At 57.5% G+C, this 46818-nt stretch carries 52 protein-coding genes, 2 tRNA genes and 2 pseudogenes; 37 read left to right on the top strand and 19 right to left on the bottom strand.

The features are described from left to right. Positions 1 to 282: pseudogene (locus AKU94_RS20115) on the bottom strand (hypothetical protein); the annotation flags it as partial. Continuing rightward, positions 240 to 380 carry a hypothetical protein gene (locus AKU94_RS19450; protein WP_157056348.1) on the bottom strand — a complete coding sequence of 47 codons (141 nt, stop codon included), beginning with the start codon at positions 378 to 380 and terminating at the stop codon, positions 240 to 242. The pseudogene AKU94_RS20115 and the gene AKU94_RS19450, both read right to left, overlap by 43 nt. A 416-nt stretch (positions 381 to 796) precedes the next feature. Between AKU94_RS19450 and AKU94_RS01165 the strand changes: the two genes are divergently transcribed. From AKU94_RS01165 to AKU94_RS01125, 9 genes and pseudogenes are all read left to right on the top strand, one after another. Beyond that, a complete protein-coding gene (locus AKU94_RS01165) occupies positions 797 to 1132 on the top strand; it encodes a hypothetical protein (RefSeq protein ID WP_050525528.1) in 336 nt (111 codons plus the stop codon). Beyond that, positions 1129 to 1668 carry a head-tail connector protein gene (locus AKU94_RS01160; RefSeq protein WP_050525527.1) on the top strand — a complete coding sequence of 180 codons (540 nt, stop codon included), beginning with the start codon at positions 1129 to 1131 and terminating at the stop codon, positions 1666 to 1668. Before AKU94_RS01165 ends, AKU94_RS01160 begins: the two co-directional genes overlap by 4 nt. After that, entirely contained in the window at positions 1665 to 1901 is a 237-nt protein-coding gene (locus tag AKU94_RS01155) for a hypothetical protein (RefSeq protein WP_050525526.1), read from the top strand. The genes AKU94_RS01160 and AKU94_RS01155 overlap by 4 nt, the downstream gene beginning before the upstream one ends. After that, on the top strand, positions 1898 to 2317 hold the full coding sequence (locus AKU94_RS01150; RefSeq protein WP_050525525.1) for a helix-turn-helix domain-containing protein: 420 nt from the start codon (positions 1898 to 1900) through the stop codon (positions 2315 to 2317). Before AKU94_RS01155 ends, AKU94_RS01150 begins: the two co-directional genes overlap by 4 nt. A gap of 227 nt (positions 2318 to 2544) precedes the next feature. Beyond that, entirely contained in the window at positions 2545 to 3963 is a 1419-nt protein-coding gene (locus AKU94_RS01145) for a terminase large subunit domain-containing protein (protein WP_232295641.1), read from the top strand. A 94-nt stretch (positions 3964 to 4057) separates the two neighbouring features. Continuing rightward, positions 4058 to 4288 (top strand): HNH endonuclease signature motif containing protein, encoded by a 231-nt coding sequence (locus tag AKU94_RS01140; RefSeq protein WP_232295640.1) that lies wholly within the window; start codon positions 4058 to 4060, stop codon positions 4286 to 4288. A gap of 2 nt (positions 4289 to 4290) precedes the next feature. After that, positions 4291 to 5556, top strand: a complete 1266-nt coding sequence (locus tag AKU94_RS01135; protein WP_050525524.1) for a phage major capsid protein — start codon at positions 4291 to 4293, stop codon at positions 5554 to 5556. Then, positions 5556 to 6121 (top strand): annotated as a pseudogene (locus AKU94_RS20770) (HK97 family phage prohead protease). Before AKU94_RS01135 ends, AKU94_RS20770 begins: the two are co-directional and overlap by 1 nt. Then, positions 6121 to 7197 (top strand): phage portal family protein, encoded by a 1077-nt coding sequence (locus AKU94_RS01125; RefSeq protein WP_050525523.1) that lies wholly within the window; start codon positions 6121 to 6123, stop codon positions 7195 to 7197. The pseudogene AKU94_RS20770 and the gene AKU94_RS01125 overlap by 1 nt, the downstream one beginning before the upstream one ends. A 135-nt stretch (positions 7198 to 7332) precedes the next feature. Here AKU94_RS01125 and AKU94_RS01120 read toward each other — a convergent pair whose 3' ends face one another. After that, the gene (locus AKU94_RS01120) at positions 7333 to 7668 is read right to left on the bottom strand and encodes an Arc family DNA-binding protein (protein WP_083444871.1); all 336 of its coding nucleotides are present in this window, start codon (positions 7666 to 7668) and stop codon (positions 7333 to 7335) included. Between the two features lie 81 nt (positions 7669 to 7749). Between AKU94_RS01120 and AKU94_RS01115 the strand changes: the two genes are divergently transcribed. From AKU94_RS01115 to AKU94_RS01090, 6 genes are all read left to right on the top strand, one after another. After that, on the top strand, positions 7750 to 7902 hold the full coding sequence (locus AKU94_RS01115; protein WP_050525521.1) for an Arc family DNA-binding protein: 153 nt from the start codon (positions 7750 to 7752) through the stop codon (positions 7900 to 7902). Between the two features lie 16 nt (positions 7903 to 7918). Next, on the top strand, positions 7919 to 8197 hold the full coding sequence (locus AKU94_RS01110; RefSeq protein WP_050525520.1) for a hypothetical protein: 279 nt from the start codon (positions 7919 to 7921) through the stop codon (positions 8195 to 8197). Positions 8198 to 8209: 12 nt separating this feature from the next. Continuing rightward, entirely contained in the window at positions 8210 to 8578 is a 369-nt protein-coding gene (locus tag AKU94_RS01105; RefSeq protein WP_050525519.1) for a hypothetical protein, read from the top strand. Between the two features lie 101 nt (positions 8579 to 8679). Beyond that, complete coding sequence (locus AKU94_RS01100; RefSeq protein WP_050525518.1) at positions 8680 to 9324, top strand: MerR family transcriptional regulator; 645 nt, start codon at positions 8680 to 8682, stop codon at positions 9322 to 9324. Between the two features lie 9 nt (positions 9325 to 9333). Continuing rightward, a complete protein-coding gene (locus AKU94_RS01095; RefSeq protein WP_050525517.1) occupies positions 9334 to 9525 on the top strand; it encodes a hypothetical protein in 192 nt (63 codons plus the stop codon). After that, positions 9522 to 10457: a site-specific integrase gene (locus tag AKU94_RS01090; protein ID WP_232295638.1), complete on the top strand. Its 936-nt coding sequence runs from the start codon at positions 9522 to 9524 to the stop codon at positions 10455 to 10457. The genes AKU94_RS01095 and AKU94_RS01090 overlap by 4 nt, the downstream gene beginning before the upstream one ends. A 160-nt stretch (positions 10458 to 10617) precedes the next feature. On the opposite strand, the gene AKU94_RS01085 is transcribed toward AKU94_RS01090, so the two are convergent. Both AKU94_RS01085 and AKU94_RS01080 read right to left on the bottom strand, forming a co-directional pair. After that, a tRNA-Cys gene (locus AKU94_RS01085) sits at positions 10618 to 10691 on the bottom strand. A 250-nt stretch (positions 10692 to 10941) separates the two neighbouring features. Continuing rightward, positions 10942 to 11580: a DnaJ domain-containing protein gene (locus AKU94_RS01080; RefSeq protein WP_050525516.1), complete on the bottom strand. Its 639-nt coding sequence runs from the start codon at positions 11578 to 11580 to the stop codon at positions 10942 to 10944. 72 nt (positions 11581 to 11652) lie between these two features. Here AKU94_RS01080 and AKU94_RS01075 point away from each other — a divergent pair, with 72 nt between their 5' ends. Further along, positions 11653 to 11907, top strand: a complete 255-nt coding sequence (locus AKU94_RS01075; protein ID WP_050525515.1) for a BolA family protein — start codon at positions 11653 to 11655, stop codon at positions 11905 to 11907. Between the two features lie 100 nt (positions 11908 to 12007). Here AKU94_RS01075 and AKU94_RS01070 read toward each other — a convergent pair whose 3' ends face one another. From AKU94_RS01070 to AKU94_RS01060, 3 genes are all read right to left on the bottom strand, one after another. Next, a complete protein-coding gene (locus tag AKU94_RS01070) occupies positions 12008 to 14149 on the bottom strand; it encodes a malate synthase G (protein WP_050525514.1) in 2142 nt (713 codons plus the stop codon). 159 nt (positions 14150 to 14308) lie between these two features. Further along, complete coding sequence (locus tag AKU94_RS01065) at positions 14309 to 15676, bottom strand: FAD-binding domain-containing protein (protein WP_232295637.1); 1368 nt, start codon at positions 15674 to 15676, stop codon at positions 14309 to 14311. Positions 15677 to 15737: 61 nt separating this feature from the next. Then, positions 15738 to 15938, bottom strand: a complete 201-nt coding sequence (locus tag AKU94_RS01060) for a hypothetical protein (RefSeq protein ID WP_050525512.1) — start codon at positions 15936 to 15938, stop codon at positions 15738 to 15740. 124 nt (positions 15939 to 16062) lie between these two features. On the opposite strand from AKU94_RS01060, the gene pepN reads away from it, so the two are divergent. The 4 genes from pepN to AKU94_RS01035 all read left to right on the top strand — a co-directional run bounded on the left by pepN (position 16063) and on the right by AKU94_RS01035 (position 21741). Then, positions 16063 to 18627 (top strand): aminopeptidase N, encoded by a 2565-nt coding sequence (gene pepN / locus AKU94_RS01055; RefSeq protein WP_232295636.1) that lies wholly within the window; start codon positions 16063 to 16065, stop codon positions 18625 to 18627. Positions 18628 to 18690: 63 nt separating this feature from the next. Continuing rightward, positions 18691 to 20202: an Asp-tRNA(Asn)/Glu-tRNA(Gln) amidotransferase subunit GatB gene (gene gatB, locus AKU94_RS01050; protein ID WP_050525511.1), complete on the top strand. Its 1512-nt coding sequence runs from the start codon at positions 18691 to 18693 to the stop codon at positions 20200 to 20202. 436 nt (positions 20203 to 20638) lie between these two features. Then, complete coding sequence (locus AKU94_RS01040) at positions 20639 to 21322, top strand: L,D-transpeptidase (RefSeq protein ID WP_050525509.1); 684 nt, start codon at positions 20639 to 20641, stop codon at positions 21320 to 21322. A 71-nt stretch (positions 21323 to 21393) separates the two neighbouring features. Beyond that, positions 21394 to 21741: a DUF4177 domain-containing protein gene (locus tag AKU94_RS01035; protein WP_050525508.1), complete on the top strand. Its 348-nt coding sequence runs from the start codon at positions 21394 to 21396 to the stop codon at positions 21739 to 21741. Positions 21742 to 21750: 9 nt separating this feature from the next. Here AKU94_RS01035 and AKU94_RS01030 read toward each other — a convergent pair whose 3' ends face one another. The 3 genes from AKU94_RS01030 to AKU94_RS01020 form a co-directional block, all read right to left on the bottom strand. Next, positions 21751 to 22857, bottom strand: a complete 1107-nt coding sequence (locus AKU94_RS01030; protein WP_050525507.1) for a pyridoxal phosphate-dependent aminotransferase — start codon at positions 22855 to 22857, stop codon at positions 21751 to 21753. 64 nt (positions 22858 to 22921) lie between these two features. Beyond that, on the bottom strand, positions 22922 to 25996 hold the full coding sequence (locus tag AKU94_RS01025) for a valine--tRNA ligase (RefSeq protein ID WP_050525506.1): 3075 nt from the start codon (positions 25994 to 25996) through the stop codon (positions 22922 to 22924). A 93-nt stretch (positions 25997 to 26089) separates the two neighbouring features. Further along, positions 26090 to 26521, bottom strand: a complete 432-nt coding sequence (locus AKU94_RS01020; RefSeq protein ID WP_050525505.1) for an Lrp/AsnC family transcriptional regulator — start codon at positions 26519 to 26521, stop codon at positions 26090 to 26092. Between the two features lie 216 nt (positions 26522 to 26737). Here AKU94_RS01020 and AKU94_RS01015 point away from each other — a divergent pair, with 216 nt between their 5' ends. Then, a complete protein-coding gene (locus tag AKU94_RS01015) occupies positions 26738 to 27883 on the top strand; it encodes a type III PLP-dependent enzyme (RefSeq protein ID WP_050525504.1) in 1146 nt (381 codons plus the stop codon). A 65-nt stretch (positions 27884 to 27948) separates the two neighbouring features. Next, on the top strand, positions 27949 to 28302 hold the full coding sequence (locus AKU94_RS01010) for a hypothetical protein (RefSeq protein ID WP_050525503.1): 354 nt from the start codon (positions 27949 to 27951) through the stop codon (positions 28300 to 28302). A gap of 26 nt (positions 28303 to 28328) precedes the next feature. On the opposite strand, the gene AKU94_RS01005 is transcribed toward AKU94_RS01010, so the two are convergent. Then, positions 28329 to 29060: a Crp/Fnr family transcriptional regulator gene (locus AKU94_RS01005; RefSeq protein WP_050525502.1), complete on the bottom strand. Its 732-nt coding sequence runs from the start codon at positions 29058 to 29060 to the stop codon at positions 28329 to 28331. Between AKU94_RS01005 and AKU94_RS01000 the strand changes: the two genes are divergently transcribed. From AKU94_RS01000 to AKU94_RS00975, 6 genes are all read left to right on the top strand, one after another. After that, positions 28974 to 29552: a response regulator gene (locus AKU94_RS01000; RefSeq protein WP_198144797.1), complete on the top strand. Its 579-nt coding sequence runs from the start codon at positions 28974 to 28976 to the stop codon at positions 29550 to 29552. The two genes, AKU94_RS01005 and AKU94_RS01000, sit on opposite strands and share 87 nt — an antisense overlap. 106 nt (positions 29553 to 29658) lie before the next feature. After that, entirely contained in the window at positions 29659 to 30171 is a 513-nt protein-coding gene (locus AKU94_RS00995; protein ID WP_050525500.1) for a peptidoglycan recognition protein family protein, read from the top strand. Next, the gene (locus tag AKU94_RS00990; protein ID WP_050525499.1) at positions 30168 to 30473 is read left to right on the top strand and encodes a hypothetical protein; all 306 of its coding nucleotides are present in this window, start codon (positions 30168 to 30170) and stop codon (positions 30471 to 30473) included. The genes AKU94_RS00995 and AKU94_RS00990 overlap by 4 nt, the downstream gene beginning before the upstream one ends. After that, on the top strand, positions 30424 to 30669 hold the full coding sequence (locus AKU94_RS00985; RefSeq protein WP_157056345.1) for a hypothetical protein: 246 nt from the start codon (positions 30424 to 30426) through the stop codon (positions 30667 to 30669). The genes AKU94_RS00990 and AKU94_RS00985 overlap by 50 nt, the downstream gene beginning before the upstream one ends. Further along, positions 30666 to 31406, top strand: a complete 741-nt coding sequence (locus AKU94_RS00980; RefSeq protein ID WP_050525497.1) for a hypothetical protein — start codon at positions 30666 to 30668, stop codon at positions 31404 to 31406. Before AKU94_RS00985 ends, AKU94_RS00980 begins: the two co-directional genes overlap by 4 nt. Beyond that, positions 31403 to 32212 (top strand): hypothetical protein, encoded by an 810-nt coding sequence (locus AKU94_RS00975; protein WP_050525496.1) that lies wholly within the window; start codon positions 31403 to 31405, stop codon positions 32210 to 32212. The genes AKU94_RS00980 and AKU94_RS00975 overlap by 4 nt, the downstream gene beginning before the upstream one ends. 51 nt (positions 32213 to 32263) lie before the next feature. Here the strand turns inward: AKU94_RS00975 and typA are convergent, their stop codons facing one another. The 6 genes from typA to AKU94_RS00945 all read right to left on the bottom strand — a co-directional run bounded on the left by typA (position 32264) and on the right by AKU94_RS00945 (position 38233). Then, positions 32264 to 34084 carry a translational GTPase TypA gene (gene typA / locus AKU94_RS00970; RefSeq protein ID WP_050525495.1) on the bottom strand — a complete coding sequence of 607 codons (1821 nt, stop codon included), beginning with the start codon at positions 34082 to 34084 and terminating at the stop codon, positions 32264 to 32266. A 112-nt stretch (positions 34085 to 34196) separates the two neighbouring features. Continuing rightward, positions 34197 to 34799, bottom strand: coding sequence for a YitT family protein (locus AKU94_RS00965; RefSeq protein WP_050525494.1), 603 nt, complete (start codon positions 34797 to 34799; stop codon positions 34197 to 34199). A gap of 88 nt (positions 34800 to 34887) precedes the next feature. After that, positions 34888 to 36102 (bottom strand): NADP-dependent isocitrate dehydrogenase, encoded by a 1215-nt coding sequence (locus AKU94_RS00960; RefSeq protein ID WP_050525493.1) that lies wholly within the window; start codon positions 36100 to 36102, stop codon positions 34888 to 34890. Between the two features lie 103 nt (positions 36103 to 36205). Next, positions 36206 to 37351, bottom strand: coding sequence for an HD domain-containing protein (locus tag AKU94_RS00955; RefSeq protein ID WP_050525492.1), 1146 nt, complete (start codon positions 37349 to 37351; stop codon positions 36206 to 36208). After that, positions 37348 to 37566, bottom strand: a complete 219-nt coding sequence (locus AKU94_RS00950) for a hypothetical protein (RefSeq protein ID WP_050525491.1) — start codon at positions 37564 to 37566, stop codon at positions 37348 to 37350. The genes AKU94_RS00955 and AKU94_RS00950 overlap by 4 nt, the downstream gene beginning before the upstream one ends. Before the next feature lie 7 nt (positions 37567 to 37573). After that, positions 37574 to 38233: an alpha/beta hydrolase gene (locus tag AKU94_RS00945; RefSeq protein ID WP_050525490.1), complete on the bottom strand. Its 660-nt coding sequence runs from the start codon at positions 38231 to 38233 to the stop codon at positions 37574 to 37576. A 194-nt stretch (positions 38234 to 38427) separates the two neighbouring features. Here AKU94_RS00945 and iscR point away from each other — a divergent pair, with 194 nt between their 5' ends. From iscR to AKU94_RS00900, 9 genes are all read left to right on the top strand, one after another. Further along, entirely contained in the window at positions 38428 to 38901 is a 474-nt protein-coding gene (iscR, locus tag AKU94_RS00940; protein ID WP_050525489.1) for a Fe-S cluster assembly transcriptional regulator IscR, read from the top strand. Positions 38902 to 38960: 59 nt separating this feature from the next. Then, positions 38961 to 40007, top strand: coding sequence for a cysteine desulfurase family protein (locus AKU94_RS00935; protein WP_050525488.1), 1047 nt, complete (start codon positions 38961 to 38963; stop codon positions 40005 to 40007). Positions 40008 to 40057: 50 nt separating this feature from the next. Beyond that, on the top strand, positions 40058 to 41578 hold the full coding sequence (sufB, locus tag AKU94_RS00930) for a Fe-S cluster assembly protein SufB (RefSeq protein WP_408633649.1): 1521 nt from the start codon (positions 40058 to 40060) through the stop codon (positions 41576 to 41578). 65 nt (positions 41579 to 41643) lie between these two features. Beyond that, positions 41644 to 42399 (top strand): Fe-S cluster assembly ATPase SufC, encoded by a 756-nt coding sequence (sufC, locus tag AKU94_RS00925; protein ID WP_050525486.1) that lies wholly within the window; start codon positions 41644 to 41646, stop codon positions 42397 to 42399. Continuing rightward, positions 42399 to 43682, top strand: a complete 1284-nt coding sequence (gene sufD / locus AKU94_RS00920; protein WP_050525485.1) for a Fe-S cluster assembly protein SufD — start codon at positions 42399 to 42401, stop codon at positions 43680 to 43682. The genes sufC and sufD overlap by 1 nt, the downstream gene beginning before the upstream one ends. A 6-nt stretch (positions 43683 to 43688) precedes the next feature. After that, complete coding sequence (locus AKU94_RS00915) at positions 43689 to 44165, top strand: YIP1 family protein (protein ID WP_050525484.1); 477 nt, start codon at positions 43689 to 43691, stop codon at positions 44163 to 44165. A 3-nt stretch (positions 44166 to 44168) separates the two neighbouring features. Further along, the gene (locus AKU94_RS00910; protein ID WP_050525483.1) at positions 44169 to 44762 is read left to right on the top strand and encodes a YIP1 family protein; all 594 of its coding nucleotides are present in this window, start codon (positions 44169 to 44171) and stop codon (positions 44760 to 44762) included. Positions 44763 to 44765: 3 nt separating this feature from the next. After that, on the top strand, positions 44766 to 45986 hold the full coding sequence (locus AKU94_RS00905) for a cysteine desulfurase (protein WP_050525482.1): 1221 nt from the start codon (positions 44766 to 44768) through the stop codon (positions 45984 to 45986). 193 nt (positions 45987 to 46179) lie between these two features. Next, a tRNA-Arg gene (locus AKU94_RS00900) sits at positions 46180 to 46256 on the top strand. 167 nt (positions 46257 to 46423) lie between these two features. Here the strand turns inward: AKU94_RS00900 and AKU94_RS20100 are convergent. Beyond that, positions 46424 to 46818 (bottom strand): hypothetical protein (locus AKU94_RS20100; RefSeq protein WP_232295635.1); only part of this gene is annotated, 395 nt, incomplete at its 5' end.

Here is a 46818-nt window from a genome sequence, read left to right as displayed (position 1 = left end):
CAGATGTAGGAAATCTCCCCGGCCCATTGTGGTTCGGGCCATCAGCAAAGAAGTCCTGATCCAGAAAATCGGGGGCGACATTGAAGGCGTAATTGCTGTCAGTCGTGACGTTATGTTTACGGGCTCGAATACCTTGATCGCGTTCTCACGCATCAACCGGCCCCTCTTACCGTTTGCAAGCAAACCGTTGCCTGACAACGGGTGCCCGACAACAAGACCGGGATCGCGCAGTTCCTCCGTCATGCGAGGCCGACCCTGGCTACCCGCACCAATGCGCCCACGTCACACCCTGCAAGCTGCGCCAATTGCTCTATGGCCACCTTCTCACCACGAAAGAGCGGGTCGATCGGAAAGGCAATGTCGCCGCAGAACCTCTGCATCGAAATGGCGCCATTCCTGGCCGCAAGTCGTGACAGCAAGGAAGCAGCAGGCTCGCACGCGGCATGTGCCACCGTCAGCGGCGACTGCGGGAAATTCGTTCCGGGAGTGGCAGATAAGCTTTTGCCCAAGCGAGGCTTCCGAGATCAGACAAGGGCAAGATTTACTTGACCTTACGATCACCCGCTCAACTGAGCAACGCTGCGATGAATTCAGGAAATTCTGCCAAATGGGTCAGTTATCTGTCACAAAAGTCGCTTTTGCTTGGCATTTGACACAAATGTAGAATGGTGCACCCGGAGCGATTCGAACGCCCGACCCTCAGATTCGTAGCCTATCCCACTGCTATGAAAATAAAGAAGAATTTAGCAAACCGTCCTTAAAACCCACCGTTTCAGATCAATGGGTTACAGGGACGGTGCAAACCGAAATTCCCGCTGAAAACTGGAAAAGCCTCAAATCTATATTGAGCGCATCCTGCTTTGACCGCTTGGCAGGCGTGAAAAACTTGCAGGCGGCAATTGATGCTTGCGACCCCGCGCTTGCCGCAATCATCATGGATGAAGAGCTAGAGAAGCTTGCCTTCGGCCAGCCAAGCAACACGCTCTACAACGTGATGGATGAAGCAAGCTGGTGGGCTGGTTATGCCACCCCCGCCGAACACAAGGCTTACTGCTTAGCATCGTTCAACGCCATGTCACCAAAGGACCGCACCGGGTTCCTGCACTATGTGCAGGGGAGGAAATCGGCATGATTGTTGATCGTTCGCCCCTTAGCGGGCTGCCCGCCCCCTTCGATCTGGCTACGGTGCTGCTGCACTGCCGGTTAGGGAATGACACTGATGCGGTCAATGAGGCTACCCTCCACGCAACTGCGGCGGCTTTGGAGATTGAGGCCTACGCCTCAATAGCGCTGCTGCATCAAACCATATACATCAGCATGGCCGAGTGGCCCGATGTGGCATGGATGGCCTTGCCAATAGCGCCCCTGCTCGACCCCGCGACCGTCACCGTAACAGCACGGGGTGACGAATTTGAAGGCTTCACAGTAACTACTGGGCACCGCCCAAAACTTTGGATTGATGGGCCTGCGCCGCGCGGTGATGTGGTGATCGAGTACAAAGCGGGCTTCGGAGATAAGGCTTCAAATATTCCGGCAGATTTAGCTTTGGCGATCATGGACCAGGCTTCTGCCTTCTATGACCTGCGCGGCGCGGGCGATGGTAAATCTAGTGGATTATCACCTCATGCGGCGCGCATTGCGGCCCGCTATCGTCGGGTATCGCTATGACCACGAGGACGGTTGACGAGCTGCTGTTCCATTGGCGCGCTGTGATCGGCGCAGCGCCCAAGGGGTTCGCCCGAAACTTTGCCCTATCCATTCAAAAGGCAAGAGGACGCGCCGACTGGCAGCCCTCTGCCAAGCAACTGTCACTGATGAACAGCATGGTCTCGGACCTGTTCATGCACGGGGGCAACACCGAAGACGATGATGAATTTAAACTGATCGAGGACGTGCGATGAGCTGGAGCGCAATCAAATGGGCAATGGAAGCATCACAACACGCCCGGCTGACCACCGTGCAGCGGGTTGTGCTGCTGACGCTGGCCTACCACTACAACGACAGGGGCGGCGTCTGTACGCCATCCAACGAGACGCTACGGGCCGAGACAGGGCTGTCGCGCCGTGCCGTGCAGGTGGCCGTGCAGGCGCTTGAGGCTAACGGCCTCATAACAGTCTCCACACGCACCCAACACAACATCCAAACCAGCAACCAATATGACCTGTTTCGTAACGCGAAGGGGCGCACCAGATGCGCGGGGGGGGGCGCAGGAAACGGAACAGCGGGGGCGCACGTGGTGCGCACGAACTCTTATAGCCCTGACCGTAGCACATCGAACGTAGCGGCGTTCCCCGTTCAACGGCGGGTCATGCTATGAAAATGGAGGATGCTGCCGTGGCGCATGATCTCTTCGGAAATGGTCCCAATGCCCCCAAGTCTTTGCGGGGTAGGACCGATGATGGGACTGTTCCTTTCTCTCTTCTCGAAAAAATCCGGGGAAAATCGCAAGCGATCCGCGCAATTCAGTTTTTAGGGCTTTTGAATGTTCCAGAGGGCAAAAAAGCAGGAAAAACGCTAAAACTAGCTGATTTTCAACGTAAATTCGTGAAAGGCGCACTTTCCAAGGGTGTTATGGTCGGCGTCCTGTCGATTGGTCGCGGGAATGCCAAGACTGCCCTGTCGGCTGGCCTTGCACTGGGTGAGTTGGTCGGTGCGCTTGAAGTTAAGCCCCAGCCTAAGCGCGAAGTGATCATCGCAGCCCGCAACCGCGATCAGGCCAAGACAGCATTTAGTTTTGTGCTCGGTTTCATCCAGGGACTGCCGGAAGAGGATCAGGCCAAGTTTATCATCCGGCGCGGTTCTAAGCTTGAAATCGAGTTCGAAGGCAATGGCGGCGGGTTGGTTAGAGTGATCGCAGCCGATGGCAAATCCATCCTTGGCGGCGCGCCTACGCTGGCAATATTGGATGAGCGGGCAGCATGGGAACGCGAAAAAGGCGACAATCTCGAGAACGCGATCCTGTCAGGCTTGGGCAAGCGAGATGGTCGCGCCCTGATCATATCAACCTCTGCCCCTGATGATGCCAACACCTTTTCCCGCTGGCTCGATGAGCCGCCCCCCGGCACATACGTCCAGGAACATCGCCCGCGCTATGGCTTGCCAGCAGATGATTTGGAATCGCTGCTCGAAGCAAACCCCGGCGCGAAAGAAGGCATTGGCGCGGCCCCTGACTGGCTGGTGTCGCAAGCCCGCCGCGCCCTCGCTCGTGGTGGTTCGGCTCTGTCCAGTTTTCGTAATTTAAACAGAAATGAGCGCGTTTCTTCCGAAGATCGTTCTGTGTTGGTAACTGCCGACGAATGGATGAACGCAGAAGTTTCGCCCGATGATTTGCCGCCACGCGAAGGCGCTTGCATCCTTGGCGTAGACCTCGGCGGCAGTCGTTCCATGTCGGCAGCGGCTTTCTATTGGCCCGAGACTGGACGGCTTGAGGCTCTCGGTACTTTCCCCGCGATGCCTTCGCTTGCAGATCGTGGCGCGGCTGACGGTGTATCAGACCGATATACACAAATGCACGAGCGGGGCGAATTATCGGTTATGGGTGAGAACACTGTTCCGCCTGGGCCTTGGCTTGCGCAGATCGTGCGCCACCTTGACGGCGCCGAGGTGGCTTGCGTGGTCGGTGACCGCTTTCGACATGCAGAGTTTTCCGAAGCCATGATGTCGGCAGGTCTGGGCCGTGTCCCGTTTATCTGGCGCGGCTTCGGATGGAAAGATGGTTCCGAGGATGTTGAGCGGTTCCGCCGTGCGCTGTTCGACGGCGAAGTGCAGTCCGTGCCCTCGCTGTTGCTGCGCTTTGCCTTCGCTGACGCGATCACGCTGATCGATCCGGCTGGCAACCATAAGCTGGCAAAGGCGCGCAGCCTTGGCCGTATTGACGCGGCGGCGGCCGCTGTCCTTGCCGTGGCGCAAGGTGCGCGGATGAAAGCCGCGCCCATTCGGAAAGAGAGGGCGCTATGGCTGTGATCCGCAAAGAACACGCCCGTCACTCAAAAAAGGTCACATCGACCCGCCGTTGGCAGGTGCTACGGCAACAAATCCTTGAGCGGGATGGCTGGAAATGCCGCTGCTGTGGAGAACGTCGCAGGCTGAGATCGACCACATCAAGCCCGTGCGCACTCACCCCGAATTATCCTTCGACCCGCGTAACCTGCAACCGCTTTGCGGTCCATGTCACACGAAGAAGACCCGCATCGAGTGCGGACACAAAGAGAAATCCCCTGAGCGTAAAGCTTGGGCAGATGCTGTCGCCACTTTGGCGGCAGAAACCACCAAACCAATGGAGAAATGAGTATGCTTAAGTCTGTTGAAATCACCCGGCGTCAGTATGAAATTCGCCAAAACCTTGCCGAGCTGGTAGGGAAAGAAAAGCCCACCGAGGACGAAACCCGCCAAATGGCCGCGCTCGATCTGGAATACCGGAACGGAGAAACCCGCTATCGCGCGGCATTGATTGCCGAGGATACCGAGCGCCGGGACGCCGGGGCCGAGCTTGAAACCCGTTCGGGCAAGGAATGGGCCGAGATGATGGCGGGCTTTGAATTGCGCCAGATTGCTTTGAACCTGGACGAAGGGCGGCAACTGGACGGCAAGACCGCCGAAATCGTGCAGGAGCTGCGCAGCGCGGGCGGGTTCCGTGGCATCCCCGTGCCGTGGCAGGCATTGGAGCAACGCGCGGGCGAGACTGTCGCAAGCGGCACCCCCGACCCCGTGCAGCAGCGCCCGATCATCGACCGCCTGTTTCCTGATAGCGTAGCGGCCCGCATGGGGGCGCAGATGATCAGCATCGCGCAAGGTTCTGTGGCATGGCCCGTTACGACAAGCGCGGTTTCTGCGGGATGGGCAGCATCCGAAACGGGCAACGTTGCAGGGCCGACCGCCTATGCCACCACAGACAAGGCAATGTCGCCTGACCATAATTTGGGTGTTCAAATGCGCATCACCCGCAAGGCATTGCAGCAATCGGGCGCGGCGCTTGAACAAGCGATCCGGCGCGATATGTCCGGCGCTATGGGCGCGGCGATGGACAAGGCGGTTTTCCTTGGCACCGGGGCCGATGGTCAGCCCTTGGGCGTGATCACCGGGGCGGCAACCTACGGCATCACAAGCACGGCTGTCGACGACGCGGCAAGCTGGGCGGCGTTCCGCGCGGCTGTGGTGCGCTTCATGGCTGGCAATGCGGCGGGTGGTCCCGATGCGATCAAGGCAATGATCCGGCCCGAATTGTGGAGCTTCCTTGATGATACCCTGATTAGCGGCACGGCTGTTTCGGAGTGGGACCGCATGGTCAAGAACATTCCGGCGGTCAATATCGCCATGACCACAAACGGCCTTGCCGCCCCGGCTGGCAGCCCCTTGGCTTGCACTTCTCTTTTGACCACGGCAGCGGGCGGCGTTGCGCCTATCTTTGTCGGGGCATGGGGTGCGGTTGATTTGATCCGAGACCCCTACAGCGATGCACAATCGGGCGGGCTGCGCATCACGGCGCTTGCCACAATGGATGTGACGGTTGCGCGACCTGCACAGCTTGAAATCCTGACCGGGCTGGAACTGGCCTAATGCTTTGGGGTTCGCACCAAGGCGGGCTGGAATTGCGCACCGAGGGCGGGGAAACTCGCCTTCGGGCATCCTTTCCATATGGCCGGGAAACCGTGCTTTCGGATGGTGCGCAACCCCGCAAAGAGATCATCGAAAGCCGTGCTTTCGCTGACCGCATCGAGCGCGGCGAGGAAATCCACTTCCTTTCCGGGCATGACTATAACAAGCCATTGGCATCGACACGGGCGGGCACCTTGACCCTGCGCGATACCGACACGGCGCTAGAAGTGGAAGCCGTGATCAGAGGCGGCACCACTTGGGCGCGCGACTCCTGTCTGCGCATGAATCGGGGCTTATCCGCGGATTGTCACCGGGCTTTCGCGTTCGCCCGGGTGGTGAGGGAATTGAGGCGCGCGGCGGGGCAATCTTGCGCACCGTTCGATCTGCCGACCTGTTCGAGATTAGCGCCGTAACTGTGCCGGCATATTCAGAGGCACAGATTGAGGCGCGGGATTGGCAAGCGCCAAAAGACGCACCCCAAGACTGGGCGCGCTTTTATGCCGCCTTTAACCGTTGGAGAGCCTAATGTTCGGATTATTCAAACGCAAAGCACCAATCGAAACCCGTTCCAGCGGCGCGGGCTATACGGGGCTGATGATGGCCGCGCGGGAAGGATTTATCAGCGGCGGGCAAGGCGTGGCAGAGCTGACCGCGACCGTTCAAAGCTGCGTTAGCCTCTGGGAAGGCGGTTTCGCCCTTGCCGATGTGCAAGGCGCGCCGATACTGGATCGCCGCACCATGGCCCTGATTGCGCGGGCTGTGGCCTTGCGAGGTGAAGCGGTGATGCTGATCACTGAACGCGGCTTGTTGCCTTGCGCCGATTGGGATTTATCAACCCGTGACGGCACCCCAAAAGCCTATCGCCTAAGCCTGTCAGACGCGGGCGGCGCGCGATCTGTGACCGCCCTTGCCGCCGAGGTTCTGCACCTGCGTATCGGGTCTGATAGTGTATCACCTTGGGCCGGGTCTGCCCCCCTGCGCCGTGCGCCCCTTTCGGCGTCATTGCTGGGCGAGGTGGAAACCGCCTTGCGAGATGTTTACCGTGATGCACCGCTTGGCTCTACGATCATCCCGCTGCCAGAAGGCTCTGTCGATGATATGGACACCATGCGGCAACAATTTAAGGGGAGGCGAGGCGCAAGCCTTTTGATCGAGGGTGTAGCGCAGTCAACGGCGGCTGGTATGAACCCCAATATTGGCAAATCGCCGGATCAGCTTTCCCCTGACCTTTCAAAATCCATGACAGTTGAAACCTTGGCAGCGGCACGTCATGCAATCGAAATGGCCTTCGGGGTGTTGCCGGGCATGTTCAACCATGCATCAACAGGGCCAGTGATCAGGGAAGGGCAGCGCCACCTTGCGGGCTGGACCTTGCAGCCGATTGCCGCCCTACTGGCCGAGGAAGCAACCGTCAAGCTGGGCGTGGAAGTCTCGATCGACACCATGCGCCCCGTGCAAGCCTATGACGTAGGGGGCCGCGCCCGTGCACTGTCAACTATCGTCAAGGCGCTGGTTGAGGCCAAAGGGGCAGGCATTGCCCCAGGCGATCTGAACCAAGCCCTTACCCTGGTGAATTGGGGAGAGGGCGACAACGCAGTTTAAGAATTGGCAGGGTGCGCCTGCGGTTTATTCATCCCCGCAAAGCACCCCCTTTAGACGGCAAGTAGGAAAACCCCGTCACCGTGTGGCCCTGTCCAAAGTTTTCAGCAGGGCGCGACATGGAACACTAAGGCCGGATCATGCAGGACGCTGATCCGGCCTATCCTTATCCAAGGGGGATGATGTGCCCAAGCCTGTTTCAGGCTGGCTGTCGTTTTCAACCAGCAGATCAATCATCTGCTTAATCTGCATGGCGATCATTTTTTGAGCGAGAGCTTTTGCTTTGGGATTTTTAATCTCGCCAAGCATAACACCGCTGAAAATATCTCCCCCGAAACTTGTATCCAGTCTATCCACAATTTCTGCATTCATACTGCGGCTATTAGCATCTGCGGCAGCCTTGATCCTGTCGCGCATTCCATCGGGGAGGCGAAGAACAAATTTATCCTGATCTTGGGGCTTTCTGTCTGTCATGCTGGCATAAAGCCACATTTAGAGCTTGACGCAATGGTGGCTGTGAGCCATGTATGGCTGTGAGCCATGAAAGGGCCAGACATGACAACCCGCAAACCTTTGCAGTTGCGCCTACCTACCGATCTAAAGGAGTGGATCGAAGGGGAAGCAGAAAAAAACGGATCTAGCCAAAACAGCGAGATCATTCGGGCCATTCGTGACCGCATGGAACGCACCAGCCACCAACCAGCCTAAACCAAGGGAAAACACCATGCCGAAAAGCAACGCCCAAGAGGCGACCGAAGAAACATGCCTTGTCGACAAAGGGAGAATTGAGGACCTCTTCTACTCAGTGTTGCAGCTTAGCAATCTGGTAGATGCGCTTCACACCCTAATTTGCACGCTTCCTGAATTTGGCGAACCTATGACTGGCTGCAAAAAGCGCGCCCTGCAAGGTGTTTGCTCTTCGTTTTACGACCTAGCCACACGCATGGAAGTGGATCTTGAGGACATTGATTTTGAGCCTCAAAACGCAACAAAATTGAATTAAAGGAAAACCACCATGACAAACATCATCCCTATTTTGGGTAATGCCCCCGGCTTGCCTACAGTCCCAGAAACGCACCGCCATTATGAATTTGGCACATTCAAAGAGCGCCTTGCTCATACCTGCGCACTGTTTGAAATTGACCCGCCAAAGATCACCTATGAAGACGGCGAGCCAACACTGACCGAGCCGTTTATGCAATGGATCGGAGACCACAATGTCAACATGGACTGGCTGTTCGGAGGAAGCCCTTGCGCCATGTTACGCGAGTGGAGCAAAGCACGAAGCCTAGAGCGAGAAGAGCTAAAGGCAATCCGCGCGCTAGACCCGTCCGCCCGCGCAGCCTTGCTAAAAAAACTGCAAGACAACGCGATCAGTGAATAGGGAGGGCATGGTTAGGCCCTTTTTGCACTCGTACAAAACGGGAGTATTGACACGGTTCTAAAATTCGGGTCATATGAACCGATACGGAGCGGAAGGGCAGCATGAAACTCACCATTGATCCACTTACACCAAGCGAGGCTGCCGAAGTGACTGGCGTTTCACTAGATAACCAAAGAAACTTGCGGAAGCAGGGCTATTTGCCAAAGAATAAGGGCCATGCTCGTTTCTCTTTGCTGGAGGTTTGTCGCCTGCTGGTCATTGGCGCACTATCGGAGCGCGGGATCGGGCCAAAAGTTGCGGTGACTTTTGCAGATACTGCTGCCAGAGGAATTTTGCTCAAAGTCCTCTGGCAGTCGGAACTATACTCGGAAAGATCCGCAATTGCTGCGCATGAGGCCACCAGTGAGAGCTTTGCGTTAGATAAACACCAAGAGGCACTTGCACTGTCTATGGGCGCTAAAATTGACGAAAAAAGCCTTCGGTGGCTTCACGGCACCCACGCGAAAAATCATCTTGTAACGTCACTAGAATCGGATCTTGGGGTTAGTGGGGAAAAGGCCCCTGAATTATTCGTGTACTGGGCTAACGGCCATCCTGAATTTTTCTATGGTGAAGACCACCCATTTGCAGATCATGCTTTCCATATGGCCGCATGGCAAGGACCTGCAATCATGCTTTCCATCGGTGCCATGGCTTCTCTGCTGGCGTCTCGCTTGCCGCACCCCATTGTCCACTTGAGCGAGTAGGGCAACGAAATGGCTGTATCTCCGCAAAACCAAGCGAAGACCCTTGCCGCCGCGCTTATGCGTGAGGCGCGGGCGGCTGGCTGGCTGCAAGCGCGGCTCGAGGTCAAACTTGATGGTAGCGTTACAATTGATGCCGCGATGAATGGCCCCGAAAGTCATGATGACTTCCTTAGCTCTGATTTACGTATGGGCAGAAAATGACAAAAAAGAGCCTGCCTAAGTACGTCTATCAGGATCGGGGATATGTCCGCTTTATCCGCCGTGCGAGGGGCGTATCTGTGATGATGCAAGAAGAGCCGGGCACCCCTGAATTTTGGGACCATTACAACCGCCTGCTGAAAGGCCGCGATCCCATTCCAAACAAGCGGACATTCGAGACGCTTGCCCTTAGCTACTTTGAGAGCGATGGCTACACCAAGCTAAAACCGCGTACCCAATCAGATTACCGGCACTACATCGAGCATATTCGCAAAATTTGGGGCGACCGCGATCCGCAAAAGATCGAGACGCAACATATATACGAACTGCACCGGGCTAACGCTGATCATTGGCGGCAGGCAAACTATCTGGTTCAGGTCATGGTCATACTACTGAACCATGCGCGGTTGATCGGCTTCTTAAAAAAAGAACATAGCAATCCCGCAAAGGGTATTCCGTTGTTTAAGCAACAGGGCGAGGGCTGGGAACCGTGGCCGGATGATGTGCGGGCCGAGTTTGAGGCGATTGCAACGCCACGGGCGCGCCTGATCTATGAACTTTGCGTAGGGACGGGGCAGCGCATCGGTGACGTTCTGCGGATGCGCTGGGATCATATCAAGGATGATGAGATCACAGTGATGCAGGGGAAGGGCGACAAGGGTTTGACTATCCTGCTGACCAATCGACTTAAGGCTTACCTGGCGACCGTGACCAAAAACGGGCTGACAATCGTAACCGACGCAAAGGGCGCACCTGCGATCTATCGGACCATTGCCCAAGAAATGCGCACGGTTAAAGCCAAGATGCAGCACCCAGATGCCAAGACCTATGTCACCCACGGCCTGCGCAAGAATGCGACAATCGAACTTTATCAGGCCGGGAACAGCGATGAACTGGTCAAGGCAGTGACCGGCATTCCAGCACCGAGATGCTGAAAAAGTACGGTGGAACCGTTCGCCAAGTGTCATTCGCACGTGAGGCGCAAGAGGCGCGGAATCGTGCAGAACAGAACAGGGACAGAACGTAAATGTTTCAACAGGTGTTTCAAAACGAAACCATGAAAGGGCAGAGCATGGCGCAAGTCATTGAAAACAATGGAGGCGGGTACCGGAATCGAACCGGTCTACTCGGATTTGCAATCCGGTGCATAGCCTGCCTGCCCACCCGCCATAGTGCTGCGTTTGATATGTGTTCTTTTCGTAGAGGTCAACCCGTTTCACAGCCGCTTCCACATTCTTTTTACACTACATTTTACACATACGATTGACGGGGCCATAATGCTGCATGGCGCGTCAGCCCCGCAATAGAACAGGATGTCAGCAAGGTCGCAAGATTGGGCTGGGGTCTCGCATTTTTCCCCAAACGCCGACTCCGCGTTGTCCCTCTGAAAAAAGACACTGTGCAGGGCCAGCGGTTGTGTTATTCGCGGAAAAACCGGCTGTCCTTGATCTGGTCCCATGCCCAGACCACCTCTTGCAACCGCTCCTCATCCGAACGGTCCCCGCCGTTCATGTCGGGATGAAGATCTTTTACCAAGCCTTTGTATTGCTTGCGAATTTCATGTTTGGTCCAAGTATCGCGCGCATCCAGGATCTCCAAGGCTTTGCGCTCGGTCGAGGGCAGCTTGCGAGAGGCGGCAGCAGGATTGATCTTGCCTGGATTTTGCGTAGCTTTTTCGCCAAGGATAGACATGGGATCATTAACCCCGAGCCGTGACCAGACCCGCCCCTCGTCAGGGCGCTTGTTAAAGGGCTTTGTCTCGCGCCCCCAAACACGGTCCTTATCGAGGAACTCTTCGAATTCTTCTTCGGTGTTGCCCTGAAAGAAGTTCCACTTCAGGTTATACTCCCGAATATGGGCTTTGCAGAACCAGAAAAATTCGTCCAGCAGGTCAGGGCTTTTGGGCGCACGATAGAGCCCCGGCTCGTTGCAGTTGACCGCATCGCAGGTTCTTGTCGACGTCTCGAACGCGCCGGACATGCCGCGCCGTCCGGTCTTGCGCTTCTTCTTGTCCGAAGAAACGCGCATATCAAATTCAAAGGGGGGACGTTCTGCCATGGTGTTGCCTTTCCGACTCGAACGCGAGAGTTTAGACTATTGGTCAAAGGATTGAAGGGGGTTGACAGACTTATGCCGGTCGCAGACGAGATTTACCGCAAACTAAATGAAGCATTTTCCCCCGATACGCTTGAGGTGGTGAATGACAGCGCCAGCCATGCGGGGCATTCCGGCGACGATGGCACCGGTGAGACACATTTCAATGTCATCATCCGCGCGCCTGCTTTTGCCACAATGGGGCGGCTACAACGACACCGCGCGGTACATGCCGCAATCGGGGCGGATCTGATGGGCCGTATTCATGCATTGGCGTTGGATATAGAATAGCCGGATCTGGACCCGACTATCTAGTGTGGGACAGGTAAACATCAGGTAAATACCAATGATAAAGCCGCGCCCGATGATGGGTGCGGCTTTGTTCGATGGCTTAGCCTTTGGCCTTTAGCTCCAGCCGGCGGGCATGGAGGACAGGCTCGGTATATCCCGAGGGCTGTTCGCGCCCTTTGAACACCAGATCGCAAGCGGCTTGAAAGGCGATCCCGTCAAAGCCGGGGGCCATCGGACGATAGGCCGGATCCCCCGCATTCTGGCGGTCCACGACCTCGGCCATTTTATGCATCGCTTCCATCACCTGTGCTTCGCTGACAACATCGTGATGCAACCAGTTGGCAATCGCCTGGCTAGAGATCCGGCAGGTCGCGCGGTCCTCCATCAGGCCGACATCATGGATATCCGGAACCTTGGAGCAGCCGATCCCCTGATCAATCCAGCGCACGACATAGCCCAAAATCCCTTGGGCGTTGTTTTCGACCTCTTGGCGGATCTGTGCATCCGACCATTTGCGATAGCTGGCCAGCGGAATATCCAGCACCGCATTCACATGCGCCCGGGCCCCGTCCGCCGCAAGCCGTTCCTGCACCGCAAAAACATCGATCTTGTGATAATGGAGCGCATGCAATGTCGCCGCCGTGGGCGAGGGCACCCAAGCACAATTCGCCCCGGCTTTGGGATGTTCCACCTTTTGTTCCAGCATCGCGGCCATCTTGTCGGGCATGGCCCACATGCCCTTGCCGATCTGTGCGCGACCCGACAGTCCGCAGGCAAGGCCTGTATCGACGTTCATATTCTCATAAGCGCCGATCCAGCCCTTGCGCTTGATGAACTCCTTGCGGCTGAAGGGGCCTGCCTCCATTGAGGTGTGGATCTCGTCGCCGGTACGGTCGAGGAAGCCGGTGTTGATAAAGCAGACCCGGCTTTTGGCGGCGCGGATACATTCCTTGAGGTTGACCGTGGTGCGGCGCTCCTCATCCATGATGCCCAGTTTGACGGTGTTCTGCGGCAGGCCGAGCATCTTTTCCACAGCGGTGAAAATCTCATCGGCAAAACCGACCTCTTCGGGGCCGTGCATCTTGGGTTTGACCACATAGACCGACCCGGTCAATGAGTTGCCGCCATCCCGTTTCAGGTCATGCATCGCGAGCAAAGTGGTGATGCAGGCGTCCAGCAGGCCTTCATAGGCCTCATTTCCCTCGGCATCCAGAACGGCGGGGTTTGTCATCAGATGGCCGACATTGCGCACCAGCATCAAGGCGCGCCCCTTGACGGTGAATGTGCTGCCATCGGGGGCGGTGAAATCGCGGTCACTGGCAAGGCGGCGGGTGATGGTTTTGCCACCTTTTTCAAGCGTTTCCTCAAGGTCGCCCTTCATCAGGCCAAGCCAGTTGGAATAGGCCAGAACCTTATCTTCGGCATCGACGCAGGCGACGGAATCCTCACAGTCCATGATGGCCGAGATCGCAGATTCCATCCGCACATCCGCCAAAAGCGCACGGTCGCGGCTGCCCATTGGATGGGCGCGGTCAAAGACCAGCTCCACATGCAGCCCGTTATTGACCAAAAGCACGGAATCCGGCGCCTTGGGGTTGCCGAGGTAGCCCGCGAATTTTGCAGGATCGACCAGCGGCAGATCATCGACCATCAACTGGCCCTTGTGCACATGATAGCGGCTGACATCGGAGTGGCTGGTTCCCGCAATCGGAAAAGCCATGTCCAGAAACATCCGCGCACGGGCCACAACACGCGCGCCATGGCCGCGGTCATAGGCCCCCTTGGGCGGCTCTACGCCCATCGCATCGGTGCCGTAAAATGCATCATAAAGGCTGCCCCAACGCGCATTGGCGGCATTAAGCGCAAAACGGGCATTGGTAATTGGCACCACCAGCTGCGGGCCGGGAATCTTGGCGATTTCCGCATCCACATTGGCGGTGTCGATTTTGAAATCCCCGCCTTCGGGCACCAGATAGTCGATCTCTTTGAGGAAGGACATATAGGCATCGGGGTCATGCGGCTTGTCGCGGTTGGCAATATGCCATGCGTCAATCTTGGATTGGATCGCATCGCGTTTTTCCAAAAGCGCACGGTTCTTGGGGCCAAGCGTATTGACGATCCCGGACATCCCTTCCCAAAAAACATCCGCCTCTATGCCGGTTCCGGGCAGCGCGCGTTCCTCGATAAACTGCGCCAGTTGCGCATCGACCTTGATCCCAGCCTTATCCAACATCTGTGCCATTCGCGCGCCACCTCCATTTGCATACGATGGCACACAGTTAGGCCGAAAAGCGGTAAAAAGCAATTGGAATGGCCTTGTTTTCGGCCGTCTTTGGAGAAATGACTTTCTTGGTTTTTTTGAAAATAATACCGCCGTTTTAGGGATTGTTGCAGGGCAACCCTAAAGGTCAAGCGCGAGTTGCCCGAGGTGGGCGGGGCGGCTGCGGCGGGTTTTGGGGGGTGTTTCGCCGCGTAAGGGGGCGATGGCGGCCCTTGCCTCTTTGGCGGCGGTTGCCAGATCGACAATCGGCTCGGGATAGCGGCGCCCCAGCAGGCTTTGCGCACCGGGCCAGATCCAGGGCATGTGCACAAAGCGGTCGGGAACCGGGGCCAGCTCTGGCACCCAGCGGCGGGTAAAGCTGCCACGGGGGTCATGTTCCAGCCCTTGTTTGACGGGATCGATGCCGCGCAAACGGCCATTCTCCGAAAGGCCTGAGTGTTGTTGTACCTGTGGCCAATGGATGGAGGGGTCGTAATCGGTAAAGCGGCGCGCCAAAACATTGCCGACAGCGCTTCGGTCAAGCCCAAGGTAATAGGTCGCAAAAGACAGCAGCATCGCCCGCGCCTTGAAATTCAGCCAGCCGCTGGCGGTCAGATAGCGCATGCAGGCATCCAGAAAGGGATAGCCGGTTTGCCCCTGCGCCCATGCCTCCATGAGTGCGCCCGATGTGGGGCTGCCCGCCAGATGGGGCGCGGCATGTCGATCCATGCCCTGTGCGCTTTGGGCAGAGGGCGCGCGCCAGACAAGACGGGTCTCAAAGCCGCGCAGATTTGCTGCCCAAGGCCCGCCCGGTCGTGTGGCCCGCCTTGCGACGCTCGCGGCGACGACGCTGCGGGATGAGATCACACCTGCGGCAAGATAGGGTGAAAGCCGCGAGCAGGCCCGCTCTGCCTTCAGGGGTGAGGGCATTGACCGGAGATAGCCGGCGCCGCGATGCTCCAGAAAACTGTCCAGCAGTGCCCCGGCCTGTACGCGTCCGCCGGTTTGACGGTGCGGGCAGGAATCGGCTTGCAGACGGAGCGCCCGAGCGGGGGGGATCTCTCCGGGTTCGATCCCGTCAATGGGCTGGAAGCGGGGGGCGGGCAAGGCCGGATCATCACATTTCTGCGCACCACGCGCCAAAGGGACCTCTTTCCATTCAATACCCGCATCACGCACGCAAGCGGCCAAGCGCCGGTCCCTTGCGCGGGTCCAGGTGTTGCCGACGTCCTGATGACTGATGATACGGGTGATGGCATTTTGCTTGCACAGGCGCGGCAGCACTTCGATTGCATCCCCTGTGCGCACAATCAAAGGCCCGCCCAAAGCCGCCAGATCGGTGCGCAGGCCCGCCAGCGTCTCGGCGGTAAAGGCCCATTGGCGGGACGATGTATCTGGCAAGGCCCAATAGTCAGGCTCCGCGACATAGAGCGGCAAAACACGGCCCCACCCTGCCGCAAGGCAGAGGGCAGGGTGGTCATAGACCCTTAAATCACGCTTGAACCACAAGAGAACATTCATAGAACAAATGGACAGGATTCAGTCGGATTCGGCAAGTCGAAAGTTTCGGTCAATCGCTTGTCGTGGTCTCTACGCCTTCTGGCGCGCTGGTTGCGGCACCTTCACCAAGCAAAGTGCCATCCGGGTCGGTCTCGTCACCAAGAAAGACGACTAAGGCCAGACCGACAACAACCAAAACAGCCGCAATCCCGACAAGCGGGCCGCGATGGTTTTTCTTTTGACGCTCGATATTTGTGTTCGGGGCAGACATGGGGCGCTCCTTTCCAAGAGTTGCGCAGCGGTGCGGGTTGATCACCGCCACCCGGAGGACTAACGTCGCGAAAACGGTCATGGTTCCCAATTTGACCGCCCCATTACGCGAAAGGCCGCTCCCCGTGGAAACCTCTTCTGTGCAAACTTCACCCAAAGCGATTCTTCTTGCCGACTACCAACCCTTTCCCTTTTTGCTGGATCATGTGGCCCTGCATTTCAAATTGCATCCGGCGCAAACACGGGTGAAGGCGCGGCTGTCCTTTGCGCCCAATCCGGCGGCCGAGGCGGGGCAGGATATGCGGCTGGACGGGGAGAACCTGATCCTGCACGCGCTGTCGTTGGATGGCAGGCCACTGGCACACAAACCCGATGCCACGGGGCTGACGATTCCGGCGGCGGATTTACCCAATGGCCCCTTTGTCCTGGAAACCGAGGTGGAGATCTCACCCGAAACCAATACCTCGCTGGACGGGCTTTATATGTCGGGGGGCATGTATTGCACCCAATGTGAGGCGCAGGGCTTTCGCAAGATCACCTATTATCCCGACCGCCCCGATGTCATGGCGCGCTTTGATGTGACGATGGACACGGATATGCCGGTGCAACTGTCGAACGGCAATCCGACGGGGCCGGGCGCGTGGCATGACCCTTGGCCCAAACCCGCCTATCTCTTCGCCTTGGTCGCGGGCGATCTGGTGGCCCATTCCGATACGTTCACCACCATGTCGGGCCGCAAGGTTGCGCTGAACATCTATGTCCGCCCCGGTGATGAGGGCAAATGCGCCTATGCGATGGACAGCCTTATCCGCTCGATGAAATGGGATGAAGAGGTCTACGGCCGCGAATATGACCTCGATATCTTTAATATCGTTGCGGTTGATGATTTCAACATGGGCGCGATGGAGAACAAAGGGTTGAATATCTTCAACTCCAAGCTGGTGCTGGCCACGCCCGAAACCGCCACCGATGATGATTACGCGCGGATCGAGGCGGTGATCGCGCATGAGTATTTCCACAACTGGACCGGCAACCGCATCACCTGCCGCGACTGGTTCCAGCTTTGCCTCAAAGAGGGGCTGACGGTTTACCGTGACCAGACATTTTCGGGCGATATGCGCAGCCATGCCGTCAAACGGATCGAGGATGTTCTGGCCCTGCGCGCCCGTCAGTTCCGTGAGGATGGCGGCCCGCTGGCCCATGCCGTGCGCCCCGATAGCTATGTAGAGATCAATAATTTCTACACCGCCACCATCTATGAAAAAGGCGCCGAGGTGATCGGCATGCTGCGCGCGCTGGTGGGCGATGAGGGTTACTCCAAGGCGCTGAACCTTTATTTTGACCGCCATGACGGGCAGGCGGCCACCATCGAGGATTGGCTGAAGGTGTTTGAGGACGCCACGGGGCGCGATCTGGCACAGTTCAGACATTGGTATACCCAAGCCGGAACCCCGCATCTGACGGTAACAGATGACTTTAAGGACGGCGTATATACGCTTACGATTGAACAGAAAAACCCTGCAACGCCGGGTCAGCCGTCTAAGGATTCAAAAGTAATCCCCGTGGCCGTTGGGCTTTTGGGGTCGAATGGTGATGAGGTGCTGCCGACGACCGTGTTGGAGTTGACGCAAGAACGGCAAAGCTTTGCATTTGAAGGGCTTGCCAACCGTCCGGTTCCGTCCATCCTGCGCGGGTTTTCCGCCCCTGTGATCCTTGAGCGTGAAAGCTCGGCCGAGGAGCGTGCGTTTCTACTGGCCCATGACACCGACCCGTTCAACAAATGGGAGGCAGGGCGCGCCTTGGCCAAGGATGTGCTAATGCGCAAGGTTATCGGGGGCGATGAGTCGCCAACGGATTGGCTGACAGCGGTTGAGACTGTGACCTTTGACGAAAGCCTTGATCCGGCGTTTCGCGCATTGACCCTGCGCCTGCCGGGTGAGGATGACATCGCCCAGAGCCTGCATGCCGCGGGCCATGTGCCGGACCCAGCCGCGATCCACAGCGCGCGCCGTGCGATGCAGGATGATCTGGCGGGGCATCTGGCCAAACGTCTGCCTGCCCTGATCGACGGCTTGCAAACCCCCGGTGCCTTTGATCCGGGCGCTGTTGCGGCGGGGCGGCGTGCGCTGCGGCTTGCGGCCCTTGCCTTGATGGCGCGGCTGGATGGCGGGGCATCTGCACAGGTAGCCATGGAAAATGCCAATTCGATGACCGAAGAGCTGGGCGCCTTGGCGATCTTGCTTGATATCGGGCAGGGCGATGAGGCCGCCGCTGCCTTCCGCCATAAATGGCAAGGGGACCGTTTGGTGATGGACAAGTGGTTCGGGCTTCAGGTTGTCTCTGCCGCGCCCGACCGTGTGGCGGCTGTGACAGATGCGCTGACCAAAGATCCGGATTTCGACTGGAAGAACCCCAACCGTTTCCGCGCGGTCATCGCCTCACTGGCAAGCAACCACGCTGGGTTTCACCATGCCTCGGGGGACAGCTACCGCTTGTTGGCCGATTGGCTGATCAAACTGGATCCGGTCAACCCGCAAACCGCCGCGCGCATGTCGACGGCGTTTGAGACATGGCCCCGCTATGACGCCGACCGTCAGGCCTTGATCCGTGCGGAACTGGCCCGGATTGCCGCCACCCCGAACCTAAGCCGCAACCTGACCGAGATGGTGGGCCGGATGCTGGGCACATAACCCCGCTTGAACACGGTTCAGCTTGGGCTTAGAACCGCAGCAAGCTGATATAAGGGACGCGCTATGCTTGATCTGACCTATGAAAACCCGAAGCCTAAGGTCATTGCCGGGGCCAAGCAGGATTGGGAGCTTGTGATCGGGATGGAAATCCACGCGCAGGTTTCCTCTAATGCCAAGCTGTTTTCGGGCGCGTCGACCCAGGTGGGCGCGGAGCCGAACTCCAACGTGGCCTTTGTGGATGCCGCGATGCCGGGGATGCTGCCGGTGATCAACGGCTACTGTGTGGAACAGGCGGTGCGCTCCGGTCTTGGGCTGAAGGCGCAGATCAACCTGCGTTCGGCCTTTGACCGCAAGAATTACTTTTATCCCGACCTGCCGCAGGGCTATCAGATCAGCCAGCTTTACCACCCCATCGTGGGTGAGGGCGAGGTGCTGGTGGAGCTTGCCCCCGGTGTTGCCCGTCTGGTGCGGGTGGAACGGATCCATTTGGAGCAAGACGCGGGTAAGAGCATTCACGACATGGACCCGAATATGTCCTTTGTGGATTTCAACCGGACCGGCGTGGCCCTGATGGAAATTGTGTCACGCCCCGATATCCGTTCGGCCGAGGAAGCCACCGCCTATGTCACCAAGCTGCGCCAGATCCTGCGCTATCTTGGCACCTGTGACGGCAATATGCAAAACGGCAACCTGCGCGCGGATGTGAACGTTTCCGTCTGTCCCCCCGGCCAATATGAGAAATATCAGGCGACCCAGGATTTCAGCCATCTCGGCACCCGCTGTGAGATCAAGAACATGAACTCCATGCGGTTCATGACCCAAGCCATTGATTTTGAGGCCCGCCGCCAGATTGCGATCCTTGAGGACGGCGGCAGCGTGGATCAGGAAACCCGCCTCTATGATCCCGATAAGGGCGAAACCCGCTCCATGCGCTCCAAGGAAGAGGCGCATGATTACCGCTATTTCCCATGCCCGGATCTGTTGCCACTAGAGATCGAGCAGGCTTGGGTCGATGAGATCGCGGCCAATATGCCCGAGCTTCCAGATGCCAAGAAAGCCCGCTTTATGGGGGATTTCGGCCTGACCGATTATGACGCGAATGTGCTGACGGCGGACCTCGATTCCGCCGGCTATTTTGAGTCGGTGGCCAAGGGCCGTGACGGCAAGATCGCGGCGAACTGGGTCATCAACGAGCTCTTTGGCCGGTTGAACAAAGAGGGGCTGACCATTGCCGAGACCCCGGTCTCATCCGTGCAACTGGGCGGGATCATTGATTTGATCAGCTCTGGCGAAATCTCGGGGAAAATGGCCAAGGATTTGTTCGAGATCATCTGGACCGAGGGGGGCGATCCGGCAGAGGTTGCCAGTGCCCGCGGCATGAAACAGGTCACCGACACCGGCGCGATTGAGGCCGCAGTGGATGAGATCATTGCCGCCAACCCTGCGCAGGTCGAAAAAGCCAAGGCCAACCCAAAGCTGGCCGGTTGGTTTACCGGACAGGTGCTGAAGGCTACAGGCGGCAAGGCAGCCCCGGCGGTCGTGCAGCAGCTTGTTGCGCAAAAACTGGGCCTCTAGTAGGGGTATCCGTGCGCCGATCACGACAAGCTGATCGGCGCTCCGCTTTCCTTTCAGGGTGAAATCGCCGATGTTCGCTCTATGATGATATTGCGTTCTTTTTGTCAGGCTTTGCTGATCTTGCTGGTTTTGCCTTGGGGGGCGTTTTCGGCCACGCAGGTTTCTGCGCGACCTGCTTTGGTTGCTGCCTCGCAACAAACTGTGCCCAGCACGCTGCAGAATACCCCCAAGCCCTGCCGCAGCGCGATTCTGCCCTGTCAGGTGGACATGGCCTTAATGGCCGGATTTACAGTGCCGCCGCAGATACAAGTGGACGCAGTTTTCCAGATGTCGCGCGCCATACTGGGGCAGGGCACCATTCCCTCTCCGCCGCGCGGGCCACCGCGAGTGGTCTGATACCACAATCAGCCCTATATCAGACCTTGAGGAACACAACATGTTGACCAGAAGATGTTTTGCCGCATTCGGTGCGATGGCGGCGCTTTCCGCCTGTGCGCGCCCGATAGCCCCCGAAGCGGCCCCGCCCGCGTACCCGCCGCTGCCTATGTTTTACGGCCCGATATATGGTGAACCCTTTCCGATTCCCGCGATTGAGGAAGGCAGCCTTGCGCCTGAGCTGTGGCGCCAAGAGGTGCAAAACCCGTGGCCCAACAGCCCGCGCGGCAGCATTATTATCGACCCCGGTGCCAAGCTTTTGCATTTTGTCGAGGGGCGGGAAACGGCGATCCGCTACGGCGTTAGCGTTGGCGCACAGGGCTTTTCATGGGATGGCACGGCGCGTTTGCAGTTCGGGCGTGAATGGCCCCGTTGGAAGGTGCCCGACGATATGATCAAACGGCGGCCAGAGCTTGCGCCCTATTCCGTTGCCAATGGTGGGATGGATGCGGGGCCGGGCAATCCATTGGGCGCGCGCGCGCTCTATCTGTTCCAGAACGGCAAGGATACGCTTTACCGCATTCACGGCGACGCTAGCGCGCAAGAGTTGGGACATGCCGTTTCCTCGGGCTGTATCCGGATGCTGAACCAGGACGCGATCGATCTTTATGATCGCCATGTCCACGGGGCCGCAGTGACGGTTTTGCCCTCGGTTCGGTCAGTGGGGCTTTCGGATGTGTATTAACAGGGGCCATTTTTCTTTCCCTCGATTGGCCAATCGGCTATATCCCGTGCAAAAAGGCGCTTGGAGGCCCCATGAAATTCTATGAGTACAAGGTCATTCCGGCCCCGAACAAAGGTGAGAAGGCCAAAGGAGTCAAAACCCCGGCTGAACGATTTGCCTATCGTTTGACCCGATTGATGAATGAAATGGGGGCTGCGGGCTGGGAATATGTCCGCGCCGATACCTTGCCCTGTGAAGAGCGTTCGGGCCTGACCGGCACCAAATCAGTGTTCCAGAACATGTTGACCTTTCGCCGCGAATCCCGGGCCGAGGCCGTAGAAATGCTGACCCCAGAAGCTATACCGGTCCGAGCCGAACCTAAGCTTTCGGCCGTGCCCAAAGCCCCTGATCCGATTGAAGCGGTCAGCAAAGCGCCATAGGCGGATTGATCAATCCCTTGCCGCCGCCAAAGCGCGCGGCAGGGCATCCCTAAAGATCTCCAACGCATCTGCATCGCCCAGGCTGACGCGGATACAGCGATCCATAGGTGCGGTTCCGGGCATGCGGACAAAGACACCCAGACTGCCCAGCTCTGCCAGAACCCGGCGCGCGAAGTCTCCATCCTTACCGCAGTCGATGCAGATGAAATTCGTCGCGGATGGCAGTGCCTGTAAATCGTTTTCGCGCGCCACCGTGGCAAAACCCTCACGCGCCGCGACGATTTTTGCCTTTATCTGGCGCAACCAGTCCTGATCGGCCAAGGCCGCCAGCGCGCCGGCCTGTGCGATACGGCCTATGCCAAAGTGATTGCGCACCTTGTTGAAGGCCTGTGCCAGTTCGGGTGCTGCAATTGCATAGCCAACCCGAAGCCCCGCCATGGCATAGCCCTTGGAAAACGTGCGGAAACGGATGACACGCGGATCATCGGGGGCAATTTTCGGTGCGCTGTCATCGGGGGCAAGGTCGATATAGGCCTCATCCAGAATCAGCAGGCAGCCCTCGGGCAGGTTTTCAACCATCTGTTCCACAGTCTCGGCTGGCAATTGGTTGCCCATCGGATTGTCGGGATTTGACAGATAGATCAGCTTGGCATCCACCGCGCGAGCGCGTGCCAACAGCGCATCAGGATCCTCAAAATCATCGCGGTAGGGCACCTTGTGCAACACGCCGCCAAAGCCCGCCACATGGAAGTTGAACGTCGGATAAGCCCCGTCAGAGGTCACAACCGCATCGCCCGCTGCGATCACCAACCGCACGAGATAGCCCAAAAGCCCGTCAATCCCTTCGCCCACGACGATATTTTCGGGGGCCACCCCATGATGCGCCGCAAGGCCCACACGCAGGTCATGGTTTTCCGGATCGCCGTACATCCAGACATCACGCGCCGCCGCGGCTATTGCCGCTAGCGCGCGGGGCGAGGGGCCAAACATGTTTTCATTCGCACCAAGACGCGCCTTGAAGGCATGGCCCATGGCCCGTTCCTGCGTTTCGGGGCCGACAAAAGGCACGCTTGCGGGCAGGGATTGGCTTAGCGGGGTAAAGCGAGGGGGGGTCATCGGCGGCTCCGGGTTGTGGAAAGGGGGCAGATTGCCCCCCTTTGTTTTCAGGTCGGGCGATGCCCTATTCCATTTCGGCAAGGCGCGCCAAGGCGGCCTGGATCTTGGTGATTTCTTCCTCACCCAAGGCCAGCTTTTCGCGGGTTTCCTCAACCACTTCGGGCTTGGCGCTGGCCACGAATTTGGGGTTGTTCAAACGGCCACGCAGCCCGCCCATATCCTTTTCCAGCTTTTCCAGCGTTTTCGACAGCCGCGCGCGTTCTTCGGCGATGTCGATCAGCCCTTCCAGCGGGATAGCAAAGGTTGCGCCCTCGGCGGCGACGGTGATCGCCCCTTTGGGAACTTGCGCCGCCTCTTGCGCGCTCTCGATCCGGGCAAGACGGAAGATCAACGCCTCATTCGCCGCCAGTGCCGCCTTGGCGTTTTCATCCAGCCCGACACAAAGCAGCTCTACCTTCAGACCGGCAGGCACATGCATTTGCGCGCGCGCCGAGCGGATATCCTCGATCAGGCCGGTGACCCAGTTCATCTCGCGTAGCGCATCCGCATCGATCAGCTCTGTGCCATAGGTTGGCCAATCGGCATGGACCAGCGGCTTGGCGCGGGTGCCGGTGGTGGCCCAAAGCTCTTCGGTGATGAAGGGCATGATCGGGTGCAGCATGATCATACATTGATCCAGCACCCAGGCCATCGTCTTGCGGGTCTCATCGGCTTGGTCGCCATCAAACAGCGGCTTGGCAAATTCGACATACCAATCGCAGACCTTGCCCCAGACAAAGGCATAAAGCGCGTTGGCGGCATCGTTGAACTTATAGGCCTCCAACGCGGCGTCGACCTCGGCGCGGGTCTTGGCGGCCTCGGCGATGATCCAGCGGTTCACGCGGGCCTCGGCGGCTGGGGCTGCGCTGGTGGCGTGACCTTCCCAAACGCCGTTCATCTCGGCAAAACGGCAGGCATTCCAAAGCTTTGTGCCAAAGTTGCGATAACCCTTAATCCGGTCTTCGGACAGCTTGAGCACACCGCCCATTGCCGCCATCTGCGCCATGGTAAAGCGCAGGGCATCGGCACCGTATTCATCGACAATCACCAGCGGGTCAATCACATTGCCGCGGGTTTTGGACATCTTCTCACCCTTCTCATCGCGCACCAATTGGTGGAGATAGACGGTGTCGAAAGGTTCCTGACCGACCACGGCAAGCTGCATCATCATCATGCGGGCAACCCAGAAGAACAGGATGTCCTGACCAGTGACAAGCGTATTCGTCGGGAAATACTTCTGCAATTCCGGCGTGTTATTGGGCCATCCTAATGTTCCGATGGGCCAGAGACCGGAGGAAAACCAAGTATCAAGCACGTCGGGGTCGCGCCAAACCGGATAGACCAGATGGGTCGGGTCCTGGCTGACGTTATATTCTGCCAGACTGGCGGCAAGGACCTCTACCGCCTCGTGTTTATTGGCGACCTCAATGATGCGCGCATTGTTGAGCGGGGCGGGAATATCTGCGTTATCGTCAAAGAAGCCGTTTTTCACATCCTCGAATGAAGGCGCGCAATGCATCACAGTGCCGCTTTGCAGCATCCCGTCAGGCAAGAGCAGCCCGAGCAGGTCGACCTCATCCAGATCGCCGTCATCCTCCAGCTTGCCCTCATAGCCAAGGTCAAGACCGTACCAGACCGGGATCTGATGCCCCCACCAAAGCTGGCGTGAGATGCACCACGGTTCAATATTATCCAGCCAGTGGAAATAGACCTTCTCGCCCGATTCCGGCATGATCTTGGTGCGGCCTTCACGCACCGCATCCAGCGCAGGCTGTACGATTTTGGCGGTGTCGACGAACCATTGGTCAGTCAACATCGGCTCGATCACCACTTTGGAGCGGTCGCCAAAGGGCTGCATGATCGGCTTGTTCTCTACAACCGCCACCTTTTCCAGATGTTCGGAATTGGTTTCGGGGTCGATGCTTTTGACCAATTCGGTCACGTCAAGCCCTTCGGCGGTGATATCGGCGATCACCTTCTTGCGGGCCTCGAAACGGTCGAGGCCGCGGTAATCGTCAGGGACGAGGTTGATATGGGTGGTGTCTGTCGGCGGCTCTTCGCCCTTGGCGATTGCCTTGGCGATGGCGGCAGACTCGGCATAGGACAGCCCATCGGTGCGCATGCGGGCCTTGGTATCCATCAGCGCGTAAAGCGGGATGCTGTTGCGCTGTGCCACGCCGTAGTCGTTAAAGTCATGCGCGCCGGTGATTTTCACCGCACCGGAGCCGAAATTCTTATCGGGGTATTCATCGGTGATGATCGGGATCAGGCGACGTTCTGCCTTGGGGCCAACCGGAATTTCGCATAGTTTTCCGATGATTGACGCATAACGTTCATCCGATGGATGAACAGCAACCGCGCCGTCCCCCAGCATGGTTTCAGGCCGCGTGGTGGCGATGGAAATATAGTCGCGCATCTCGCGCAGGGTTACATTTCCGTCTTCATCACGTTCGACATATTCATAGGTTTCCCCGCCGGCCAGCGGGTATTTGAAGTGCCACATATGGCCCGCAACCTCGACATTCTCGACCTCGAGATCGGAAATGGCGGTTTCGAAATGGGGGTCCCAGTTGACCAGACGCTTGCCGCGATAGATCTGGCCCTTGTTATACATCTCCACAAAGACCTTGATGACGGCATCGTGGAACCCCTCATCCATGGTGAAGGCGTTGCGTTCCCAATCACAAGACGCGCCAAGACGTTTGAGTTGGTTGATAATTGTGTCGCCGGATTGCTCTTTCCATTCCCAGACTTTTTCCAGAAAAGCAGGCCGACCCATTTCGGCGCGCGTGGGCAGGCCATCCGCGGCCATCTGACGTTCGACCACAAGCTGGGTTGCGATGCCCGCGTGGTCCTGACCCGGCTGCCATAGGGTGTCATAGCCCTGCATCCGTTTCCAACGCACCAGAATATCCTGAATGGTGTTGTTGAAGGCGTGCCCCACATGCAAGGAGCCGGTCACATTGGGCGGCGGTATCATGATGCAGAAGGTTTCATCGCGGCTGGCATTGGCACCGGCACGAAATGCGCCATCGGCCTCCCATTTGGCAGAGATACGGGCTTCGGCCTCGGCGGCGTTGAAGGTTTTTTCCATCGGCATCTTGGGCTTCCTTTTCGGCATTTGGGGTGTTCTACCGCGCCCGCGTGCCAAGGGGAAGCGCGGTTTCGATGCAGATGCCCCGGATGGTGCGATCTAGACGGCCCGATCAATTTTCGTCGACAGGTGGATCAGACTTTCTGATGATTTCACCCCGGCCATAGAGCCGATCTGATCCAGCACCTGATCCAGTACCTGAGTATTCGGCGCGCTCAGTTCCAGCAACAGATCAAAACGGCCGGAGGTGGTAAAGACCCGCTCCACCTCGGCGATGGCGCGAAGACGCGTCAGGCAGGCGGCCTGTGTGCGCGGCTCTATCATCAAGAGGACCGAGGCACGCAGCCGACCCTGCCGCCCCGCATCCCCAAGCTTGAGCGTATAGCCCGCAATGGTACCATTGGTTTCCAGCCGTTCCAAACGCGCCTGAATAGTGGAACGCGCAACCTTGAGCCGTCGCGCAAGCGTGGCCACCGAAATGCGCGCATCGGCCCCCAAGAGCCCGATTATGTGTCGATCCAGATCATCCATACAATATGCCCGATTGTTTCGTCATTATGACGATGGTTTCATATATTTATACAGTTTTAATCGGTGAAATTGTATCCCAAATAGCCTATTCTTGTTTTCAGGAAAAGGGCGGCTCATACGCACCTGGCCTGGTTTTGTTAAACCATGCGGGCGCTTGATTTCCCTGAGGGGATGGGACAGGTGTTTGCGCCATGACCAATGCGGAAAGGAACGCTGATGGGACACTCGAAAACAATCTGGACCAATCCGACGGAATATCTGTCAACGGTTCAACCTGAAAATCCGGTGCTGTTTTTCGCACCTTCCGCGCTAAAGGCGATGGCCCGCAAGTTTATCGACAGCTTTCCCGGCATGGTGACCTATGCGGTCAAATCCAACCCGATGGAAGAGGTGGTGCAAAACCTGTCAGAGGCCGGTTTGCGCGGCTTTGATGTGGCCTCTCCCTTTGAGATGCAGCTGATCCGCCGCCTGTGCCCGGATGCGGCCTTGCATTACAATAACCCGGTGCGCTCGCGCTCGGAAATTCAGGTGGCGGTGGGGCTGGGGGTGAAATCCTATTCCGTTGATTCTGTGTCGGAACTGGCCAAGCTGATCGAGGCGGTTCCAGCAGAGGGGACCGAAATCACCGTGCGCTTCAAGCTGCCGGTGGGCGGTGCGGCCTATAACTTCGGTGCCAAATTCGGCGCGACGACGGAGTTGGCGGTCGAGTTGTTGCAAGCTGTGGCCAAGGCCGGTTTCGTGCCCTCGCTCACCTTCCATCCCGGCACGCAATGTACTGAGCCTGCCGCGTGGGAAACCTATATCCGCACCGCCGCCGAGATTGCCGAGGATGCCGGTGTGACCATTGCGCGGTTGAACGTGGGCGGCGGTTTTCCGAACCACCGTTTGAACGCGGTCACCCCCGATCTGGACGCGATTTTCGAGATGATCGACCGTGTCGCAACCGAGGCCTTTGGCGAAAAACGCCCGCTTTTGGTCTGTGAGCCGGGCCGCGGCCTGTGTGGCGATGCCTTTACCGTCGCCACGCGCGTCAAAGCCTTACGCGATGATGCGCATGTGTTCCTGAACGATGGGGTTTACGGCAGCTTGACCGAGCTTCCGATGATCGGTGTCATTGACCGGACCGAGGTTCTGGCCCCAGATGGCCAACCACGGACCGGTGAGCCGATTGCGCGCATCGTCTTTGGCCCGACGTGCGATTCGGTTGATCGTTTGCCCGGAGAGCTGATGCTGCCCGATGATCTGGCCGAAGGGGATTTTCTGTTGATCCACGGTATGGGCGCCTATTCCACGGTCACCAACACCCGCTTTAACGGGTTTGGAGAGTTGGGGCTGGAGCTTGTCTTGGACCTGCACGCCTGAAAACACCCCCCCTCGGTCAAACCGCTTGGCCGGGGGGAAAGTGCTGTTTGATATAAGGAAGAAAAATGCTGAATATCGTACTCATAATCTTGACCATGCATGAGGCCGAGCCGTTGCATATCGCCTTTACGCAGGCCGAAACGATGGAGGCTTGCAAAGCCAGGGCCGGGGTTGTTTCGCAGATTCTGACCGATGCAGGGACCGAAGTTGTCGCTGTGCGCTGTGGTGAGACAGCTATGGCCTTCACCCCTTATGGCCATGATCACGCCGAGGCGGAACTGAACTGGCATTATCATGTGACAATCCAAGGTGATGCGGTCGAAGACGGTTTTGCGCTGCGCCCTGTCGCGGCCGGTAGCTGTAACGCGGATGCGAGTGAATATTGTGCGATCTCTGCCCAGGCCCCCATCCCGCAATAGTCATGCAACCCCCTAGACGCAGCGCTTTACATGATCGGCCTGCGTGCGGGCTTTTCTAGGTCTATCATTGCAAGATCAGCAAGGGCAGGCAGGTTGCGGATTGTCAGCTTGCCGTCCATCCAATGTGCCAGATCAAGGCAGCGAAGCTTTTGCAACGTTTTATTGGTATGGACCAGCGATAGACCCAAAGCATCGGCAAGATCACGTTGACGAAATGGCAGAGGGACGGTGTTTTCCTGTGTCATACCAACGGCGCGCAGCCGTTCGAACATCCGGACGAAAGCCCATGCAATCCGCTGTGCCGCATCTCTTTGACCGATCGAGGCCAATGTCTCTCCAAGGAAATATTCCTCGACGGCTGAGATCCATGTCAAATCATAGGCGCGTTCGGGATGGGCGCGAAACAGGGTCCAGATATCCTCACGTTTGAAAACACACAGGCGCATGTGGGTAGAGGCCTCGACCGAGTGTTTCATCTCGCCCATGAGGCTGGCTTGAAGCCCTGAGAAATCGCCGGGAAACAAGAAGTTGATGACCTGGCGCCGCCCGTTTTCCAGCGTTTTGTAACGGGTGCCCATGCCGCTTAACACGGTGTAAAGCTGCGGGCTGCTGGACCCTTCCATCAAAACGGTCGTGCCAGCCTCGACCTCAAGCTCACCTTTCTTGAAAGATTGCATGAAGGCGATTTCATCATCCGTGAAAGGGACAAAAATATCCTTTACGCGCAGCGGACAAGCACTGCATCTGATTCCGGCCATGGCTCGCCTATTCGTCAGGTCCTATGTCATAGTTTAATGCACGATTGCAGGTTTGGTTCCATCATTTCTTTTTGGGTGAAGGAGATTACCTTGGCAGTTCCAGGTTCGATGGATCAAGTCCGCACCACGGTGATTATCGTTCACGGTGATTTCCTGATCGCCGGGGACCTTGCCGCAACGATCCGCGATTTCATGCCCTACGCTCGGATCATTACTGCCAGCACGCCTCAGGAGGCGTGCGAGTTGTTGGGTGAAGCCGAATCCGTAGCGCTTGCCTTTGTTGAGGCAGGTCATTCAGATTTCGCGGCATCACCCTTGGCCCAAAGGCTTGATGTGCCTTTGGGTCGCGCTGTTTTGCTTGGGGACAGCGCGGAGCAACAGGCGGAAAAGGGCGGCTGGCCGGTTCTTTTCAGACCATTTTTCGCCGAGGATATCCTGATGTTGCTGCGAAACGCGGCCATGGGCAGCACTGCCACCAGCGCTATCGGCTGAGGCTTGGCGGCGGGGCAGCGTACGGTGCATTTCCGGAATTTCAATCGCAGAGGATGATGCTTCAGGACCGTTCTGATTGGACGTTTGACCGGAAGGACCTGAAGAAATGAAACGCATCATCCTGCATTGGACGGCTGGGACGCATCATGTGTCGGCGCTTGACCGTGCGCATTACCATTTCATCGTGGCCGGTGATGGCAGCGTGATCGAAGGCGATCTGCGACCTGAGTCGAACCGTGTTATCAACAGCGGTCGCTATGCGGCGCACACGCGGGGGCTCAATACCGGTTCAATCGGTGTGGCGATGGCGGCGATGCTGGGGGCGCGGGAACGGCCGTTTGACGCGGGCGCATTTCCAATCACGCCGGTCCAATTGGCGACCTTCACCGATTTGGTGGCAGAGCTTGCCTTGACCTATAAAATTCGTGTGACACGCAAGACCGTTCTGACCCATGCCGAGGTGGAACCGACCCTGAACGTCTGGCAGCGCGGCAAATGGGATGTTGCCTGGCTGCCCGGTATGAAGGCAACCGGCGACCCGGTAACAGTTGGCGACCGGCTCCGCTGGCTGATTGAGGAGAACATCGGCCAGATCAACCGCGAGAGCATTGCGCTATGACACGCTATGCCCTGATCGCGACACTGACGGGATGTCTTGGCTTAGGTGCGGCCCTGTTTTGGGTGTCGGGCCAGCGTGACGTAGCCCAGAGCGAGGCCAAATCCTTGCGTATGCAACTTATCACAGCAGAGCAGCGCCTGAACCATGCGGCACAGGCGGCCGCGGTGCATCGGGCCTATATCGAACGGATGCAGGTCGCCGCGGCACAGGCCGCCGAGGATGAAACCGCAGCTTTGACAATGGAGGGGGCCGATGCACCGTTACCTGATTATCTGCGCGATATTCTTGACCGCGTGCGGTGAAGAGCGGCGCACCGTTTATGCCGTGCCACAAGTGTCGGCCGATCTGCGGCAGGCGGTGATTGTTCGCTGCCCGTCCGGCGACACTTTGGCGCGGGCAGGGGTGTGTCTGATCCGGCTTGAGGCCGGGCTGAGAGCGGCGAATGAAAAAATCGGCGCGATTGATGAAATCCTGACAAAAGCAGAGGCAACACAATGACAGAAATTATCACAATGATGCGCGGCAGCGATGTCGATTTTACCCGCTTTTGGCCTGCCACAGACGGCTCCCGGTTTGACCTGACCGATTGGACGGTCTACGCCTTTGAGCCCCATGCAGATCTATTGGACAGCCTGACCCTGACCAAAGGCGATGCCGAAGCAGGTGAGATTATCGGCCGTATCGAATGGGATGACCGCTTTGAGACCGGCACCCATATGGGCTTTCAAATCGGTATCCGGCGGGGTGAGCAAGACATCACGACCCATAGGTACATGATCAAGGTGACAACTTCGGCGCGGTTCGCCGAAGATCCTTTGCCGATCATGCCCACCGGCCCGCAAGGTCCTCAAGGCCCGCAGGGGGATCCGGGTGAAGGCATGCCCTTGGGCGGTATGACGGGGCAGGTTCTGGCCAAAGCCTCTGATACGGATTTTGATCTTGCATGGGTTGATCAGGCCGCGGGTGGCAGCAGCGGAACCGGCCCGCAGGGTGCTGACGGGCTTTCGGCCTATGAGGTAGCTGTTGCGGGGGGATATGCCGGCTCTGCAGCGGATTGGCTGGCGTCTTTGGTTGGTCCCAAGGGTGATGATGGCGCAGCCAGCACTGTTGCCGGGCCCGCAGGTGCCGATGGCAGTGATGGACAATCCGTTAGCGTACATGAATTCACCGATGAGTCCGCCGCCGTGGCCTTTGCTGCCAGCGCCACACCGCTTCAGATTACGGTTCTGAAATGAGTGGGCCGCTGATCAATTTGCGCGATGCCCGACGCATATGGGTCGGGCAATCAGAGGCGCAACGGTTCTGGGTCGGTTCGGGATCAGGTTGGAGCAAACCCGCAGATGAGGCATTCAGCCCTAAGGATCTGTTTTTGCCCTCGGATGACGGCTTTTGGTATGACTTTACGGATGGGGCCTCGGTGTTTCAGGATGCTGGGCGCAGCAGTGCTGTCGCAAACGGACAAGAGGCCTATGGCATTCAGGACAAATCCCAAAAGGGTCACCACGGCGTCGTGACCGGGGGGCCCGCGCCCAGATGGTATACGGCGGGCTATGTGGATTTTCTGGGCAATAATGCACAGCAATATGTGAGTGGCTTTGTCAATGGTCCGACCTCTACCATGGTGATGGCCTATCGCAGCACCTCGAGTGTAAATGGGGTCCTTTCAGGATCTTCTGCGACAAATCCCAGGTGGTATGTTCAGCAAAGGGGAACGCTGACGGTCCGTTTTGGATTGGGGGGCGCGAATCATGAGTATAACGGAAACAACCACACGCTCGGAAATGTCGTGATGATGGGTTATGATCCGGCCAACACCCATGGGTGGCGGCAATTGGGCCGGCTGAACGGTGTCGACCATATCCGCAGCACCGACGCGACCAGCATTACAAACGGGAACATCCATGTTGGTGCGACATCGGGAGGTGCGGTCGGCTACCAATGTGCGGCACAGATGGTCCACGCGCTTTGCATCAATCGCGCGCTTACTGACGCAGAGATGGCCAGTTTGGACAGCTATCTGAACACGGCGATGGGATTGTAATCAACGCTTGCAAGACCAAGGAAAAAGCCCGCTCATCAGAGCGGGCTTTTATCAGTCAGCGGAACGGGATTGACGTTTGCGTTCATGCGGGTCGAGGTAGCGCTTGCGCAAACGGATGTTTTTGGGCGTTACTTCGACCAATTCATCATCCGCGATATAGGCGATGGATTCCTCGAGCGACATACGGACCGGTGTTGTCAGGCGCACGGCCTCATCGGTGCCGCTGGCACGCACGTTGGTCAACTGCTTGCCCTTTAAAGGGTTGATTTCAAGATCATTGTCGCGGGAATGCTCGCCAAGGATCATGCCTTGATAAACCGCTTCCTGCGCGCCGATAAAGAACTTGCCGCGATCTTCTAGTTTCCACAAAGCGTAGGACACTGAGGTCCCGTTTTCCATCGAAATCAGAACGCCCTGACGGCGTCCCTGGATTGGGCCTTTGTGCGGGGTCCAGCCGTGGAACAACCGGTTCAGAATACCGGTGCCGCGTGTGTCGGTCAGGAACTGCCCGTGATAGCCGATCAACCCGCGTGATGGCACATGGGCCACGATACGCGTTTTGCCTGCACCGGCCGGTTTCATTTCAACCAGATCGCCTTTACGCTCACCCGTCAGCTTTTCGATAACCGCACCGGAATATTCGTCATCCACATCGATGGTGACCTCTTCGACCGGCTCCATCCGCACGCCGTCTTCTTCTTTGAAGATAACGCGGGGGCGAGAGATCGAAAGCTCGAACCCTTCGCGGCGCATGTTTTCAATCAATACGCCCATCTGAAGCTCACCACGGCCGGAAACCTCAAAGGCCTCGCCGCCGGGGGTGTCTGCGATTTTGATCGCGACGTTGGTTTCGGCCTCATCCATCAGACGTTTACGGATCACGCGCGATTGTACCTTGGAGCCGTCTTTGCCGGCCAGCGGGCTGTCGTTGATCCCGAAGGTGACGGTGATGGTTGGCGGGTCGATCGGCTGAGCCTCGATCGCTTCTTCGACGGACATATCGCAAAGGGTATCGGCCACGGTCGCCTTGGTCATGCCGGCGATGGTCACGATATCGCCTGCAACGGCCTCATCGATCGGCTGTTGGCCGATGCCGCGGAACGCAAGGATCTTGGTGGCGCGGAATGTTTCAATCCGCTCACCTGTGCGTGAAATCGCTTTGATCTGGGCGCCGGTTGTCAATGTACCAGACTCGACACGGCCGGTCAAAATACGCCCGATGAACGGGTCGGCAGAAAGGGTCGTGGCCAACATCTTGAACGGTTCGGCGGCTTTGGCGACCTGCTTGGGTGCGGGGACATGTTTGACAATCAATTCAAACAACGCCTGCAAATCCTTGCGCGGGCCGTCAAGCTCGGTGTCCGCCCAGCCAGAGCGGCCAGAGGCATAGAGATGGGGGAAATCGAGCTGATTGTCATCGGCACCAAGATTGGCGAAGAGGTCGAAACATTCGTCCAATGCGCGGTCAGGCTCGGCATCGGCCTTGTCGACCTTGTTGAGCACAACAATCGGGCGCAGCCCAAGCGCCAGCGCCTTGGAGGTCACAAACTTGGTTTGCGGCATCGGACCTTCGGCGGCATCGACCAGCAAGACAACACCGTCAACCATATTCAGGATACGCTCTACCTCACCACCGAAATCGGCGTGGCCGGGGGTGTCGACGATGTTGATGCGAATCCCGCCCCATTCCACGCTCGTTGCCTTGGCAAGAATGGTGATGCCGCGCTCACGTTCGATGTCATTACTGTCCATCACGCGCTCGGTCGTGGCCTGGTTGTCGCGGTAGGTGCCGGATTGTTTCAGCAGCTCGTCGACAAGGGTGGTCTTGCCATGGTCGACGTGGGCGATAATGGCAATGTTGCGAAGCTCCATCGGAGGTGTCTCTTTTTCAAATCATTTCGGGTTGGCGTGGCGTTACAGCACAGAGGGGATAAACACCACCCCTTAGATGAAAACCAGCGCGATTAATGGCGCAAAACGGCGCTCAGGTCGCAATATAGCGGTCGCGGCGATGGTTGATGGCAATAATCAGGTTCACAATCAGCGCCCCCAGCGCCGAGATCGCAACCGTGGGCACATCGCGCATAAACAGCGCAAGCGTGAAAAGCCCCGCGTCAAAGATAAGCTGGGTATAGCCCGCCCGAAAGCCCGTTTTCTCCTGAAGCAGCAGGGCGACAATGCCGATACCGCCAAGGCTGGCCCCGTGACGAAACAGCACAATCAGCGCAACACCCGAAACCGCGCCGAAAAGCACAGCGCCAAAAATCGGGCTAAGGGTCTCAAAGCTGATCCACCCCGGCATGACCATGGTCAGCGCCGACATGGTCCCGACTGCGACAAAGGTTTTCAGCGTAAAGACCCGCCCCATGCGCTTATACCCGATCCAGTAGAACGGCAGGTTGATTGCAAAGAAAACCGGCCCGAACCCCCATCCCGTCGCATAAGAGATCAAGACCGCAAGCCCCGCTGTCTGACCGGTCACAAGCCCCAGATGCGTCAAGATAAGGATACCGAATGCGGCCATCGTGGACCCGAAGGCAAGGCCTTGGGCATCTTCGATCAGGCTGTGACGGTTGGGATCTGTCATCGGGTTGGCCGCAGGTTGAAATAGAAAAAATCCGGAGGCATATGCTGCCCCCGGACCTTTCGCATGGTTTTTAGTCTAATGGAAGGGATCAGCCCTTCAAGGCTTTGTTCAGATATTCGTCAACTTTTTCCAGATAGCCCATGGTGGTCAACCATTTCTGATCGGGGCCAACCAGCAGGGCGAGGTCTTTGGTCATATGGCCATCCTCGACGCAATCGACGGTGACTTTTTCCAGTGTCGCCGCAAACTTTGCCAGTTCCTCGTTGTTGTCCAGCTTGGCGCGGTGCTTCAAGCCACCGGTCCAGGCAAAGATCGACGCGATAGAGTTGGTCGAGGTTTCTTTGCCGGCCTGATGCTGACGGTAGTGGCGCGTTACGGTGCCGTGCGCGGCCTCTGCTTCAACCGTGTCGCCATCGGGCGTCATCAGCACAGAGGTCATCAGACCAAGCGAGCCAAAGCCTTGGGCAACCGTATCGGACTGCACATCGCCATCATAGTTTTTACAAGCCCAGACATAGCCGCCGGACCATTTCATCGCGGATGCGACCATATCGTCGATCAGGCGGTGCTCATAAGTGATGCCGGCCGCTTTGAATTTATCGGCGAATTCCTCGTCATAGACCTTTTGGAACAGATCCTTGAAGCGCCCGTCATAGGCTTTGAGGATCGTGTTCTTGGTCGAAAGGTACACAGGCCAGCCTTTGACCAGACCGTAGTTCATCGACGCCCGTGCGAAGTCGATGATCGATTCGTCAAGGTTGTACATCGCCATGGTGACACCGGCGCCAGGTGCGTCAAAGACTTCGCGCTCGATCACTTCGCCATCTTCGCCAACGAATTTGATCGTCAGCTTGCCCTTGCCGGGGAAACGGAAATCGGTGGCGCGATACTGGTCGCCGAATGCGTGACGGCCAACGACGATAGGCTGGGTCCAGCCGGGGACAAGACGTGGAACGTTTTTACAGATGATCGGCTCACGGAAGATAACGCCGCCAAGGATGTTGCGGATCGTGCCGTTCGGGCTGCGCCACATTTGCTTGAGGCCGAATTCCTCAACGCGCTGCTCATCCGGGGTGATGGTCGCACATTTAACGCCAACGCCGTATTTCTTGATCGCATGGGCCGCATCAATGGTGATCTGGTCGTCGGTGCGGTCGCGCTCTTCGATACCCAGATCGTAATATTTCAGGTCGATGTCCAGATAGGGCAGGATCAGCTTTTGTTTGATGAAATCCCAGATGATCCGGGTCATCTCATCGCCGTCAAGCTCGACAACGGGGTTTGCGACTTTGATCTTGGTCATACGGCCCTCTTTGGTTTGAATGGATTCGGAGTTGGCATGTGTTTAGCGTATTATATATGGTTTGGCTAGGGCGGTATGCAATTGTATACCGCCCGCCGGCAGATTATCGGAAAAACGGCATAGAGCGGTCACGGACATAGGGCCACAGACGCGGTGCGCCATCGGCGATCTTGACGCCAACCCGCGATTGGAGCTGGTCGAAACTTACATTATACGAATGCCATGTTCCGCCGTTGCACTGGATGTTTTGCATCACCGGCTGAACCCGGTCGAGGCTTTTGGCGAAACGGGCGCTGGGGGATTGGGTCGCCTCAAACTCTTGCCACAGCGCATGAAGGTGGTCGCCCGTTGGCTGGGGAAGCATCCCAAAAATGCGCGCGGCGGCCTGCGCTTCATCCGCTTGCACCGCGGCAGAGCTATGGGCCGTGCCATTGGCGGAATGGATTGGGACATCACCGACGTCGATCTCGACCAGATCATGCAGGAGCAACATCTGGATCACGCGGGGGATCTCGACACCTACACCCGCCTGATCGGCAAGGATCAAGGCATAAAGCGCGATATGCCATGAATGTTCGGCTGAATTTTCGGTCCGCGAGGCATCGCAGAGGGTGGTGGCACGATTGACTGATTTCAGCGCATCCGCCTCGGCCAGAAACGCAAGGGTTTGGGCAAAGCGTCCTTGGGGGGCATCGCCCGCAAGCATGGCCTGCGCCGCCCCAAAGGCATCAGGCCAGCGGGTGCAAAGATCCGCAGCACGTCCCACAGTCAGGTTGTCGCGCACGATTTGCAGATGGTCAGGGCGGGGCGTTTGCGCGCAAAGCACCTGAAACAATGGCTGTGCATGGTCGATCTGCTTGGCAAAACGCGCCTCGGCGCTTTGGCCCTGTTCGAACTCGTCCCAGATCTGACGCATCGACGTGCCAAGAGCAGGGGGCAACAGGCCAAACAAACGGCGCGCGGCTTTTTCCTCGGCCTCGGCCTGACCGGGGTTGGGCAGATGGATCGGGTGGTCGCCTGCGTCGATCTCGACGAGATCATGCAAAAGCAGCATCGCGATGGCGCGGCCGATATCCGTGCCAGTGGCGGCATAATCCGCAAATGCCAAGGCCCAAAGCGCCACATGCCAGGAATGTTCCGCGCTGTTTTCATCGCGCGACCCATCCAGCAGGCAATTGGCCCGGTTGACCGATTTCAGCCGGTCCGCCTCATTGAGAAACGCGAATTGCGCATCCAGCATGTCATTCATCCGGCAACCTTGGCGGATGCGACCGCCTTGGCAATAAAATCACGCGCGCGCTGATCGGCAAGGCGTACACGGATCGCCGTCATAAACGCCTCTTGCAAGGTCGGCGAGGAGGCCCCGACCGCCACCTTGTCGTAAAAGCGATCGTCGTCGATATGATCCATCGCCTCCAATGTGGTTTTGGCAAGGGCGTCGCCCATATCTTCGACAATGCTCATGTTTTGCTCATCTGGTCTGCTCGGTGATCCGGCGCTTGACGTATGTGGTGACATTGTCAAGCATCGGCTTCATATGCGTCTCTTCGTCCTTGAAGAAGTGATCCGCCCCTTCGATCTGCGTATGGGTGATGGTGATCCCTTTTTGCTCGTGCAGTTTCCCGACGAGGTTCACGGTATCCTTGGGCGGCGCCACCTTATCGGCGGTGCCATTGATCACCAAACCCGACGACGGGCAGGGCGCGAGGAAAGAAAAGTCATACATATTCGCAGGCGGTGCCACCGAGATGAAACCGGTGATTTCAGGACGGCGCATCAAAAGCTGCATCCCGATCCAGGCCCCAAAGGAAAAGCCCGCAACCCAGCAATGCTTGGAATTCTGGTTCATCGACTGCAGATAATCCAGCGCCGAGGCCGCATCCGACAGCTCGCCAACACCCTGATCATATTCGCCCTGACTGCGGCCCACACCCCGAAAGTTGAAGCGCAGAACCGTAAAGCCCATGTTATAAAATGCGTAATGCAGATTATAGACAACCTTGTTGTTCATTGTCCCGCCAAATTGCGGATGTGGATGCAGCACGATGGCAATCGGGGCATCACGTTCCTTTTGGGGGTGATAACGTCCTTCGAGGCGGCCTTCGGGGCCGGCAAAAATTACTTCGGGCATCGGGTCTGCCTTGTCACTTTCCTGCGGTGGCTTTGATGGACAAAGCAAACCCGCATATCTAGAACGGTTGAAAACAGGCCAAGGCTTGGCCTGCGGTTCTTGTTGAGTTAAGCGCACGGGTGGTGCAGGTCAATGCGCAAGGTGGGTTGACGGTGATTTCAGTGGGCTTTCAGGATGTTTAGCAGGGGTAGGGCATGAAACTTTCGACCAAGGGGCGTTATGCCATGGTGGCGCTGACAGATTTGGCACTGGCGGCACAAAAGGAGGGGCCGGAGGGGCTGATTTCCCTTTCCGAGATTTCTAAACGGCAAAGCATCTCTTTGCCCTATCTGGAGCAGCTCTTTGTCAAGCTGCGCCGGGCCGGTCTGGTCGAGGCGGTTCGCGGCCCCGGTGGTGGCTACCGGCTTGCCCGTCCCGCCGTCGAGGTGCGGATCAGCCAGATACTGGAGGCGGTGGACGAATCCGTCAGCGCGATGCATGCCGGTGCGGGTGCATCGGGCGGCAGTTCAGGCAGCCGCGCGCAATCGCTGAGCAACCGTCTGTGGGAGGGGCTGTCGGCGCATGTCTATGTGTTCTTGCACCAGACGCGCCTTTCGGATGTCATCCGCAACGAGATGCAACCATGCCCGGCGGTTCCGGCATTATTCAGGGTGGTGGACGAGGACTGACGCCCGATGTATGGCTTTGTCAGCTTACGGATTTGACCGGGATGAAAATGGGGGCCTAGGTGGCATCACGGATCTATCTCGACTGGAATGCGACCACGCCCCTGCGACCGGAGGCGCGCGCGGCAATGATTGCGGCGATGGATGTGGTGGGCAACCCGTCCTCGGTCCATGCCGAAGGCCGCGCGGCCAAAGCGTTGATGGAGCGCGCGCGGGCACAGGTGGCGGCAGCCTTGGGGGCGGATGGTGCGGATATTGTCTTTACCGGCTCGGCGACCGAGGGGGCCGCGCTTGCCTGTGCTGGCCGCAACCTGCATTGTTCAGAGGTTGAACATGACGCCGTAACCAGTTGGTGCAAAACGGATTTGCCGACCAATGATGCCGGGCGGGTATCGGTGTCCCATCCAAGGTATTGCGCGCTACAACTTGCCAATTCCGAGACTGGCGTGATGCAGGATCTGCCACAAGGTTTAGCGGTATCGGATCTGACGCAGGCGTTTGGCAAGGTTCCCCTTTCCTTTAATTGGCTGGGCGTTGATGCCGGACTGATCTCGGCGCACAAGCTGGGCGGGCCCAAGGGCATTGGTGCCGTAGCGTTGCGCCAAGGGCTGGATCTGGCGCCACAGATCAAGGGCGGCGGCCAAGAGATGGGGCGTCGCGCGGGCACTGAAAACCTGATCGGCATCGCCGGATTTGGCGCCGCAGCAGAGGCGGCAGCCCGGGATCTGGCCAATGGGGTCTGGGAAGAAATTGGCCAGTTTAGAAATATTCTAGAAAGGGCATTGTCTGTTCATGCAAAAGATACTATTTTTGTCGGGAAAGAGGTTGCGCGTCTGCCCAACACCCTTTGCCTCATCGCCCCCGGATGGAAGGGTGAGACACAGGTGATGCAGATGGATCTTGCCGGTTTCGCCATTTCGGCGGGCTCGGCCTGTTCATCGGGCAAGGTGCGGGCCAGCCGTGTCCTGAAGGCGATGGGGTATGACGAGGCGATGGCCGCTTCGGCGATCCGCATTTCCATCGGGCCGGGCGTATCAGAAGACATGGTTCTGCGGTTTGCGGACACATGGGCTAAACAGTACAACAGGCACCGTGCGCGGCACGCCTGAAAGGATGACAGCGGGAAACACCCGGCGAAGGAGTAAGCGATATGACAGCCATGCCAAAGGTTGAAACCGAGGTCCGCGAGGGCGTGGACCGTGAAACCGTCGAGACCGTCGAGGCCATGGCGGGCAAGTATAAACACGGGTGGGAAACCGAGATTGAGATGGATTTCGCGCCCAAAGGCCTGAATGAGGATATCGTGCGCCTTATCTCGGCCAAGAACGAAGAGCCGCAGTGGATGCTGGATTGGCGTCTTGCCGCCTTTGCACGCTGGAAAGAGATGGAAGAGCCGGATTGGGCGATGTTGGAATATCCCAAGATCGATTATCAGGATATTTATTATTATGCCTCTCCCAAAAGCATGCAAGACAAGCCTAAATCGCTGGATGATGTCGACCCCAAGCTGTTGGCAACATACAAAAAACTTGGCATTCCGCTGCAAGAGCAGATGATCCTTGCAGGCGTAGAGGGCGCAGGCGAGGTTCCCGCCGAGGGACGCAAGGTTGCCGTCGATGCGGTGTTTGATTCGGTATCCTTGGGCACCACCTTTCAGGCCGAATTGATGAAGGCTGGGGTGATTTTCTGCTCTATCTCCGAGGCTATTCGCACCCATCCTGAGCTGGTGCAGAAATATATCGGCTCGGTTGTGCCGCAGTCGGATAACTTCTTTGCCACGCTGAATTCGGCTGTGTTTTCGGATGGGTCTTTTGTCTACATCCCGCCGGGCACACGCTGCCCGATGGAGCTTTCGACCTATTTCCGTATCAACGCCGAGAACACCGGCCAGTTCGAGCGGACGCTGATCGTCTGTGACAAGGGTGCCTATGTCTCCTATCTGGAGGGTTGCACCGCGCCGAAACGTGACACCAACCAGCTGCACGCGGCGGTAGTGGAGATCGTGATCATGGAAGACGCCGAGGTGAAATATTCCACGGTGCAAAACTGGTATCCGGGCGATGAAGACGGCGTGGGCGGGATCTATAACTTTGTGACCAAACGTGCCGATTGCCGGGGCGACCGTGCCAAGGTGATGTGGACGCAGGTTGAGACCGGCTCTGCGATCACGTGGAAATATCCGTCCTGCATTCTGCGCGGCGACGATTCGCAGGGGGAGTTTTACTCCATTGCCATCGCCAATAACGCACAACAGGCCGATACCGGCACCAAGATGATCCATCTGGGCAAGCGCACAAAATCGCGCATCGTTTCCAAGGGGATCTCGGCAGGACGGGCGCAGAACACTTATCGCGGTTTGGTAAGTATGCACCCTAAGGCCAAGGACTCACGCAATTATACCCAATGTGACAGCTTGCTGATCGGGGATAAATGCGGCGCGCATACAGTGCCCTATATCGAGGTGAAAAACAATTCCTCGCGGGTCGAACATGAGGCCACAACCAGCAAGGTGGATGATGACCAGCTGTTCTATTGCCGCTCTCGCGGGATGGATGAGGAAGAGGCCGTAGCCCTTGTGGTCAACGGGTTCTGCAAAGAAGTTCTGCAATCCTTGCCGATGGAATTTGCCATGGAGGCGCAGGCACTGGTTGCAATTTCGCTTGAAGGGTCCGTCGGCTAGTCGCCAGACATTCGTTAATTTTCTGGCAAAAAAGCCAGTACACAGAATATAAGAACGAGGAAAAAATGCTGGAAATCAATAACCTGCACGTAGAGCTTGAGGAAGAGGATAAGGCCATCCTCAAAGGCGTGAACCTGTCGATCAAGGCTGGCAGCGTGCATGCGATCATGGGCCCGAACGGGTCGGGGAAATCGACGCTTGCCTATGTGCTTTCGGGCAAAGGCGGTTATGAGGTGACCGAAGGCTCAGCCAAGCTGGAAGGGGTGGAGCTGCTTGATATGGAACCAGAAGAGCGGGCAGCAGCCGGTCTTTTTCTGGCCTTCCAATATCCGGTAGAAATTCCCGGCGTTGGCAATATGACGTTTCTGCGCACAGCAGTGAACGCACAGCGCAAGGCCCGCGGCGAGGAAGAGTTGTCGGCAGGCGACTTCCTTAAAGTGGTGCGCGAGAAGGGGAAGGCGTTGCAAATCGGATCGGAAATGATGAAGCGCCCGGTCAATGTGGGTTTCTCGGGCGGTGAGAAAAAGCGCAATGAGATCCTTCAGATGGCGATGCTGGAACCAAAGATGTGCATCCTCGATGAAACCGACTCCGGTCTTGACGTGGATGCGATGAAACTGGTTTCCGAAGGTGTGAACGCACTGCGCGATGCAGGTCGGTCGTTCCTTGTTATCACGCATTATCAACGGCTTCTGGATCATATTAAACCTGATTTCGTACATATCATGGCCAATGGGCGGATTATCAAAACCGGCGGGCCGGAACTGGCGCTGGAAGTTGAACAAAACGGCTATGCGGATATTTTGACTGAGGTGGCATAATGGCCCAGTTGCAAGCAAAACAAGACGCGCTTTCTGCGCGCATCTCGGGGCTTGATCTGTGTCGCGAAGGTTGGACTGCATCTCTGCGGGCTGACGCGTTGACACGTCTCTCGGCCATGGGGCTGCCGGGCAAGCGCGATGAGTATTGGCGCTATACCGACCCAAGCAGCCTGACAGCGGTTGAGGCGGCGCCAGCGGCGCCATTTATTGCCGCGGATGAAAAGATGGTTTTCAGCGGGATCGACCGTTTGCGCATCGTCTTTGTCGATGGGGTTTTCGATGCCGATGTTTCCGATGATCTGGAAATGGCAGGGCTTGAGATCTCGCGATTGGCCGATGCTGCGGATCAACATTGGGCGCGCGATGTCTATGGCGTGCTGGAAACGCAGGGGCAAACACCTGTTCAACGCCCTCTGGCCGCGCTGAATACCGCCTTTGCCACTGACGGTATCCTGATCCGTGCAACAGGTCAGGCCAAGATGCCGATTTCTCTGATTTATCTCCATAAATCAGATACCTCTGACGTAATCTTGCATCATTGCATTAAGGTAGAATCGGGTGCTGAGTTGACCATTCTGGAAAACGGTCCAGCGGCTGCGCGCTTCAATTCCGTGATGGAGGTGGACGTCGCTGATGACGGGCGTTTCCACCATATCCGCACGCAGGGCCGCGACCATGACCGTCGTGCCGCAACGCATCTTTTCGGGCGCTTGGGGCAGGAGTCTTCGTTCAAAAGCTTCACCCTCACCGCCAATGGTCGCATGACCCGCAACGAAGCCGTGATCGAATTTACCGGCGATGATGCCATTGCCCATGTGGCAGGGGCGGCGATTGGTGACGGTGCGTTCCATCATGACGATACTGTTTTTGTAACCCACGGCGCGGAACGGTGCGAAAGCAGTCAGGTGTTCAAGAAAGTTCTGAAGAATGGCGCGGTCGGGGTCTTCCAAGGCAAGATTCTGGTTAAGAGCAACGCGCAAAAAACGGATGGCTATCAGATCAGTCAGGCGCTGCTGCTCGACGGCGATTCGCAGTTTCTGGCCAAGCCAGAGCTGGAAATCTATGCTGACGATGTGCAATGCTCGCACGGGTCCACTTCTGGTGCCATTGATGAGGGGGCGCTGTTTTACTTGCGCTCTCGCGGAGTGCCGGAACGAGAGGCGCAAAGCCTGCTTGTGCTGGCCTTTCTGGCGGAAGCACTTGCCGAGATTGAGGATGAAGTCTTGGCTGAAGATGTCCGTATTGGCATGGAAAACTGGCTTGCGCGCCACGGCGGGGCATAAGTCAGTATGGCCGTAACCACGGATATTGTTAGGTCTTGGCGCCGTCCGCGCGCAGTGATGCAGTCGCATCTTGCGCGCGGACGGTCCGAACCTTGGGCCTTCTCATTATTGGTGGCCTTTATGATCGTGGCCTTTATTGCGCAATGGCCGGTTGCCAGTCGCAATAGTTTTTATAATCCCGAGGTGCCACTTTTTGCGCAGATGTTTGCGATCGGGATGGGAATTTTGGCGCTTGTGCCGGCTTGGTATCTGCTTGCAGCGATCAGCCGCTGGATCGCCCGCGCTTTGGGCGGCCGGGGGGATCACTACGGCGCAAGGCTTGCCTTATTTTGGGCCTTGGTGGTGGTTAGCCCCTTGATGTTGCTGCAAGGTTTGGTCAAAGGCATGATCGGGCCCGGGCCGGGATTGACGGCGGTTACGCTCGTTACGGCTGTGGCATTCCTTGGCTTTTGGATCCTCAATTTGATTGAGGCGGAACGGTAAATCATGGAACTGACGCCGGCATTTTTGATGCGGATGATAAAAGAAACACTTGCGACACCGCGGGCCGCGGCGGCGGCGGTGCTTGGCCTCGGGCTTTCGCCCATGGTCGGGTGGATGGCGCTGATGCTGATGGCCATCGGCTCTACTTTGCTGACACATGTCAGCTTTGCGATGATGCCCGTTGATGCGCAAGAGTTCTGGGGTGCTGCGATGGGCAGCCCGATACGCACCGCAATTCTGCAGTGGGTGATCTTGTTGATCTCGGTTCACGCAATCCACCGCATCGGCCAATGGCGTGGGGGCAACGGGCGGCTTGAGGGGGCTGTCATTCTGGTGGCTTGGCTGCAGTTTGTCCTGCTGTCTGTGCAGATCGTGCAGCTTATTGCGCAGGTCTTTGTGCCGCCGCTTGCGGATCTGCTTGGGGTTCTTGGGCTGGTGCTGTTTATGTGGTTGCTTACGAATTTCGTCGCCCAGCTACACGGATTTTCATCTTTGGTCCTCACCTTTCTGGGGATCATCTTGACCTTGATCACGCTTACTTTTTTGCTGGCCTTTATTTTCACGCTATTGTTCGGTGCCGCAGCGGTAGGGGTATAGATTATGTTTGACGTTGAAAAAATCCGTGCAGAGTTTCCCATCCTGTCACGAAAGGTCAACGACCGGCCCTTGGTCTATCTTGACAACGGTGCCTCGGCGCAAAAGCCGCAGGTGGTCATCGATGCCATCGCCACGGGATACTCGCACGAATATGCCAATGTTCACCGTGGTTTGCACTATCTTTCTAATCTTGCGACTGACAAGTATGAGGCGGTTCGCGGCAAGGTAGCCCGGTTTCTGAACGCCCCCACACCAGATGAGATCGTCTTTACCACAGGCACGACCGAGGCCATCAATATGATCTCTTACGCATGGGCGGCCCCCCGTTTCAAAGCGGGCGATGAGATTGTTCTGTCGATTATGGAGCATCACGCCAATATCGTGCCGTGGCACTTCTTGCGCGAACGTCTTGGCGTCGTGCTGAAATGGGTGAATTGCGACGCCAATGGCGATCTGGACCCGCAAGCGGTGATTGATGCAATCGGCCCGCGGACCAAGCTGGTTGCCATTACCCAGATGTCGAATGTTACGGGTACTGTGGTCGATGTGGCTACGATTTGCCATGCGGCGCGTGCGCGCGGTGTGGCAAGCTTGGTGGATGGATCGCAAGCGGCGGTGCATATGCCAGTCGATGTTGCTGCGATGGGCTGTGATTTTTACGCGATCACCGGACATAAACTATATGGGCCAAGTGGTTCCGGAGCGATCTTCATTTGCCGTGACAGGATGGAGGAGATGCGCCCCTTCCTTGGTGGTGGCGATATGATCCGTGAGGTGACGCGCGATGTCGTCACCTACAACGATGCGCCGATGAAGTTTGAGGCAGGCACCCCTGGCATCATCCAACAAATCGGGCTGGGTGTTGCGCTTGACTATATGATGGGCATCGGGATGGAGGCGATTGCGGCCTATGAGGCCGGTTTGCGCGATTATACGCGTGACAGATTGTCCGGGCTAAATTGGTTGAACGTGCAGGGGAATGCAGAGTCCAAGGGGGCGATCTTCAGTTTTACCTTGCAAGGTGCCGCGCATGCACATGATATTTCTACTATTTTGGATAAGCGCGGGATCGCTGTCAGGGCCGGCACACATTGCGCCATGCCGTTGATGGAGCATATGGGGGTCGGTGCCACATGCCGCGCATCATTCGCGATGTACAACACACGCGAAGAGGCGGACAAGCTCGTAGAAGCACTCGAATTCTGTCATGAGCTTTTCGGCTAATCACAAAGAAACCCCGTTGCAACTGTCGCGCAGTTTCGCTACCTAGGTCTAACGGTATCCATAGCTCGGTTGAGTAGAGCAGTGCCATAGGAAGCCAGAGGCTTGGACGGTTAAGGAGCCGTAAGTAAAGAGAAAAAAGACTTGTTAATATAAGTCTGCATAGTTTCCTGCACGCTTTGTGTGGAATCATTGCGGTCCCTTAGCTCAGCTGGATAGAGCGCTACCCTCCGAAGGTAGAGGTCACACGTTCGAATCGTGTAGGGATCGCCATCGATTTGTGTGACGAACTCCATGGAAATCTCTTACAACTCCTTCCTTTCTTGTTATGATTGCGCTGCAATTCTCAAGCGCACAATTGCAGTTTTTGAGTCTTCCAGATCGATTCCTTCGTCTGCGTTTTTGTCGTTTCAGGTCAGGTGACATATCCATATTCCACTCTACGGCGTCATATATGTTCTCAATGTAGCAGCCGGGACCTGTCGCGCTTTCATGCCGCCCCAAGTGCTCGTTTTAGCCATCTTACGCTCGAAAGCGACGGTAAGCGTCCGTCCTGCCTTTACTGACGCGTCATAGAGTGTGTTGATAAGTGTCCCCCGTTGATAGTGGACATCTTGAGTGCAGATATGACGGGTAAGAAGAAGCGGTTCTGGCCTGATGAGGAGAAGGTGTCGATCTGCGGGTAATCCTGCGCGCCGAGGGTATCTGTCGCGCAGGTCGCGCGGCGGTATGCCATGAACCCCAATTTGATCCATAAATGGTTGCGTGATCCCAAGTTTGCGCCGGATCGAGCGATATTTAAAGAGCAGGTTGCTCAGACGCCATGCTTTCTCCC

Origin of the sequence: Pseudorhodobacter aquimaris, assembly GCF_001202025.1 — a bacterium.
In the GTDB taxonomy this organism is placed as follows: Bacteria; Pseudomonadota; Alphaproteobacteria; order Rhodobacterales; family Rhodobacteraceae; genus Pseudorhodobacter; species Pseudorhodobacter aquimaris.
Note: the sequence above shows the minus strand (reverse complement) of the source record. Positions and strands in the feature narration are given on the sequence as shown.

What these genes read in the sequence shown, in the direction of transcription:
- AKU94_RS19450 (WP_157056348.1), bottom strand. Translation starts at nt 380, where the DNA reads ATGCAGAGGTTCTGCGGCGACATTGCCTTTCCGATCGACCCGCTCTTT.
- AKU94_RS01160 (WP_050525527.1), top strand. Translation starts at nt 1,129, where the DNA reads ATGATTGTTGATCGTTCGCCCCTTAGCGGGCTGCCCGCCCCCTTCGAT.
- AKU94_RS01155 (WP_050525526.1), top strand. Translation starts at nt 1,665, where the DNA reads ATGACCACGAGGACGGTTGACGAGCTGCTGTTCCATTGGCGCGCTGTG.
- AKU94_RS01150 (WP_050525525.1), top strand. Translation starts at nt 1,898, where the DNA reads ATGAGCTGGAGCGCAATCAAATGGGCAATGGAAGCATCACAACACGCC.
- AKU94_RS01140 (WP_232295640.1), top strand. Translation starts at nt 4,058, where the DNA reads ATGCCGCTGCTGTGGAGAACGTCGCAGGCTGAGATCGACCACATCAAG.
- AKU94_RS01135 (WP_050525524.1), top strand. Translation starts at nt 4,291, where the DNA reads ATGCTTAAGTCTGTTGAAATCACCCGGCGTCAGTATGAAATTCGCCAA.
- AKU94_RS01125 (WP_050525523.1), top strand. Translation starts at nt 6,121, where the DNA reads ATGTTCGGATTATTCAAACGCAAAGCACCAATCGAAACCCGTTCCAGC.
- AKU94_RS01120 (WP_083444871.1), bottom strand. Translation starts at nt 7,668, where the DNA reads ATGACAGACAGAAAGCCCCAAGATCAGGATAAATTTGTTCTTCGCCTC.
- AKU94_RS01115 (WP_050525521.1), top strand. Translation starts at nt 7,750, where the DNA reads ATGACAACCCGCAAACCTTTGCAGTTGCGCCTACCTACCGATCTAAAG.
- AKU94_RS01110 (WP_050525520.1), top strand. Translation starts at nt 7,919, where the DNA reads ATGCCGAAAAGCAACGCCCAAGAGGCGACCGAAGAAACATGCCTTGTC.
- AKU94_RS01105 (WP_050525519.1), top strand. Translation starts at nt 8,210, where the DNA reads ATGACAAACATCATCCCTATTTTGGGTAATGCCCCCGGCTTGCCTACA.
- AKU94_RS01100 (WP_050525518.1), top strand. Translation starts at nt 8,680, where the DNA reads ATGAAACTCACCATTGATCCACTTACACCAAGCGAGGCTGCCGAAGTG.
- AKU94_RS01095 (WP_050525517.1), top strand. Translation starts at nt 9,334, where the DNA reads ATGGCTGTATCTCCGCAAAACCAAGCGAAGACCCTTGCCGCCGCGCTT.
- AKU94_RS01090 (WP_232295638.1), top strand. Translation starts at nt 9,522, where the DNA reads ATGACAAAAAAGAGCCTGCCTAAGTACGTCTATCAGGATCGGGGATAT.
- AKU94_RS01080 (WP_050525516.1), bottom strand. Translation starts at nt 11,580, where the DNA reads ATGGCAGAACGTCCCCCCTTTGAATTTGATATGCGCGTTTCTTCGGAC.
- AKU94_RS01075 (WP_050525515.1), top strand. Translation starts at nt 11,653, where the DNA reads ATGCCGGTCGCAGACGAGATTTACCGCAAACTAAATGAAGCATTTTCC.
- AKU94_RS01070 (WP_050525514.1), bottom strand. Translation starts at nt 14,149, where the DNA reads ATGGCACAGATGTTGGATAAGGCTGGGATCAAGGTCGATGCGCAACTG.
- AKU94_RS01060 (WP_050525512.1), bottom strand. Translation starts at nt 15,938, where the DNA reads ATGTCTGCCCCGAACACAAATATCGAGCGTCAAAAGAAAAACCATCGC.
- gatB (WP_050525511.1), top strand. Translation starts at nt 18,691, where the DNA reads ATGCTTGATCTGACCTATGAAAACCCGAAGCCTAAGGTCATTGCCGGG.
- AKU94_RS01040 (WP_050525509.1), top strand. Translation starts at nt 20,639, where the DNA reads ATGTTGACCAGAAGATGTTTTGCCGCATTCGGTGCGATGGCGGCGCTT.
- AKU94_RS01035 (WP_050525508.1), top strand. Translation starts at nt 21,394, where the DNA reads ATGAAATTCTATGAGTACAAGGTCATTCCGGCCCCGAACAAAGGTGAG.
- AKU94_RS01030 (WP_050525507.1), bottom strand. Translation starts at nt 22,857, where the DNA reads ATGACCCCCCCTCGCTTTACCCCGCTAAGCCAATCCCTGCCCGCAAGC.
- AKU94_RS01025 (WP_050525506.1), bottom strand. Translation starts at nt 25,996, where the DNA reads ATGCCGATGGAAAAAACCTTCAACGCCGCCGAGGCCGAAGCCCGTATC.
- AKU94_RS01020 (WP_050525505.1), bottom strand. Translation starts at nt 26,521, where the DNA reads ATGGATGATCTGGATCGACACATAATCGGGCTCTTGGGGGCCGATGCG.
- AKU94_RS01015 (WP_050525504.1), top strand. Translation starts at nt 26,738, where the DNA reads ATGGGACACTCGAAAACAATCTGGACCAATCCGACGGAATATCTGTCA.
- AKU94_RS01010 (WP_050525503.1), top strand. Translation starts at nt 27,949, where the DNA reads ATGCTGAATATCGTACTCATAATCTTGACCATGCATGAGGCCGAGCCG.
- AKU94_RS01005 (WP_050525502.1), bottom strand. Translation starts at nt 29,060, where the DNA reads ATGGCCGGAATCAGATGCAGTGCTTGTCCGCTGCGCGTAAAGGATATT.
- AKU94_RS00995 (WP_050525500.1), top strand. Translation starts at nt 29,659, where the DNA reads ATGAAACGCATCATCCTGCATTGGACGGCTGGGACGCATCATGTGTCG.
- AKU94_RS00990 (WP_050525499.1), top strand. Translation starts at nt 30,168, where the DNA reads ATGACACGCTATGCCCTGATCGCGACACTGACGGGATGTCTTGGCTTA.
- AKU94_RS00985 (WP_157056345.1), top strand. Translation starts at nt 30,424, where the DNA reads ATGCACCGTTACCTGATTATCTGCGCGATATTCTTGACCGCGTGCGGT.
- AKU94_RS00980 (WP_050525497.1), top strand. Translation starts at nt 30,666, where the DNA reads ATGACAGAAATTATCACAATGATGCGCGGCAGCGATGTCGATTTTACC.
- AKU94_RS00975 (WP_050525496.1), top strand. Translation starts at nt 31,403, where the DNA reads ATGAGTGGGCCGCTGATCAATTTGCGCGATGCCCGACGCATATGGGTC.
- typA (WP_050525495.1), bottom strand. Translation starts at nt 34,084, where the DNA reads ATGGAGCTTCGCAACATTGCCATTATCGCCCACGTCGACCATGGCAAG.
- AKU94_RS00965 (WP_050525494.1), bottom strand. Translation starts at nt 34,799, where the DNA reads ATGACAGATCCCAACCGTCACAGCCTGATCGAAGATGCCCAAGGCCTT.
- AKU94_RS00960 (WP_050525493.1), bottom strand. Translation starts at nt 36,102, where the DNA reads ATGACCAAGATCAAAGTCGCAAACCCCGTTGTCGAGCTTGACGGCGAT.
- AKU94_RS00955 (WP_050525492.1), bottom strand. Translation starts at nt 37,351, where the DNA reads ATGAATGACATGCTGGATGCGCAATTCGCGTTTCTCAATGAGGCGGAC.
- AKU94_RS00950 (WP_050525491.1), bottom strand. Translation starts at nt 37,566, where the DNA reads ATGAGCATTGTCGAAGATATGGGCGACGCCCTTGCCAAAACCACATTG.
- AKU94_RS00945 (WP_050525490.1), bottom strand. Translation starts at nt 38,233, where the DNA reads ATGCCCGAAGTAATTTTTGCCGGCCCCGAAGGCCGCCTCGAAGGACGT.
- iscR (WP_050525489.1), top strand. Translation starts at nt 38,428, where the DNA reads ATGAAACTTTCGACCAAGGGGCGTTATGCCATGGTGGCGCTGACAGAT.
- sufB (WP_408633649.1), top strand. Translation starts at nt 40,058, where the DNA reads ATGCCAAAGGTTGAAACCGAGGTCCGCGAGGGCGTGGACCGTGAAACC.
- sufC (WP_050525486.1), top strand. Translation starts at nt 41,644, where the DNA reads ATGCTGGAAATCAATAACCTGCACGTAGAGCTTGAGGAAGAGGATAAG.
- sufD (WP_050525485.1), top strand. Translation starts at nt 42,399, where the DNA reads ATGGCCCAGTTGCAAGCAAAACAAGACGCGCTTTCTGCGCGCATCTCG.
- AKU94_RS00915 (WP_050525484.1), top strand. Translation starts at nt 43,689, where the DNA reads ATGGCCGTAACCACGGATATTGTTAGGTCTTGGCGCCGTCCGCGCGCA.
- AKU94_RS00910 (WP_050525483.1), top strand. Translation starts at nt 44,169, where the DNA reads ATGGAACTGACGCCGGCATTTTTGATGCGGATGATAAAAGAAACACTT.
- AKU94_RS00905 (WP_050525482.1), top strand. Translation starts at nt 44,766, where the DNA reads ATGTTTGACGTTGAAAAAATCCGTGCAGAGTTTCCCATCCTGTCACGA.